We start from the raw sequence: 57,671 nt of genomic DNA on the forward strand, positions 1-57,671 counted from the left end.
TGGGATGGAATCATCAGGGATGAACGGACGGAAAAATATCGAAAGGGATAAAAAAGAGGAGAGGATACTCTTCAATTTCATGTATCCTCTTGATTAGTTTTACTCTACAAGTGATGAAATAATGGAAACATATTAATAAATATGAATTGGTATGAGGAAAAGATTTCTATGTGGTGTATTAGCGTAAAAATTATAATACTACAACTTTTCCTTATACTGTTTAGGAGTTAACCCGACATGCTTTCTAAATGTTTTTGTGAAATAACTTTGATCATTGAAATTTAATAAAGTTGATATTTTAAGCAGTGAATAGTCTGTTAAACTTATTAAGGATTTTGCTTCGTCGATTTTTGACTGTAGAATATAATCTCTAATATTTACTCCCACCTCTAACTTAAACAATTTAGACAAATAACTAGGGTGCAAACTAACTGCTTCAGCTAAGTCAGCAAGAGTGATAGTGTCATATAAATGATTAAATATATAGTTTAACGTTTTATTAATAGGTTTTGAGAAGTTTTGCTGTCTAGCCTTTTGAACACGCTCAGCAAATTCACAAAGAATTTCTTCGATATAAACATCTATCTCATTTGTTTTATTGATGTCCTCTATATTTTGTATATATAAGTCACTCAGTGTATAAGCAGTTTCATAATGAAGGCCACCTTTTATAGCCGCTCTAGTAGCCAAAGTTATCGCAGCTATTCCAAAGTTTTTTTTGTGTCTGAGATAACTTTTTTTGGACAAAATACCTAATTTACCTGATTCTGGTACAGCTCTATAATTGGTTAGTACATCATCTTTTTTTCCTTGCTCTATCGCCTTAAATACCTTTTTTTCTTGTGTATCATCATGATGTAATGATAAACTTTGTCTTTTGTTCGAAATAATGAGGTTAGGATTGGTAATCTGTTTCGCTTTTTGAGCGATTTCACTACTCAGTTGTTTCACATCTTCTGAACTTATCTTGACTTGGTAGATCATATAGTATAGTTGTTTGGCTAAAATAATGACTTTATTTAATTTTAAAGTTGGTAATGATAAAAAATATTGAACAAAGTCCTCTTTATCGTTGTCACTTAATTCAACATCATTCTTTAATAAATCTACAATTTCCTCTGAAGGTGAGTCTGCCATTATTGGTCCAATAATTAGTTGTCCACGCTGATCGACATAAGGAATATTTAGAGTTATAAATGTTTCTAAGTACATGGTTGTAACAATTATTGGGTGGTGAACCTCTGTATTTAATTGCGAAAATAACTCTTTTTTTGACGAAATTAATGGGTTTAGAGAAAAATTAGAGGTGTATTCATTTATTATATTTCCTGTATTATCAAGAAGGAAGATCGGAATATTATGGTAATCAAATATTAATTTAGTAATATATTTTAATTCTGTTATGTTTATTTTAGTTTCCATTCGATCCCTCTCTGTACAATGATTCAACCATCTAATTGGAAGTATAACATATTGCAACCCGAAAATTTTAAATTAAAGCTAATAAAACACCAAAAAAATCAATTAAACACAAAACACAACACCGACTTTTGTCTAAAATGGATGTTAGTTAGAGATAGCGCTTTCTGAAAGGGTTTTATTAGAAGGGGGAATAATGCTAGTTATAGATTGATAGAGAATATTTAGAAAATTGGATTAATTGAAAGCGTTAAAAATTTTTAGTGAGGTGAGGATATTGGAACAAGTAAATTATCGAACATCTACCAAAAGTGAAGTTTTTAGATATGCGTTTGGTGGATTGGGATCAAATATTCCTTTTCAAATAATCTTGACATATTTAATGTTTTTCTATACTGATATAATTGGAATAGCTCCAGCTGTAGTAGGAACGCTTTTTTTTGTTACTAGATTTATTGATGCGGTAAGCGATCCTATAATGGGAGTAATTGCAGATCGAACTAGTTCTCGATTTGGACAATATCGTCCTTGGTTAATTTTTGGAGCACCCTTATTAGGAATTAGTACACTTGCGTTATTTTGGGTTCCAGACTTATCAGCAGAAATGAAAATAGTATATATTTATGTTACCTATATTTCTTATTCGTTGATCTCAACTGCAGTTAATATTCCGTATCACTCGTTAACTCCTGTTCTTAGTGAAGACCCCGATCAAAGAACTTGGTTAGCAACCGCAAAACAATTTATGGCAATACCAGCATTAATGTGTGCTCAAGTTTTAATTTTACCAATGGTAAGTTTTTTCGGAGATGGAGAACAAGGATGGTTTATTTCGATTGCGATATTTTCCGTTATTATCGTCGCAAGTTTTTGGTTGTGCGCGAGTAGTGCCAATAGACATGATAATGCTTTTCCAAAGAAAACAGTAAAGAGAAAAAAACAAACCCCACTTAAAGGACAATTATTGCTAATAGCTAAAAATAAACCGTTACTTATGCTCATGATAGCAATGTGTACTAACTTAATTGCTTCATCTGCACAAAGTGCGGTAGCTCTTTACTATTGGACTTATAACGCTGAAAGACCAGAATTATTTCCAATCCTATCTTTTGTAGGTTTAGGATTATCTATTCCCGTATTTTTCTTATTGCCGAAGTTTTCTAAAAAGTTTGGTAAAAAATCCACTTTTCTATACGGTAGTATTGTTTCGATCCTCCCATTTGTCGTATTGTTATTAGCCCCATATGAAATGGTTTGGCTTAATTTCTCAGCAGCAGTTGCTATGAATGTTTTGATGCCGTTTACTGGAGCAATACCATGGGCAATGCTTCCAGACTGTGTAGATTATGGTGAATGGAAAACAGGTATTCGAGGTGCAGGTGTCGTTTCTTCTAGTTTAACTTTTATTAATAAACTTGGAAGCGCTGTTGGTGGGATGATTGGAGGTGCCTTATTAGGAGTTGCAGGATACGTTGCTGGTCAATCCCAATCACCTGAGACCTTAAGAATGATTGTATATTTATATGCTCTATTACCTATTTTGGGCCATATTTTTACTATTATTGCACTTAAATTTTATAAGCTTGATAACAAATTACATGCACAAATGTTAAAAGAGATTAAATCTAGAAAAGAAAGTCAACCTACTGTATCTGAGTAAGAAGGTCTGTTTATTAAAGTGGTAAATAAAGGAGATGTATGCTATGAAAGCAATAATGGTTATGTTTGATTCATTAAACAGACATATGTTGCCACCATATGGTTGTGATTGGGTTCACGCTCCCAACTTTAAAAGATTAGCAGAAAAAACAGTTACATTTGACAATGCTTATGTCGGAAGTTTACCTTGTATGCCGGCAAGACGAGACTTACATACAGGAAGGTACAACTTTCTGCATAGAAGCTGGGGGCCACTTGAGCCTTTTGACCATTCTATGCCAGAAATTTTGAAGAATAATGGTGTCTATACCCATTTAGTATCCGATCATCAACATTATTGGGAAGACGGTGGAGCAACTTATCATACCCGTTACAATTCTTGGGAGAGCATTAGGGGACAAGAAGGGGATCCATGGAAAGGTCATGTAGAAGACCCAGTTTTTCCTGAAACAGAAGTCCCTGAAATGAAGGAGTTTCCATTGTTTCGTCAAGACGTGATTAACCGAGAATATTACAAAGAAGAAAAAGATCATCCACAAGCATTAACATTCGAAGCGGGCTTAGAATTTATTGATAAAAATAAGGACCAAGATCAATGGTTTTTGCAATTAGAAACATTTGATCCACATGAGCCTTTTACTTCTTATCAAAAATATAAGGACTTGTATCCTCACGAATATGAAGGAAAGCAATTTGATTGGCCTCCTTACTATTTTGTAAGAGAGGATGAACAAACGGTTGAGCATGGTAAGTATGAGTATGCTGCATTATTAAGCATGTGTGATCACTATTTAGGTAAAGTACTCGATATGATGGATGAAAATAACATGTGGGAAGACACGATGTTAATTGTTAATACGGATCATGGCTACTTATTAGGAGAGCATGGCTGGTGGTCAAAATCAATTATGCCAGTGTATCAAGAAATTGCGCATATTCCAATGTTTATCTGGGATCCTAGATATAAAATAAAAGGAGAGCATCATGATGAAATTATGCAATTGATTGATATTGCGCCAACATTATTAGAATTTTTCGATTTAGATATTCCAAAGGAGATGACGGGTAGGCCAATAGGTGATCTATTTAAAGAGAATTACAAGGAAAAAGAAGCTGCCTTATTTGGATTTCACGGAGGGCATGTAAATATAGTGGATAAAGAACATGTCTATATGAGAGGACCGGTATCACCATCTAATCAACCACTATATGAGTACACGTTAATGCCGACGCATATGCGAAGTATGTTTTCAGTTAATGAATTGAAAGAAATAGAGCTTGCAGAACCATTTAAATTTACACGTGGGGCAAAAGTGCTGAAAATAGAAGCTGGTTCAGGTTTTGTGAATCCCTTTCAATATGGTTCAATGCTCTATAACATTGAAAAAGATCCGAAACAAGAAAATGAAATAGAAGATGTAGAAATAGAACAAAAACTGATTAAGCAAATGGTGAAGATAATGAAGCAACATGAAGCACCTGATGAACAATTTGAAAGGTTAGGTATACCAAAAGATGGGCAGATTACCAATGATGAACTAACACAACAAAAAGAAAGAACCAGAGAAGCAGAAAAGATTGGTATTCTCAATAATTATTCGTGGACAAAAGTTGCTCAGAATAAAGTTCGTGCATTGTTAAATTCTACTCCAAAGGAAAATAGAACAGCAGTTATTGATAAACTAGAAGATTATATTCATAATGTGTCCGTAAAAAGTATAGATGGTGAAGTAATTAATTCCTTTGTGGATAATCATTTTGAAAGTGCAGAGCAAGAAAAGATTAAATATTTTATTAACCTTGCAGGAAGAACTAGTTAAGCGTAATAGTAAGTTCTATCGTGAACATACAGGCAGTTAGCTCTGTGTAAATCCTTAAACAAAAGATACGGAGGTTCAAAAATGACAAGAAATATCTCAAGATTAATAGAACAGATGACGATTGAAGAAAAAGCAGGAATGTGCTCCGGATTAGATTTTTGGTATTTAAAAGGTGTGGAACGATTAGGGATCCCTTCCATAATGGTAACAGATGGCCCGCACGGTCTACGAAAGCAAGCAGAAGACGCAGATCATTTAGGTTTAAGTAATAGTGTTCCTGCAACCTGTTTTCCTTCAGCAGTAGGTCTGGCAAGCTCATGGGATCGAGATCTAGTTAATAAAGTTGGTGTTGCTTTAGGGGAAGAAGCACAGGCTGAGAAAGTTGGTGTTTTACTTGGTCCTGGTGCGAATATTAAACGCTCGCCGTTATGTGGAAGGAATTTCGAATATTTTTCAGAGGATCCATATTTGTCATCAGAAATGGCTGCTAGTCATATTAAAGGTGTACAAAGTCAAGGAGTCGGTACTTCCTTAAAACACTTTGCAGCAAATAATCAAGAACATCGTCGTATGTCTACAAATGCTGTCGTAGATGAACGTACTTTAAGAGAGATCTATCTTGCTAGTTTCGAACAAGTAGTAAAGAAGGCTGAACCTTGGACTGTCATGTGTTCCTATAATAAAGTAAACGGAGAGTTTGCTGCGGAAAGTAAAAACTTATTAACAGACATTCTAAGAGACGAATGGGGTTTTAACGGATTTGTTGTTTCGGATTGGGGTGCTGTTAATGAGCGAGTTGATGGACTGAAAGCAGGACTTGAGCTTGAAATGCCTGCAAGTAAAGGTATAGGGGAAAATAAAATTCTATCAGCAATTGAATCTGGTGAGCTAACAGAAGAATCACTTGATCAAGCAGTTGAACGATTATTGCGGATTATCTTTATGGCTGTTGACAATCAAAAAGAAAATGCAAGCTATGATAAACAGGATCATCATCAATTAGCGAAGCAAGTAGCAAGTGAAGGGATGGTTCTACTTAAAAATGACGAAGAAATTCTCCCGTTATCAACAGACAACCATGTCGCGGTTATAGGTGCACTTGCTAAACAACCAAGATATCAGGGTGGGGGAAGCTCACATATTAATCCAACCTACCTAGACGATATTTATGAAGAAATAGAACGGTCAGTATCAAGCAAAGCTAATATTGCATATGCTCAAGGTTATCACTTGGAAAGTGATCATATCGATAAAAAATTAATCGAAGAAGCTAAACAAACAGCATTAGAAGCAGATAAAGCGATTTTATTTATAGGCTTGCCAGACCGTTATGAGTCAGAAGGGTATGATCGTACCCATTTGAACATTCCAGAAAATCAACGACAATTAATGGAGGAAGTTGCCCAAGTTCAACCAAATGTGATCGTGGTCTTAAGTAATGGAGCACCAATTGAAATACCTTGGTTAGATAAAGTAAAGGCAATTTTAGAAGGATATCTAGGAGGACAAGCTTTAGGTGGTGCTATTGCAGATATTCTATTTGGAAAAGTAAATCCTAGTGGAAAGTTGGCCGAAACTTTTCCAGTTAAGCTAAGTGATAATCCGTCTTATCTGAATTTCCCTGGTGATGGGGATACGGTAGAGTATAAAGAAGGCATTTATGTCGGATATCGATACTATGATGCAAAAGAAATTGAACCATTATTCCCCTTTGGTTATGGACTAAGTTATACGAATTTTGAATATAGCAATTTATCCATTAGTGACAAGGAAATACAAGATTCGGAGACTTTAACTGTAAGTCTAACCGTTACAAATACAGGTGAAGTTTTTGGGAAAGAAGTTGTGCAATTATACGTACAAGATGTAGAAAGCAATATTAGCAGACCCGAAAAAGAGTTAAAGCAATTTGAAAAAGTAGCTTTACAACCTAGAGAATCTAAAGAAGTTACTTTTAGATTAGATAAGCGTGCTTTTGCATACTATAATGTAGATTTAAAAGATTGGCATGTGGAAACAGGAGACTTTGACATATTAATTGGAAAATCATCAAGAGAGATTGTTTTAAAAGAAACAGTTAAAGTAATCTCTACTGTTAGTGTGTATACAACTATTCACCGTAATACTACAGTGGGAGATATCATGCAAAATCCGACAATAGCGCCTTTAGCTAAAAAGCTGCTAAAAGAAGCGAATAAAAATAACCCGTTAATGAATGTAGAAGATGATCATAATGAATCAAATGAGATGATGGAAGCGATGATGATGTATATGCCATTAAGAGCACTTGCTAATTTTAGTGGTGGAACATTTACGGAAAAGATGCTAAAAGACATGATTGATCAATTAAATAAAAAACAGCAAGAAGCATTATCTTAAGTGACAAAGCCGCAGTATTTATGTACTGCGGCTTTAAATATCTTGTTACTTACTTATAGGCAGGTGTCGATTGAGAATGATATTTATCACTGATTCCACTATTTCTATTAAACTATAATATGTGGAAAAAGGGGAATTGTAAAATGGAGATAGTTAGTTCTTCGAAAGCAATCAGGAATCAATCAATAATTTCAGGTGTCATGTGGAAAACAGTATCTGAAGCTTGTAATCTGGCGTGTGACTATTGCTACTATAGCCGATGTGGCGGCAGATCTGGCCATATAGAACGGATTGAAGACAAGGTGCTGGAGAATTTTATTAAGGAATATATGAAGGCATCCCGCGGTGTGGTAAGTTTTACATGGCAAGGAGGAGAACCACTTCTTGCGGGCTTGGATTTTTTTAAGAAAGTAGTCGCATTACAAGCGAAATATGCCCCCAAAAGAACAATTATAAGTAACAGTATTCAAACCAATGGAACGTTGATCAATGAAAAATGGGCAGCTTTTTTTAAGAAATATAACTTCTTGGTCGGAGTGAGTATTGATGGCCCTGAAGAAATCAATGATCAACGTAGAGTAACAAGTACAGGCAAGGGAAGTTATCAAGCTATTATGAAAGGAATTCAGCATTTAAGAGAGTATGAAGTTGATTTTAATGTATTGACGGTAATTCATGAGAATAATGTACATCATGCGAAGGAACTGATGATGTTTTATGAGCGTGAACAGTTTGATTTTGTGCAGTTTATTCCATGTATGGATTTTCAATCGCAGAATGTTGATCAACCTGGTGTTTTTCATATATCACCTAGAGAGTATGGTGATTTTTTATGTGAGGCATTTGACTATTGGTATAACGATGGAAACCCCAAAATATCGGTGCGTTTCTTTGATAATATATTAGCTGTTTTTCTAGGTCATCAAGCAGAATTATGTGTTCACCGAGAAAAGTGTCCCAAGATACTGATATTGGAACAAAATGGTGATGCGTATCCGTGTGACTTTTTTATTCACGAAGATTATCGGTTAGGAAATGTGAATGAAAACTCATTAGCTGAAATTGCAAATCATGAAAAATGGGATGAATTTCTGGACATGAAACCGAATCTGCCTGACAAATGTAAACAATGCGAATTTCTATCTTTATGCCATGGAGGATGTCCAAGAAATCGGCTACAAGATCAGTCTTTGACGGATGTGGATTATTTTTGCGAAAGTTACCAACAGATTTATCGCTATGCTAGAGAAAGAATTACTAATGTTACCAAACAAATAAGGAAAAATCAAATTAATCAATACTATCGGTCAGGGCAACCATTACCAGGGCGGAATGAGTTATGTATTTGTGGTAGTAATAAAAAATTCAAAAAATGCTGTGAGCCACTTTTAGACAGACTGGACTTTTCATAGGAAATAAATACAAGTATACTTAAAAGTACATGATGCATGGAAAAAGGGAGAGAAAAACGTGTTAAAGTACTTTTTAAAACAAACATCATCAAAATATAATGGGATGAAACAAATCTATCAATATATACATGCAAATGGTCCTGTCACCAAAGCAACATTGGTGGAACAAACGCAAATGAAGCAAACTACTGTTACTCGGCATTTAGAGACTTTATTGGCAGAAGGATTCATTCAAATTAGTCAATATCAGGAATCCTCAGGAGGCAGGCCACCAGCCTTATTTGAGATAGAGCCAAATGCAGGGTATATCATTGGTGTCGACTTATCTCGAATTGAATCCACTATTTCTTTAGTCAATATGTCATTCGAGATAGTGGATAGTTATACATTTGCTATGACTGAGAAACATACACCTTCTTACACATTCCAACTGATAAAAGAACGAATAGAACATTTTCTAGAAAAGCATGATATTTCACGTGATTTTCTTCTTGGGATAGGAGTAGGCACGGTAGGTCCATTAGATAGAGAGAATGGCTTGATTCTCGATCCCGAGGCTTTTATTGCAAGTGGATGGAAAAGTATTTCTATTTTAGATGAGTTGAAAAGTTTACAAGTGGAAAAGGTACTATTAGAGAATGGTGCTAATGCTGCCACGTTGCATGCATATATTAAGGGGTTAACAGCAGATCAAACCATTTTATATTGTATAAGTGGTCGTGGATTGCGTTGCGGTGTTTTAGCTGAGGGGCATATATTAAAGAATAAAACAGGTGATGCAAGTTCATTTGGAGAAATGATTATGGATGTTAATGAGCGAAGATCACTTGCTTCTTTCGTTTCTTATGATTATTTATTACAAGAAGTAAACGAACGGTATTTGCGTGAAAAGTCGATACCATTTTCTGTTCAAGACAATGAAAACAACCAGAAGGAGTTAATGGATCTGTTCAAGCATGCTCTAAGTGCAGAGGATTCCATTGTTCAACAAGTAGTACTTGAATCGGCTGTTACGTATGGAATTGGAATCGCGAATATGGTGAATGTGTTACACCCTGATCAAGTGATTTTAAGTAGTGAATTAATGAATACATATCCACCTTATTTTAATAAGATTGTAGATACAGCTAAACAGTATATTTATAGAATGGAACGTGAACCTGTACAATTTAAAATGGAAAAACAAAAGAAAGTTACGATTTCAACAGGGGCTGCCATTTTAGTATTTCAGTCTTATTTTGAATAAAGTTCGATGTACCTACTAGTTAGTTTTCATATCGTTGTTAGAAGACAAAAATATTAAGTTTATCACGGTGCTAACCGTCTGTAAGCCTCCTGTTGATCATAGCCTCACAAGTCGATCATGGGTATTAGAATGAAGCGATTTGGATCAAAGTCTAAGTCGCTTTTTTTAACTGTTTCAAAAATGGTATAGGAAATGGTACTTTCCGGATCAACTTAAGTGATCTTCTTCTTTAGTGTCAAGATATTCGTGATGAATTTTTACGATAAGGCGGTCACTTTGTATGGTAGCTTATTGTTTTTAATGAATACGTATATAGGTGAAACGTTTCCAATGATAAAGGCGTATTAGATTGTAATGGATCAATTGGAGAAGGAGGAGGTGGAATAATGGAAAGTGAAAGAGTTAATAAACTGATTACTTTGCTTGAGGAACTGAGAAATAATGCTGATCAACAAGTTGCCTCAAAGCTTGAAAAAGATAAATGTAAGCGAATAGTCCAAAGGCTGAGTTCCTTCTCAGTCGATTGCAAGGATTGCTATCAGTATCTTGTTAAATTCGAAGAACATTTACTACAACTTAAAGATAAGAAAGATTATTTTGCAGAAAAGGATGTTAAGCATCATAAACAAAAAATAGCTAGCATCAGTTCTCATCTGCAGAAACAACACAAGTTAGTATCAAGTGGTTTTTATCTAAGTATATATATGTCGATTGGTACTAGTTTAGGTGTAGTGTTTGGATTACTTATATTTGATAATGTTGGACTGGGATTACCACTTGGAATAGCGATAGGTGTAGCAATTGGATCAGGTTTAGATGCAGATGCGAAGAAGAAGGGGATGGTCCTGTAATACATGAGCACAAGGATCAAGCCAAAGAAGCTAATGTCCTCTTATCATTTGGTGACTTTTTGAACAGCAATTGGAGGAAAATCAAATGAACGTTACGAAAAGCCTAAAAAGTTGGAGCTTGCTACTGCTTATCATTTTTTTAACTAGTTGTTCCAATGATGCTAAAGATTTTACACCTGAACAGGCGGCTCATGAGGTGATAGAGTTATTGCGAACTGGAGCTTATCAAACAGTTCATGACCAATGGTTTGGGGAAGAATTACAAGCTTCAATACCTATGGATCAGCTAGAAAGGGAATGGGAGAAACGCTCAGCAGATGGTGGAGAATTTGTTGACGTCCATTCCTTAAATGTAGAGAAACGGGGCAATAATGTAGAGGTTATCGAAGGAAAAGTAGAATATACGAATCAGACACTAGACGTTAGGATGATCTTGAACCATCAGTTATTAGTTGGTTTTAGTCTGCCTAATAGTATGACAAATGCTAGTCTGCCAGATTCGATTGTTGAAGAAGAAATTATTGTTGGAGAAGGAACCGCTTATGAGCTTGGAGGAACACTTACTCTTCCTAAGAATCAAGAGAATTTACCAGCCGTCGTCCTTGTACAAGGTTCTGGACCAAGTGATCGAGATGAATCAGTTTACGCGTATAAGCCTTTTCGTGATATTGCTTGGGGCTTAGCGGAACAGGGCATTGCGGTGATTCGTTATGATAAAAGAACCTATATTTATGGGGAGAAAGCAGTCCACGATACCAACAAACTTACGGTATATGAGGAAACGGTAGAAGATGCCATTCGGGCTACAGAATTATTGAAGAGTGATAAACGCATTGATGAAAATAATGTCTATATACTTGGGCATAGTCTTGGCGGGATGTTAGCTCCTCGAATTGATCTACAAGGTGGAGATTATACGGGTATTATTATCCTTGCTGGTTCACCACGCCCCTTATGGGAAATTGTCTATGACCAAAATAAAGCCGTATTAGAGAATACACCGATGACTGAGTCCGATAAAAAGGAACAAAAAGAACTGGTGGAAGAGGAATACAAAAAAGCCCAGCAGTTACGAGAAATATCAGAAGATGAAGCTAAAAAAATGACTGTATTTGGAATGAATGGCTACTATTTAAAAGAAATGGATCAATATAATGTTGCATCAATTGTGTCAAAGCTGGATAAACCGTTATTCATTTTGCAAGGAGAGGACGATTTTCAAGTATCTTATGAGAAGGATTTTACCGCTTGGCAAGTGCTATTAGAGGATAACGAAAATGCTACTATAAGTAGTTATCCAGATCTTAATCACTTTTTTGTTGATTACCAAGGCCCAGGTAAAGGAACAATTAAAGAGTACGAAGCACCAAAACAAGTTGACACGGAGGTAATTACCGATATAGGGGAATGGATGTTCACACAACTAAAGGATAACAAATAGATATAATGGAGGAATGGCAAATGAAAAAAATTCAATCGATCGTTGGTGTAATGATAGCAGGATTGATATTGCTCGCAGGATGTAATCAATCAGAAGAGTCAGAAGAAGAACCATTAAAGCAAAATCAAGAGGAGCAGGAAGGGGAGGAACAATCTGCTACTGAAAGTAACGAGAATAATCAGATAATTGGCATGGCCGAGACTTTTATTGATCAATTAAATGAAGGGAAGTTTGATGAAGCAACAGCAAACTTTGACGAAACGATGGCTGAGCAGTTAACTGCCGATAAACTAGAGGGGATTTGGAATGATCTCCATAACCAGCTAGGAGACTTTATCGATCAAGAGTTCCATACTATTGAAGAAGTGGATGGATACCAGGTTGTATTAATTGCAGGCATCTTTAATGATGATGATGTCACATTTCAAGTTACTTTTAATGAAAATCAACAAATTGCAGGATTTTATATTCAATAATTACAAAAGGCAAGTTATTACACGGTAAAAGAAGAACGAGGATTCAAGTCGACAACACAGGATAAAACCACCATTGTTACTAAGAAACAGAAACTTGAAAGGGTTTATTGGCAAAAGTAACTTTTAAAATGCTAAAATGAAGTATATGGGAATTCCTGGTTGATGTTGTGACACATAAATGAGGGGGCTAGCTATGGAGTATAGTATCAATCCGCTAAGATGGTCGACGATTAGTATTTTTCTCATTGTGATATTGTGGAATCTGTTATCAGATTATTATGGCTCTTCTTTATTACTGTTCCTCCTGTATTTACTAGTTGTAATTGTTTTTGCTTCTTCCATTCGTTTTAAATTTAAAATCCATGATAATCACCTAGTATATCAAGTATTATTATTTAAAAAATCTATTATCAAAAAGAAAATTGATCCTGGCCAAGTAGAACAAATGAAATTTATACGTGCCGGATGGGCAAAGAAAGCTGCCATTATAAAACTAGAAAAAGGAATGGATATTAGATTGGCTGTACTGTATCCCGAAGAGGCGTATGAACATCTATTGGAATTTGCAGGGAAACATGATATTTCAATAGTTAAAACCAATGACTACTTAACTTTGGAAAGGAAGGTGGAGAGGAATAAAATGGAGAGTAGTTAGCTATTTTTCTTGTCTTATAGTACATTTATACTCTACCCACTGTATTTATCGATGAGCGGAATAGCTTTCATAAGCTTGAAACGAAAAAAAGTGGCAGCCACAGAAACCCATTCTTCTCCGTGTCCTGCCACTGGCTAACGTCAATAAGATTTAACTCTCTTCCTTGACCTCCAACAATTTTTGCTTCAGTGTATTCTCCATTGTGCTAATTTCTTGTTCTGCTTCCATCCGTTTTCGGTGCCCATCATGTTGAATCTTTAGTACTTCTTCAAGCGTGGAAACTAAATTCTCTTGGGTTTTCTTTAACGTGTCAATATCGACGAGACCCTGCTCGTTCAGTTTTGCTGTTTCCTAATTTTATCACGGCGTTAATCGTCTGTAAGACCCGTACTACAAGCTCCAGTAATTCAAGGAAGCTAAGAGTGGAGGGAACAGATGCTAATATCCTGATAAGTTTCGCTTATGATTAGTCGGAGTTAAAATCCCCCCGCTTAATACCTAGCCATATCTACGTTTTAAAACGAATAAAAGTTTCAAATGAAATACAAAAGGACTTTCGTTAAAATAGTAGGGCGATCAAGATTAATAGGATACTTAAAAAATTTTGCGAATATTTAAGAAGTTGTTAAGACTTTCATTTTCAATCAGAAGGGAAGATAAGGTGACTATGGAAAATTAGTCAATCTATGTTCTTCTTGCTATCTATCAAAATGAAAGATTTCATCCCGTCATAGCAACGCCTAATATCACTTAACTTGAGAATATAAGAATGAAAGCATTACAATGAAGACAATAGCTAAAGTACGTCAAAGATCCGCTATTATAAACCAAAATTTTACTCGTTCAAACAGAGGGAAGGAGACATGGAAATGAGTGTACAAATCTATCAAAAAAGACGTTCCATAAAAAGTTTTCTGTTTGAGAAATTTTTAGCTTATCGTAAAACAAAGGAACATTTTTCCAGTATAGAAAATACTACAGAATTCGTAAATCAAGTGGGAAGGCAGAATGTTACACCCTATGATTTAGGTGACATGGTATTTTCTAGTGACATTCAAGAAGGTTTTTTCGAGGGCATGAAGTATTTTACACTAAATGATCAGCAATCAACGAAGCAAAGAGTCATTCTTTATATACACGGAGGTGCTTGGACGAATCAGCCTTTGAAATACCATTGGGAGTTCATGGATAACATGGCACAAGCTTTACATGCAAAAGTTATTGCGCCAATTTATCCGAAAGTACCTCATTTTAATTATAAGAATACATATCCAACCTTAGTAAATCTATATAAAAAAGTTCTAGAGACAGTTGAAAGTCCAAGGAAATTAATTCTTATGGGGGATTCTGCAGGAGGGAATATAGCACTTGGTCTTGCACATCTTTTAAAAATGCATCACATACCTCAGCCGAAAGACATCATATTACTCTCAGCATGTGTGGATATGGTGCTTGATAATCCTGAGATACCTGAATTTGAAAAAAAAGATCCTATGTTGTCTCGGGCTGGGATGGAAGTAATTACACAGATTTGGGCAGGTGATAAGAACTTAAAAGATCCATTAATCAGTCCTATTTATGGAGATTTTAAAGGACTTGGCAAGATTACTCAATTTATTGGTACCCGCGAAGGATTGTATCCGGATGCTATGTTGCTTAAGGGAAAATTGAAAAGACAAGGAATAGACATGAATACATTTATTTATCCTAAAATGAATCATGTGTTTGTTATTATGCCCATTCCAGAGGCTAAGGATGCTCAACAAAAAATTATCGATGTTATTAATAGTTAATTATAATTTTCGTCCTAGTTGACAGAACTATTGTTGTTTAGATTTATATGAATAATAAAGTGAGACCGCAAATCAAAACCACCAGTTCACACTGGTGGTTTTGATTTGGTTTTATAATCTGATGTGATACTGGTAAATGCTTTATCTTCTGCTAATGATTTACACTCAAATAAATGGGAGATCAAGTTTAATTTAAACGAGCCATTGTTTTTTTAATACTATAATGGGCATTAGAGTTAAAAAAGGGGCTTCTCTTGTCCATCAAACCCTGATAACGGACATTCACCAAATGGGAAAGCTTGCTCCCATTTTGATTGCTAGCTGTAAAGGTTTGGACAGATAGTGGAAGGTACCCTCAAGAAGCGGAATGACTTTGCCTGGTGTTTTTACATCGTTTATAATAGTGAACTATTTAAAATAAATGACGATTAAATACCTGTTTAAAATAAAACAAAGGCGTATGAATGATAAAATAGGGATATATTCTTAAAGAACTATTTTAATTTATAAAATAATTATTAAATTTTAAATCGCAACTGAAAATGGTTTTACAATCAATAGTGTGAGAGGGGTAGTAACCATGGTTTCTATTTTGCTTGTAGAAGATGATAAAGAGATTGCTAGAATTTGCAGAGATCATCTCCTTCGACAAGGTATGGATGTCACCTGGGCATCGACTGGAAAAGAAGGTTGGGAGGATTTTAATCAAGAAAATTACGATTTAGTACTTGTCGATCTTATGCTTCCGGAAATGGATGGCTTTCAACTTTGTAAAAATATTCGCCTAAGTAGTGACATTCCACTATTAATCATTAGTGCAAAGTTAGAAGAAGAAGCAAAGATTAGAGGACTTGATTTAGGTGCGGACGATTATATTACGAAGCCCTTTAGTCTAATAGAATTGATGGCAAGAGTAAAATCCCATTTGCGAAGGTATCACCGTTATCAGGGAAGCGAACCGCAATCTAGTCAGCTGAAGTTTAATAATGGGCTTGTACTTAACATGGAACAACGACATGTAAGCATTAGTGGAAAAGAAATTTCGTTAACATCGAAGGAATTTGCTTTGCTACAATTATTTATTCAGCACCCCAACAGAACCTTTACGAAATCTGAATTATACCAACAAGTCTGGGGCGAAGTGGAAGGAGTAGGAAACAACACCATTAATGTACATATAAAAAGCTTAAGAAGTAAACTGGGAGAGCGAATGAAAGAACCAAAATGGATTGAAACCATTTGGGGGACTGGCTATCGGTTTATCGGAGAACAAATCCTATGAAAATTCGCACATGGCTAATTATTTCTTATTTAATTGTGCTGCTACTACCGTTAGCTGCCGCATATGGCTTTTTTATCTTAGTTCAAGAATGGAATCAGTCAAAGGAACTGACAGATACATTTGAATTATATGAGCGAATCGAATCGATGGAGGAAGAGTTACAGTCACCTACTCTTTACCAAAGCAGTCCTGGTAGTGAAGTGGAAGAGCAATTATCAGCAGATGTGAAAGCAACAGATATTAACATTACACTTTACCGTAATGACGGGTTGCTTATCTATCAATCGGATGAAGAAAATCAAACTCTCATGCAAGTTGATCGCCCAAAGCTATTTAAAAACCTCTATCAGTATGATTTGTCCTATGATTCATTAACAGTCAAAAAGCCAGTTTATCAAGATGATCAAATCCTGGGAATTTATGAAGTGAGTGTTGACCGATCGGAATGGGTGGACGGTGTACAAAACAGACGAAATATAATGATCATCGTATCATTTTCCCTCTTTCTAATGGTTTATGTAGTAGTGATAGTCATGCTAAATCGAAAGTTAAATCGCCCACTTAACAAACTGATGAGAGGTATGTCTATCTTTTCTTCGACACAGAAACCAATTTATTTTCAAGATAAGAAGAAGGATGAGATCGGCCAGCTGATGGAGCATTTTGAACAAATGCAAGAGGAAATAAAGGCGGCTCAGCTTCAAACGAAACAAGAGCAAGAGGAGAAGCAACTAATGATGGCTTCCTTTTCGCATGATATAAAAACGCCATTAACCTCTCTTCAGGCATATGCCGAAGCTTTGCAAGATGAACACAGCTTAACGGACAAAGAGCGTAAAGAATATCTACAAATTATGAAGAATAAGTCCACTCATATCAAAGGGATGATTGAAGATCTTACCTTATATGCGAAACTTCAGTCAGCTCAATATGATATAGAACTTGCGAATGTCGATGGCGAGGAATTTTTCGAGATGTTGTTTGAAGGTTATGATGAACTAGCTCGAAAGCATCACGTTCATTTGCTGAAAACGAATCAAGTATATGGAACATGTTATATGAATGATCAACAGATGGTCCGATATTTGGATAATTTGATAAGTAATGCTTTAAGGTTTACACCTCAAGGCAAGACAATAGGGCTTGCAGCGGTAAATCCACTTCAACCTTTACCAGACTGGGTCTTTGCTGAAGCAAAAGAAGACATCGACCAATTTCGAGAAGACAATGGTATTCTTCTCGTACAAAATGATGGACCAGCAATACAGGATAAAGAGTCCATTTTTATGCCGTTTTTCCAAGGACAAGATGCGCGAACACCTGATAAGACTAAAAATACAGGGCTAGGATTGAATATCGCCAAACGAATTGCGGAGAAGCATCAAGGAGAAATGAAGTTGTGGTCATTAGAACACCGAGGAATTGTTATTGTAATGACATTTCGAGTAGAGAAAGGAAACGAATGTGATGAAAAATAAATGGAGAATGATAATGATAGTAAGTTTCGGATTGCTTTTAGCAGCATGTTCAGCGGAGGATATTGGACAATATTCACCTGACCAAGTTGTAGCTAAAGCTGTAGAAGTTAGTGAGGATATCAATGGATTTTATGTGAAAAGTGATTTAATTGTGTCCAAAGGGGATGAAAAAATAGAAGATTCGATTATGGAGCAATGGACAGACAAAGAGAATAATCGAACAAAAGTAATCTCAGAAACAGCAAATGGCGAAATCTCAATGAATTTAAACGATGGAGAGAAGATAACTCACTATTCAAGTTTACAGGAAGAAGCTTTCACAATGGATGCACTTGATTCAAATGATACCTTAATCGGTCAATCTCAGCGTGAAGAAGTGGAAAATGCGTTGAAGGAGATAAGAGAAACACATAACATTGAGGTGGTTGGTAATGAAGAGATAAACGGTTTTGACACGTATCACATTAAAGCAACTCCAAAAGAAGAAGGCATGCTAAGAGGGGAAGAAGAGTATTGGATTGCCAAAGATAATTGGTTTGTTATCAAAACTTTCTCCAAGTCTGAAGATGTGACCGTTGAGTATACAGTAACTGAATTAGAGGTCAATCCTTCGTTTGATGAGGAAACTTTTACCATAGATATTCCTGATGGAGTAAACATAGAACCTATTGATGATATGAATTCATCAGAAGAAACAACATTAGCAGCATTAGTGGAAATTTATGGTCAACCTGTTTTGACAAGTGAAGATTATGATTTAATTCAAATAGATAAATTTGATATGGAAAGCTTCGATAGAACAGAAGCAAATCAAGAGTTTGCGAAAGATGATCATTTACAATTCACTTTAACTTCTTTTGAAGCACCTGACGAAGAGTTATCAGTTGAATTAGGTAATGAAAAAGAGTTGGAGGTCCGGGGGTTAAAGGCTATGTATATGGACGATGTTATCCAAAACCTTGTTTGGGATGAAGAAGGTATTCGTTATTCTATATTATCGAATAATCCAGAACTAACGGAAGCAGATTTAATTGAAATTGCTGAGAACTTAGTGTTTGTGGAGGAATAAAAATGCGGGAGAAGACATCACGATTTTCCTTAATAGATCGATTTGTTTTCAAGTCTTTTCTAAAAAAAAATCAAACAACTGTTTATCGATTTTGCTATTTACTTGTCAATGATCGATCCTTAGCAGAGGAAATAACAGGTCAAGTTTTTGTTACCATATACCAGGAAGGTAAGATTAGAGAAATAGATTCCTTTATGCTCTATCAACATTTGATTTATTACCTGCAAGATTCCCTCCTTGCTAAAAGAAGGAATCTAAGAAGCAGGTTACAGGCTGTGCAAGTTGATCCTTCTATAATAAATGATCCGGTTTGTTTTCTACCCATTGAAGACAGGATTATTCTAGGCTTGGCACATGTCTGTTCATTACCAGCAGAAGTCATTAGCTCATTATTAGATGTTCCTAAACAGGAAGTGAAAAAGAGCTTATATCAAAGTAGGGAATTTCTAAATGATTTTTTGAATGAAAAAAGGATAAGAGAGCAATTCCCACTGTTGAGTTAGTCAGCTAAAGCATGAAAAACGGATAGCAAGGAATGATAGAAGAATGCAAATGAATAGTATTTTTCTATTATAGCTATAGTAGGAAGAAGCTAGTTCACAAGCTGTAAGTGTCAAAGGGGATACCGTAATACGAACCATTTCGATCTACTACCTGAAGCAAACCGTTATCATCTAGCAGATTCTCATGGATGGATTGTAAATTTTTTTAATCAATAAAAAGACATCATAACAGAATTGCTATGATGTCTTTTCTTTTTCAAAGTAGATAAAGAGGTAAATGGCCAAACGTTCAGTCATAATAAGGTTATTATATGTGATCATCTTAATGGTTAGCCAAAACATTATTATTGTAAAAGAACAGACAGGTAAATCGGCCTGTCTTTTTTGTTGTAAAAAATATATACTGCCTTTTTCTTAGATGTACTGCAAGTATCCTGAAACTAACTTAAACTCTTGATTAGTTTTGGCCATTCATAATAATGAAACAACAGGTCAAACTAAAGTTAGCAATATGATCACGGTGCTAATCGTCTGTAATACCTCCACTTCAAGTAACACAAGGATGCTAGGTGGGGGATAACAGACGCTAACACCCTGATATAAGTTTCGCTATCCATCAGTAGGGGTGGCTCCCCCACTGATCGTAGTCTCACTTTATAGGAGGAATGGTATGTGAATATTGCCAATTTCATGACGATCATTGGATTCGTAGTTTGTACGGTTGTAATTCTTATACTTTTAGTGGTTGGATTGTATTTATTTACGATAGACAAAAGGCAAAAACAACACCCTATTCTTCGAAATTATCCATTGATAGGAAGAGTTAGATATTTTTTAGAAAATATCGGACCTGAGTTACGTCAATATTTATTTCATAATAACCGCGAGGGAGAGCCTTTTTCACGAAACGACTATCAGCATATAGTAAAAAAGGCAAAATACAAACGGGATGTTCTTGGATATGGATCACAACGAGACTTTGAAGAACCTGGATATTATATTCGTAATTCTTTGTTCCCTAAATTAACGGAGGAATTAAAGATGGACCGTAAAACGAAAGTGACCACAGAGCGCTACCTTTTGATTAATGAACCTTTGTTTGCTCAAAGAAAAGAGCAGTTAGATAAAGATGAATCTCCAGTTTATTTATTGGAAGATGATGATGCAATTGTGATCGGAGAACAAACAAGAAACCCCTTCAAGGTTAAAGGTCAAATTGGTATGTCTGCGATGAGTTACGGCTCTTTAGGTGAGAGAGCTATTACAGCCCTCTCAGAAGGATTAGGTATTGCGAAAGGAACTTGGATGAATACTGGTGAAGGTGGGATATCTGATTACCATCTTAAGGGTGGAGTAGATCTTATCATGCAAATTGGTCCCGGCTTATTTGGCGTAAGAGATATGGAAGGAAACTTTAGTTGGGATGCAATACTTGAAAAAAGTAATATTCCAGAAGTAAAAGCGTTCGAGATTAAATTAGGGCAAGGTGCCAAAACACGAGGTGGCCATATTGACGCAGAGAAAGTTACCGAAGAAATTGCCAGGATAAGAATGGTGGAGCCTTATAAGTCGATTGACAGTCCCAATCGTTTTCGAGAATTCAGTGACTTACCTTCCTTATTTGAATTTTTAGCGAAAGTTCGTGAACATACAGGGAAGCCTGTTGGCATGAAGGTTGTTATTGGAAGTAATCATGAGGCTGATGAACTCGCCAAAGCGATTAAAGATACGGGGATGGGACCAGACTTCATCACAATAGACGGTGGGGAAGGAGGAACTGGTGCATCCTACCAAGAATTAGCGGACAGCGTCGGTTTACCGATACGGTCGGCGTTACCATTAGTCGATAATGCCCTTCGGAAATACGGTGTGCGAGACAGCTTGAAAATTATCGCATCAGGGAAGTTGTTTTCACCTGACCGGATTGCAATTGCACTTGCAATGGGAGCAGATCTTGTCAATATCGCTAGAGCTTTTATGATCACTGTAGGTTGTATCCAAGCACTGCAATGTCAATCCAATTCATGTCCGGTCGGGGTTGCAACAACAGATCCTGATCTACAGAAGGGACTCGTAATAGAAGAAAAGAAATGGCGTACGGCCAACTATTTAATTACGATGCGCAAAAGTCTATTCCGGCTAGCTGCAGCAGCAGGCTTAGATTCACCGACCAAGTTCACACGAGAACACATTGTTTATCGAGACGAAAAGGGGAGGACATGGTCATTAGACGACATCTATCAAGCCATGGTACAACCCAAAAATATAAATGATATTTCTTAAGGAAAGAAGGTGCAATAAATGAAAGTAGCAGAACTATTGATCAAATGTTTAGAACACGAAGGAGTCGAATATATTTTTGGGGTACCAGGTGAAGAAAATATTGATGTAATGGACGCCCTTCATGACTCCACGATTCAATTTATTGTAACACGTCACGAAACGAGTGCAGCATTTATGGCGGGAACATACGGAAAATTGACAGGGAAACCAGGCGTTTGTTTGGCAACACTTGGACCAGGTGCAACCAATTTATTAACCGGTGTTGCCAATGCCAACATGGATCTCTGTCCGATCGTGGCGATCACAGCACAAGCTGGTCTAGGTCGTCAGCATAAGATTTCCCATCAACATTACGATATGGTATCTGTTTATGATGAAGTAACTAAATGGAATACCCAGATAAAAACGCCTGACGTAGTTCCAGAAGTGGTACGAAAAGCATTTAAAGTTGCTACGGAGGAAAAGACCGGAGCAACGCATATTGAACTTCCTGAAGATGTTGCAAAGATGGAAATTGAGAGTTCACCTCTAAATATTGTCCCTCATCATCTTTCAGAGGCGGATGAACCAGTAATTAACGAGGCGGCCAAAATAATAGAACAAGCGAAGCACCCACTCCTATTAGTTGGGAATGGTGTAACAAGAGAGGATGCTGCTGAAGAGTTGAGGTCTCTAGTAAAGACGGCAAATCTCCCCGTTGTTCATACTTTCATGGGAAAAGGTGCAATACCGTGGACTGATGAACATAGTCTACTAACTGCAGGGATAGGCGGTAATGATTATATTGCTTGTGGATTTAACGAGTCTGATCTGATCATTGCTGTAGGCTTTGACATGGCCGAGTATTCACCAAAAAGTTGGAATCCTGAGGGCAAAACCCCTATCCTGCATATTGATACAAAGGAAGCAGAAATTGATGCATGCTATCCTGTTCAGTTAAATGTTGTAGGTAATATCAAAGAGAATATCAAAAATCTAAACAAGGCAATAACTGAAAAAGAAAGAGATTTAAATTGGGTGTCACATGTTCGCAACGAAGCACTCACTGAACTAGCATCGTTTAAAAGCGATATCGAATTTCCTGTGAAACCACAAAAGATTATTGCTGATTTACGCTCTATATTGGAGGAAGATAGTATTGTTATCTCTGATGTCGGAGCACACAAAATGTGGATGGCTAGAATGTATCATTGTAATCAACCGAATACGTGCTTAATTTCGAATGGTTTAGCATCAATGGGGGTTGCAGTTCCTAGTGCCATTGCTGCCAAATTAGTTCACCCAGAACGTCAAGTGGTTGCTGTATGTGGTGATGGATCATTTCAAATGACGAGTGCAGAATTAGAAACTGCCAAACGTTTAAACTTACCGATTGTGATTCTTTTATGGCGTGATGAAGGGTACGGTTTAATTGAATGGCATCAAATGAAAGCTTTTAATCGGTCTTCCCATATTAAATTTGGCAATCCAGATTTTGTCCAGTTAGCAGATTCTTATGGTTTCCAAGGACTGACGGTTGAAAAGACAGAAAAACTGAAATCAACCATAGAGGAAGCATTATCGTTGAACAAGCCCGTATTAATCGATTGTCCAGTTGATTATCGAGAAAACATGAAGCTTACAGAAAAGCTAGGAAATATTATTTGTTGAATGGAGGATACTTCTCATGAAAATAGGTACCATTATCGACGGTCAAGAACGAATAGAAGATCATCGACAAACAAAAACGGTTCATAACCCTTTTAATAATGAGGAAGTTGCGGAATTAAAACTTGCTACAAAGAAAGATCTTGAGGACGCTGTAACCATTAGCTTTGATAAGTTTCACTCCGTAATGAAGATTATGCCGGCCCATCAACGTGCTGATATTTTACGTAAAGCTGCCGATTTGTTAGTAGATAAAACGGAGGATTTTGCAACCATTATTAGCAAGGAAGCAGGTAAACCAATTAAGTATAGCCGCGGTGAAGTCGAGCGGTCTATTCAAGTTCTCCGATTTGCTTCTGAATTAGCAAAAAATATTCCCGGGGAAATGATACCCATGGATGCTGCTATTGGTGGTGAACATCGTATGGGTCTAGTCAAGCGTGAGCCTTTAGGTGTAGTAGGAGCCATCACACCGTTTAACTTCCCATTAAACCTTTCCCTTCATAAACTTGCACCAGCTTTAGCTGCGGGCAACACAGTCATTTTTAAACCGGCAGAAAAAACACCGATTTCGGCCTATATGCTTGTAAAGCTATTTCAAGAAGCTGAGTTGCCAGACGGTGTCATTAATCTACTTATCGGAACCGGTGAAGAAGTTGGCGCCCCGCTTGTGACTCATGATAAAGTTCATAAAATTAGCTTTACTGGCAGCCTTCCAGTAGGTAAAAACATCAGGGAAACAGCAGGATTTAAGAAGGTTACTTTAGAGCTCGGTTCTAATTCACCAAACCTTTTATTTGAGGATGCCAACATTGATTATGCTACAACAGAATTAGTAAAAGGTGCTTTTGCGTTCTCTGGTCAAGTCTGTATTTCTGCACAACGTATTTATGTCCATAAAGAAATTTATGATGCATTCCTTGATTCCTATATCCGAAAAACAAAAGCATTACGAATTGGTGATCCAACCAGTGGGGAAACCGACATTGGTCCGATGATTAATGAAGAAGAAGCTAAGCGGGCTAAAGAGTGGATTGATGATGCGGTAGACAAGGGTGCGAGGATTGAGGTCGGTGGTGAAAGAAATGGCACGATTTTATCACCTACGATCATGACCGATGTAGATGAAAACATGAAAATCATTGCAGAAGAGGTTTTTGCGCCTATTGTATCGGTCATTCCATTTAATACGGAAGAAGAAGCAATCCAGTATTCCAATGATTCCATTTACGGACTACAAGCTGGTGTTTTCACAAAAGATATTAACCGAGCATTACGTGTTGCTGATCGATTAGAAATGGGTGGCGTCTGGATTAATGAAATCTCAACGTATAGGCAGGATAATCATCCATATGGTGGCGTGAAGCAAAGTGGTGTTGGAAGAGAAGGCGTAAAATATGCGATAGAAGACATGACTGAAATGAAATTTATTGGGATTAAAATTGATCAGAACTAATAAATAGGATGATCTGAATTCTACGATGAAACACTCACAAATGTTGGAACCAATTTTAGTGAGAGTTTTTTGTATAAAGGAAGAAAAAGTATCTTTATATGAGCTAGTCAAAAAAATGTTACGAGTGAAGTATCTTATGTATAAATCCATAAAACTTCGCGAAAATAAGGATTATAAAATGCGTTAAAAGGTGGGTTCATATGGATAATCAAAGATTAATTAATTTTTTGAACCAATTATTATCAAATCATTTCGTGTTATATGTTAAGTTACACCGCTATCACTGGTTTGTTCAAGGGAGGCATTTCTTTCAGCTGCATGCTACCTTTGAAGAAATGTACAATCAAATTGCTGAAGATTTAGATGAAGTGGCAGAAAGAATTTTAGCAATAGATGGAAAGCCGTTGGCAGTCATGTCAAAGTATTTAGAAGAAGCTACATTAGTGGAAGCGAACGCTGATGATAAAGAGAATGAGATTATTCAACAACTAATGGATGATTATAAGCAAATGATTGCTGAAATTCAGAATGATGGATTACCTCTAGCAAGTGAGAATAACGATGAGCCAACAGCTGATTTATTAATTGCTTTACAAGGTAAGTATGAAAAATATGTATGGATGTTATCAGCGTACATAGCCTACGAATAGTTTGGTTTACTAATCCTCGTTAAGGACAAACTGCAAGGTGGTTTTGACTTATTTTCCTCACTAACCTATAATTGAGTGTCTGTGTTTACATACACAAAAATTTCTCGTTACTTTTTTGAATTAATAAGTTTATGGATATAGGACATGAATAATAAATGATAAAAAGTTATGTGGCATTATTATAGGAGGACAAGAATGGATGACAGTACTAGGAAGAAGAAAAAATTAGATTGGATGACGTTGATTGTAAGTGGAGGACTGCTGCTTCTCTTCGTCATCGCTTCCATTTTTAATGAAAAATTAGTAGGGCAGTGGATCAGTGATTCCTTCTCTTTTACAGCAAAATATTTTGGAGCTTATTGGCAAGTGTTACTGCTCGTAATGTTTGTCATTGGATTGATATTAGCTTTTAGCAAATATGGAAAAGTACGACTGGGCAAAATGGAGCGGCCGGAGAATAGCAATTTTCGTTGGGTTTCTATGATTTTATGTACATTGTTAGCCAGTGGAGGAGTTTTTTGGGCTGCGGCTGGACCAATGTATCATTATTTGACAACGCCTCCGCTGTTTACAGGTATTGAAGAAGGGACAGTGTCTGCAACATTTCCTGCAATGGCACAAAGTTATTTGCACTGGGGCTTCTCAGCTTGGGCAAGTTTGGGCACCTTGACGACGATTGTGCTTATGTATGCCCATTATCAGAAAGGCTATCCACTTAAACCACGAACCTTTTTGTACCCAATGTTTGGTAAGAAAATCTTTAAAAATAGTTTTCTTGGCTCTTTGGCTGATATTGTATCCATTGTAGCAACAGCGGCTGGAACAATAGGACCAATCGGTTTTCTAGGACTTCAGGTCGGTTATGGATTAGAAGCGGTATGGGGGATTTCGAATACTTTTACTACACAGTCTTTGATCATTATCTTTTTAGTTGTGATTGCTTCGATTTCGGCGGCGACTGGTATTGAGCGCGGTATTCAATTGCTCAGCCGAGTGAATGTTAGTTTGGTTGTTGTTTTAATGGCTACCATGTTAATACTCGGTCCGACCTTGTACATTATCGACTTATTTATCGGTTCAGAAGCCTTCTATCTACAAAACTTTTTGACGATGAGTTTATATCGAGTAGATCAGGCTTGGCTTGGGTCATGGACGATTTTCTTCTGGGGTTGGTTTATTGGTTATGGTCCAATGATGGCTATCTTTATCAGTAGAATATCTCGAGGAAGAACAATAAGAGAATTGATTATCGCTGTCTCCATTATTGCTCCAATTGTTAGTAATTTTTGGTTCACTGTAGTTGGCGGTTCAGGTATTTTTTATGAAATGGAAAACCCTGGTTCTGTTTCAACTGCACTAAATGAGAGTGGTATGCCGGCAACTGTGATGGCAATCATGGATCAAATCCCATTTGGAATCGTGCTAGCGATTGGTTTTATCATTGTATCGGTTATTTTTGTTGCGACAACGGCTGATTCCATGTCCTATACCGTTGCGGTGACTTTAAGTGGTACTGATGAACCTAGCCGGTTAATTCGCGTCTTTTGGGCACTAATGTTTGGAGTTGTTGCTGTTTCCTTGTTAGCGATTGGCGAGGAAACAGTCGGTATGCTGCAAAACTTTATAGTTGTAACAGCAGCACCAGTATCATTACTTCTTCTCCCCTCACTATGGGATGCACCAAGGCTAGCGAAGCAAATGGCGAAAGATCAAAATATTATTGAAAAAAAATAATGAGAATGCTAGGATTCTTTTTTTGGTGTATAAGCATCAAACAAACCACCTGTTTTTAAAATAACAGGTGGTTTTATTAATTAGTAATAGGAATCTATATTTTATTCTTTTTATGAATATCTTCTGTTCCGGCTTCCAATGCAGTTTGGTAATATAAACATTTATGTTCGATCAGTTCCATTGTTTTTTTCAGTTCTTCCATTTGTGCTTCTACACAAGTTTTTCTTTCCATAAACATGTCATACCTTTGTTGTAAGGTAGAATCCCCATCAGAACACCAATCAATGAAGGTTTTAATTTCCTTAATCTGCATCCCAGTGGATTTTAAGCATTCTATTATTTTTAATGCTTCGATATCCGATTTCTTAAACAATCGTGTTCCGCTTGCTGACCGTTTGACAAAAGGCATAAGCCCCTCTTTGTCATAGTAGCGCAGTGAGATTCAATTCTTTCGCAACTTCACTGATAGAATATGTCTTCATCTTATATCTCCTATTCTTGTAATAATATAGACCTCAAGTTAACTTTACTGTATGGTTTTGGTAATTTTATCATGATAATTCTTGAAGGTCAAAGTCATCTTAAAGGAAAGTGAAGATGACTCGTATATAAATATCTATCAACTCGATTGATATCCGATATGAAATCTTAATGACTGGAGAGATCTATGAAAAAATATAAAGTTAATCACTTGATCTAGAGTTAACTCTAGGGATTATTATAGTTTTAAAGAGATAAACGAGTCATCTCTTTTTAAAAAGTAAAATTACAGGAGGTTTTATTAATGCTAACTGCTAAAGCACGAGCTGTCGACGGTCCAGACAAACCTTTCCGAGTAGCAGAAATTCAACGACGAGATCTTGATTCGTATGACGTTCAGATTGAAATTAAATATGCAGGTATATGTCATTCGGACATCCATACTGCACATGGCGAATGGGGCGAAGTAAATTATCCTCTTGTACCTGGCCATGAGATTGCAGGTGTTGTTACAGCTGTTGGACCAGAAGTAACAAAATATAGTATTGGAGATCGTGTAGGTGTAGGATGTATGGTTGACTCCTGTGGTGAATGTGAGAATTGCCGTAAAGGAGAGGAACAATATTGTTTAACAGGAAATGTTCCTACCTACGCAGGTGTTGATAAATATGGAGAGCCAACTCAAGGAGGTTATTCTACACATATTGTTGTAACAGAGGACTTTGTCGTTAAAATTCCAGATAATATCGGGCTTGATGTTGCAGCACCATTACTTTGTGCAGGTATTACAACTTATTCTCCATTAAATCATTGGAATGCTGGTCCAGGTAAGAAGGTAGCAGTTGTTGGAATGGGCGGTCTTGGTCATATGGCAGTTAAGATTGCACATGCCATGGGTGCTGAAGTAACAGTGTTGTCACAAACATTGAATAAAAGAGAAGACGGCTTACAATTTGGTGCAAAAGAATACTATGCTACAAGAGATCAAGAAACGTTTGAGAAACTTGCAGGTACGTTTGACCTGATCATAAACACGGTAAGTGCCAAAATCGATATGAATGCTTACCTTTCTCTTTTAACCTTAGATGGTACTCTTGTAAACGTTGGTGCACCTGCAGAACCGTTGGGAGTAAATGTGTTTTCTCTTATTGGTCATCGTCGTTCATTTGCAGGTTCCATGATTGGAGGCATAGGTGAAACACAAGAAATGCTGAATTTCTGTGCTGAACATAACATTGCACCTAAAATTGAAATAATTTCAGCCGATCATATTGACGAAGCTTATGAACGAGTATTAGCTTCAGATGTGAAGTATCGATTTGTGATCGATATTAGTACCATGTGAGTTGTTTTAAAGAACATATTTAAAGCAGGGATCTTGGTTAAGATCCCTGCTGTTTTATCTATTATCAACCTCTCGCCAATCTTTCAAGTTCATTGTAAATAGTCAAATAAATTTCATCAATTACTGCAAAATCAACCGCATCGATATAAATAGCTTCTAACTTATCATGTAAGGCTTTAGCTTCCTTTAAATAAGTGATCCCGTCTTTCATTCGTTGCTTGTAGCTTTTGGTGTAATAAGTAATATCTGATTCATACTTTTCGTCTGTACCAGGAGTGATTGTTTGCTCGTATAAGTCCACGATTTCATCCCCTTGACGCTCAGGAAAATATTCATGTGGATCAGTACTATCAAATACACAGACACCTAGCTCTCGGATAACAACCATATCGATACTTTCCGGATCAAATCCACAGTGATACATTTCAACGTCAAAGCCACTTTCCTCCGCATTAGTGGCAATTTTTTTTAGTAGTGTTGATTTCCCCGTACCAGCTCGCCCTTTTATAAAATAACGTTTCGTCAACTCTTCGGTAATGGAGGGAATAAAATCAACCACACCTTCTGGGGTAGAGGCACCGAAAAAGCGATGTCGCACGATACCATTTCCGTGAATACTTGTTTTATCAAGCAAAATCTTTTGAATTAATTCGTCAGTGACTTGATTAGCTTTGTCAAAATTCATCTCATTAATATATATTTCCTCTAAGTAATCGTGAATGTGAAGTCCCTCCGCAAAACAGTCATAAGCAGACTGAAATGCTGTACTTATTTTAGTTTGCAGCTCAGCAATTTCATCTTTATTTTCCTTTAGCTTTGTTTTATCCCAAGCAATTTCGAGATTAACATACTGTTCAATTGCACCGGGGGCCTTTGGCTCTAAAACATGTGGAGCAGTTGCATCAAAAATTCCGAATTGAAGTGCGGGGATAATAAGGCCGTCTAACGAATCATTATCTGCTGAACAATGAATTTGCTCAACATTATAACCCTGCTGTACCCACGTGTCTGCTAGCTTTTTAATCATTGTCGATTTTCCTGTACCAGGTCCACCTTTTAATAGATATATAGTTTCTAACTCTTGCATATTAGACTCAAACAGGTCATAAAATCCTTTTGCTGTGTTACCACCAGCATAGTAATTAATCACTTTTCCCGGCAAAATCACCACCCCTTTGTAAAAAAGATTTACACATTAGCCTATGCAATCGTGAGACTATCTGACACTTTGGAGGTGCGACAGTAAAGTAGAAAAATTAAGTACCAAAATTCACACGCATGAAGTCAAAATGGTACTAAAAAGACAATTAAGTACCAAAAATAAAAATTATCTGATTAAAATGGTACTTAAATACTCATCATGAAACATGTTATAATATGTAAGAATAGGAGGTATTTCATGATAGCAAAGCAAAGGAAAAAGCCTGTCGAATTAATCGCTTATGAACTATTATCTAAACGCAAACAATTAAGTGAGGAAGAAAAGAAACGGCATCGAAGTGTAGCAAAAGGTTTTGAAGGGGAGGTTATGTTTGATACTTATTTAGATAAATTAGCAGGAGAGCATATCATATTAAGAGATGTATTGATTCACCATAATAAATATTGTCAAATCGATACAATTTTATTGAAAAACGGCAAGATTTTCTTATTTGAAATAAAAAACTTCATCGGTGAATACTATTGGGACGATGATAGTTTATTTATGTTGAACCAAGTGGAAATCGATAATCCGCTAGTTCAACGTGATCGAGCCCATTCCATATTACGGCGCTTACTACAGTCGCTAGAAATAAAACTCCCCTTGTTTTCCTACTTAATATTTGTGAACCCCGATTGTTCCGTCTTTCAAGCTCCTTTAGACAAGCAGATTATTTTACCAACACAAATGAATCGCTTCATCAAGCATTTTCCTATTACCACGAACATTACTTCGCAAGAAAAAGAAGCTGCAGAAAAGCTTGTAGCAAATCACATCGAAAATTCTCCATTTAATCCGTTTCCATCCTATCAATATGATCAATTAGAAAAAGGAATTCCATGTTATCACTGTGGTGAAATGGCAACATATCCGCAAAAACAAGGCATCGAATGTCGTTTATGTGGTCATTTTGAAAAGGGGAGTGAAGCTATTATGCTTATCTGTAGTGAGTTTCAGTTTTTGTTCCCTGAAAGAAAAATAACTTCAACCTCCATTTATGATTGGGGTGGTAGGATGATATCGAGAAGAAGAATCTTTCGAATATTACAACAATACTACGAGAAAAAAGGTGAACATAGGTGTCACTTTTTTGAATGACACCTAGACACATTTTTAACCTAAAACCTTTTGAAATTCCTCTGTAAGTAATGGCACAACTTCAAAAAGGTCGCCAACGATTCCATAATCAGCGATGTTGAAAATTGGTGCTTCGGGATCTTTGTTAATGGCAACAATAACCTTTGACTGACTCATGCCAGCTACATGCTGAATCGCACCGCTAATACCGCATGCAATGTAGACTTCTGGTGTAACAACCTTACCGGTTTGCCCGATTTGCAGTGAATAGTCACAGTAATCAGCATCGCAAGCACCTCTAGAGGCACCGACTGCTCCGCCGAGGACATCAGCTAGCTCTTGTAGAGGTTTAAAACCGTCCGCACTTTTGACTCCGCGCCCGCCTGATACAACAATTTTTGCTTCTGATAAATCGACTTTTCCAGATGTATTTCGTACTACGTCTTTGATAACGGTTCGTAAAGAAGCTGGTTTAGCATATTCGAAATGTTCAATTTCTGCTTTACCTCCGCTTGAATCAGCTCCTGGAATATTATTTGGTCTAATGGTGACAACCCATGGGGAGCTTTGAAAAACTTTCTTTTCAAATGCTTTTCCAGCATAGATTGGTCGGGTAAATACAACTTGATCGTCGATGTTTTCGATGTTTGTGACATCCGAAATTTGTCCGGCATCGATCTTTGCTGAAATCATTGGTGCTAGATCACGACCAATAGCGGTATGTCCCAAAATGATTCCGTCTGGATTAGAGGCATCAATCACTTGCATTACAGCAGCAAGATATGCTTCAGGATTATATTGCTGTAAATCTGGGTGATCAATAAGATGAATTTTCTCCGCACCAATACTAGAAAGGGACTCTGTTAAGCTATCTAATGGATGACCGATCACGGCGACATGGAGCTGGTCGTTTTCTGTTGAGGACAATGTTGCTGCTTGTATTGCTTCATAGGTGACTTGTCGCAATGCTCCCCCGCGGTGTTCAGCAACGACTAGAATGGTTTTACTCATAAGAATACCTCCTTATTATAATACTTTTGCATCTTGTCGCAGTTTTTCAACAAGTACTTTCACTTGCTCGATAGTCTCGCCCTTAAGAATTTGCCCTGCTTCTTTTTGAGGAGGAAGAGAAAGGGCTGTTCTAGCTGTTTTCGGGGTTAGCTCGCTCTCCTCTATATCGAGATCATCTATTGTTAATTGTTGAAGCGGTTTTCTTTTGGCTTTCATAATTCCTGGGAGGCTTGGATAACGTAGTTCATTTAACCCTTGTTGTGCAGTGAAAACTGCAGGAAGTATGACTTCAATTTGTTCAAGGTCGCCTTCTGCATCTCGATCTGCTGTTGCTTTGTCATCATTAATATTGAGCTTGGTAATCGATCCGACATGCGGAATGTCTAAGAGCTGTGCTAATCGAATCGCGACTTGACCAGCACCGTTATCGACTGAAAAATAGCCGCCGAGAATCAAATCAACCTTTTGGCTGCTTAAGTATGAAGCTAATACCTTTGAGATGATGTTTTCATCTGAACCAATTCTTTCATCGGATATTAATACGGCTTCATCGGCTCCCATTGCCAATGCTGTGCGGAGGGCTTCGGATGTCCGTTCTGGACCTACAGCAATAACATAAACGTTTCCTCCAACTTCCTCTCGTTTTTGGATCGCTTCTTCTACGGCATATTCATCATATGGATTGATGACATATTGCACGCCATCTTCGGAAACATTGTCATCTTCAATAATAATTTTTTCCTCGGTGTCGAAGGTCTGCTTCAGAATGACATAGATCTCCATTTATCATTCTCCTTTCCAACATAAATGGTAAGCATTTTCTAATAATCACGTTCATATCCATAATATGAGAACCTTTACATTTTCATGTGTGTTTCTTAAAAGGAAAAAGGTGGCCCAAAAGCTTCTGTAAACCTACTAAGAATCAGGAAGGGAGCGATCATTGTGGCTTGGCAATGGATTCAATTTCTAGCATTTCTCTTAGTAACTAGTTACGGCTTATATTTATTTGGGAAAGTCGTTTATCGTCGCTATTTATATATTAATCTAGGAAAGCAGGTGGAAATCGAAAAGAATTTGGATGAACGCTTGAGAACGTTTGTCTCGCAAGTATTTGGTCAATCGAAATTATTGAAGCACAAAAAAAGTGGGATCATGCATGTCATTATTTTTTATGGCTTTATCATCTTACAATTTGGTGCCTTGGATATCATTGTCAAGGGCCTTGGGGTAGATAGGCTTCCGATTCCAGGCTATCACGTCTTTAACCTCTTTCAGGAAGTAACGGTCCTTCTCGTTATACTTGCAGTTGGCTATGCTGCCTATCGTCGTTATGGGGAGAAGCTACCTCGATTAAAAAGAGGAAAGAAGCCGAGCATCGTTATTTATTTTATTTTTTCTTTAATGTTCTCGGTATTATTGACGCTTGGAATGGAGAGGGTCATTCATGATCTCGCCTTTTCTTGGTATGCTCCGCTTTCTTCTCTGATCGCAGTGGCTTTTACAACGGTTGGAGAGATCACAGCACATGTTCTTTTTTACTCGTTTTGGTGGGCGCATTTGTTGATTTTGCTAGCGTTTTTAGTGTATGTTCCGCAGTCGAAGCATTTTCATCTGATGGTTGCTCCGATTAACATTTTTTTAAGACGAACCGATCCGGTTGGTCAATTGAGAAGCCTTGACCTAGAAGATGAAAATGCCGAATCATTCGGTGTTGGAAAAGTAGAAGATTTCACACAACAACAAATGCTCGATTTCTATTCCTGTGTTGAATGTGGGCGCTGTACGGATGCTTGTCCAGCTTCCAATACGGGCAAGGTGCTTTCGCCGATGCATCTTATTGTAAAGTTAAGAGACCACCTTACTGAAAAAGGTGCAGCGATCACATCGAAATCACCTTGGGTACCGCAGTCTAATTATGGTATACACAGTATTCAAGATGTTGATAGAGAGCAGGTCGAGTGGGGGCAAGGGACGACGATTCAACCGACGATGACACTTCAGCAACAGATGTGGTCGACAAGTGATAAAAATGTAGAAGAGCTAAATCTTGTTGGCAATGTGATGACCGAGGAGGAGATTTGGGCATGTACGACATGTCGGAACTGCGAGGATCAATGTCCAGTCGGGAATGAACATGTGGATAAAATCGTTGACTTACGCCGGCATTTGCTGCTCATGGAAGGCAGTGTACCTCATGAAGGTCAGCGTGCGATGCAAAACATTGAGCGCCAAGGGAATCCGTGGGGAATCAATCGCAAAGATCGTGCGAAATGGGTGGAAGACATTGACGGGATTCCGGTTCCGACAGTAAAGGAAAATCCTGATTTTGATACTCTTTATTTTGTCGGCTCCATGGGATCTTACGATAATCGCAGTCGCAAAGTGTCCCGTGCTTTTGTAAGATTGCTAAATGAAGCAGGTGTCAACTTTGCAATTCTTGGCAATGAAGAGAAAAATTCCGGTGATACGCCGAGACGAATGGGTAATGAATTACTTTTCCAAGAGTTGTGCATGGAAAACATCGCAACATTAAAGAAATACAACGTGAAAAAAATCGTTACAGCCTGTCCACATACCTTTAATACGCTAAAAAATGAATACCCGGAGTTTGGTTTAGACGGGGTTGAGGTCCTTCATCATACGGAGCTTCTCAATCAGCTAGTGAAAGACGGTCGATTAACACCAACGTATGAAATGGATGAACGGATTACGTATCACGATTCCTGTTATCTAGGACGCTATAACAATGTTTATGAACAGCCTCGGGATATCCTCCGTTCGATTAAAGGTGTCGAATTAGTTGAGATGGATCGTAACCGTGAGAATGGCATGTGCTGTGGTGCAGGAGGAGGGTTGATGTGGATGGAGGAAACCGCCGGAAAGCGGGTAAATCTCGCTCGTACAGAGCAGGCACTTGATGTACATCCAACAGTGATTAGTAGTGCCTGTCCGTATTGTCTCACGATGCTAGATGATGGCACGAAAGCAATTGAAGTAGAGGACGATGTGAAGGCAAAGGATATTGCCGAAATTTTAGAGCAAGCGGTATTTGGCGAGTCTAGCTCTAGCAAACTTACAGGATGACATAGAACAGGAGGTTAATAGTATGGAAAGACAAATTCGACGTGCAGCTGTAATCGGTTCGGGCGTGATGGGAGCAAGCATCGCAGCCCATTTAGCAAACGTAGGTATCCCTTGTCTTTTGCTCGATATTGTCCCTGATCAATTAACAGAAGATGAAAAAAGCAAAGGACTGAGTTTAAATAGTAAAGAAGTCCGTAACCGTTTAGCTGTAAATGCAATTAAGAGACTGAAGAAAACAAAGCCAGCCCCACTGTATGTTGAGGACTTGGCGTCGTTTATAACTCCTGGCAATTTGGAGGATGATTTGGAGCGAATAAAAGAAGTTGATTGGGTTGTGGAAGTGATTGTCGAAAATCTAGACATTAAGAAGCAGCTTTTCGAACGTGTTGAAAAAGTATGGGAGAAGGGAACCATTGTCAGCTCTAATACGTCAGGCCTTTCCATCAATGCAATGGTTGATGGTCGTAGCGATGCATTTAAAGAACATTTTCTAGGCACACATTTTTTCAATCCGCCTCGTTATATGAAACTATTAGAAATTATTCCAGGCAAGCAAACACGAACCGAGATCATAGATAGGATGAATCATTTTTGTGAGAAAAAGCTCGGTAAAGGTGTCGTGGTTGCGAAGGATACGCCAAACTTTATCGCTAATCGAATCGGAGCGTACAGTCTGCATATCACACTTAACGAAATGCTTGATAAAGGCTATACAGTTGAAGAAATGGACGCATGTACAGGACCGGCAATCGGGCGTCCGAAAAGTGCGACATTTCGAACATTGGACTTAGTGGGACTTGATACGTTTGTACATATTGCTAACAATATGTACGATAAATTGATCGATGAGGAAGAGAAGAAAGTGTTCAAGGTGCCGGAGATTTTACGAAAGATGGTTGAAAAAGGATGGGTTGGTGAGAAAACGGGGCAGGGCTTTTATAAAAAAGTGAAGAACGAAAATAAAAAGGAGATTCTCTCCCTTAACGTGCAGACGATGGAATATGAGCCGCAAAAGAAAACTGGTGGGGCATCTTTGGAAGCGGCAAAAATGGCTAAAGGAACAAAGCAAAAGCTAAAAGCGCTTCTAAGCACGCAGGATCGTTACTCGGCACTAGCTTGGAATTCGCTCAAAAAAGTACTCCTTTATTCCGCGGAAAAAGTCGGAGAAATTGCGGATTCGATTCTGGAAATTGATCAAGCAATGAAATGGGGCTTTAATTGGGACCTTGGCCCATTTGAAACATGGGATGCGATTGGATTAGAAAGATCCGTAAAGCGGATGGAAAAAGAAGGAGAGAGTGTTCCACTATGGGTCAAAAATTGGATTAAAGCCGGAAACAAATCCTTTTATAAAAAGCAAGAAGGTACCACGTTTTTCGCATCAGATAGTGTCTATAAGCAAATAGAGCCAAAGCCTGAAGTGATTTCACTACGTACACTTAAAGAGCAAAATAAGGTTGTAAAAGCTAATAGCGGAGCTAGCCTGATTGACATTGGTGATGGAATAGCCTGTCTTGAATTTCATTCCCCTAACAATGCGATAGGTGCGGATATTTTAATGATGATTGAAGAAAGCATCAAAGAAGTCCGTAGCAATTACGATGGACTCGTCATCGCCAATCAAGGACGGAATTTCTGTGTTGGTGCCAACTTAATGATGCTTTTAATGGAAGCGCAGGATGAGGAATGGGATGAAGTCGACCATATTATCCGCCAGTTTCAAAATACAATGTATCACTTAAAGCAGTTTGAAAAGCCTGTCATTGCAGCTCCACATCGGATGACCTTGGGTGGAGGTGTTGAGGTTTGTCTGCCAGCCGATCAAGTTGTCGCCTCGGCAGAAACGTACTACGGATTAGTCGAGGTTGGTGTTGGCTTAATACCAGCAGGCGGTGGGTGTAAGGAAATGATCGGTCGTCTTAGCAACTCCGTTACGAATCCAGAGGCTGATTTACAACCATATGTCAACCAAATATTTGAAACGATCGGCATGGCAAAAGTATCGACAAGTGCACTAGATGCAAAAAAACTCGGTTATTTGCGTGATCAGGATACTGTTGTTGTTCATCAAGATCATTTAATTTACGAAGCAAAGCAAGCTGCACTGCGGTTAGTTGAGCAAGACTATACACCAAAGCCAAAAGAAGACATTCGTGTAGTCGGAAGCGAAGGGAAGGCGTTGTTGAAGCTAGGTGCTTATCAAATGAAGTTGGCGGGTTACATTAGTGACCATGACCAATTAATTGCCAATAAGCTGGCTCACGTATTAGCTGGAGGAGATGTTCCTGCAAGGACACAAGTGAGTGAGCAATATATGCTCGATCTCGAACGGGAAGCTTTCTTAAGCTTGTGTGGTGAGCCAAAAACTAGGCAGCGCATGCAGTATATGTTAAGCAAAGGCAAACCATTACGTAATTAAACTAGAAATGAGGTGACTTTGTGAGAGAAGCAGTGATTGTATCGATTGTACGTACACCGGTGGGAAAGGCAAAGAAAGGCGGATTTGCACAAACACGGATAGAGGACTTAGGAAGTACGGTTTTAAATGCAGTCATGGAACGGGCTCACGGATTAAAGAAAGAGGATGTGGAGGATATCATTATAGGCTGTGCTATGCCTGAAGGGGAGCAAGGATTAAATGTCGCAAGAATTCTCTCTCTTTATGCTGGTTTTCCGGCTACCACTCCAGCGATTACAATCAATCGTTTTTGCTCATCGGGCTTGCAGTCGATTGCCTTTGCCGCCGAGCGTGTCATGCTCGGCCACGCAGATGTTGTTATCGGCGGAGGAGTAGAAAGTATGAGTCATGTTCCGATGTCAGGGTTTAAGATGTCCCCGCATCCACAAATTGTCGATGAAATGCCTGAAATCTATATGGGGATGGGCTTTACGGCTGAAGAAGTAGCAGAACGATTTGATGTTTCACGAAACGATCAGGATCACTTTGCCGTAATGAGCCATCAGAAAGCAGCAGCTGCTATGCAAGCAGGAAAGTTTAAAGAAGAAATTGTCCAGGTGCAAACAGTGCGTACGGGTGTTGATGAGAACGGGAATCCTTGGAAAGAACAAAGCGTTGTCGACACAGACGAAGGGGTTCGTGCGGATACAAGTGTAGACGTATTGGCAGGATTAAAGCCTGCATTCAAGCTGGGAGGGACTGTAACTGCAGGAAATTCGTCGCAAATGAGCGATGGTGCCGCAGCGTGTGTTGTGATGAGTAAAGAGAAGGCGGAATCACTTGGCTTAAAACCATTAGCTACCTTTAAATCCTTTGCAGTGGCTGGCGTTGAACCTGAGATTATGGGGGTTGGTCCGATCAAGGCGATTCCAAAAGCCCTTGATATGGCGGGAGTTAGCCAGGATGATATCAAACTTTTTGAAATAAACGAAGCATTTGCAGCACAATGCCTGCCAGTTATTCACGAATTGAATATTGATGAGGAGAAAGTAAACGTGAATGGAGGAGCGATTGCACTTGGCCACCCTCTCGGATGTACTGGAGCCAAGTTAACCTCCACATTACTTTATGAGTTGAAACGGCGAGGCGGTGGGTATGGAGTCGTTTCGATGTGTATCGGCGGAGGTATGGGTGCAGCTAGCGTGTTTGAAGTGCATCCTAGCTAAAATAATACCAGCACCATGATAGAAAGGGGAACACAATGATGGAGGAAAAAATAGTTGGTGGAAGTTTTATTATTGACGATATCGATTATAACTCGGTAATCACACCTGAAGATTTTACACAAGAGCAGCGTATGATTGCTGAAACAACAAAGGATTTTATTGAAGGAGAAATTCTGCCACAGGATGAAGCGATTGAAAGCTTAAATTACGATCTTACCGTAAAACTCCTACAAAAGGCCGGAGAATTGGGACTCCTTAGTGCAGATGTGCCAGAACAATATGAAGGCCTTGGTCTAGATAAAGTAAGCTCGACATTAATCAGTGAACGATTATCTAAGGCATCATCTTTTGGTCTATCCCTTGGTGCACACGTCGGTATTGGTACTTTGCCAATCGTTTACTTTGGAACAGAAGAGCAAAAGAAAAAATACCTGCCTTCATTAGCTATCGGTGAAAAAATTGCAGCCTATTGCCTGACAGAACCATCTTCTGGATCAGATGCTCTCGGTGCCAAAACAACTGCCACATTATCGGAGGATGGTAAGCACTTTATCTTAAATGGAACAAAGCAATTTATTACGAATGCAGCATTTGCTGATATTTTCATTGTTTATGCCAAAGTAAATGGAACAGATTTTAGTACATTTATTGTAGAGAGAACAATGACAGGAGTCAGTATTGGACCAGAAGAACAGAAAATGGGGATTAAAGGCTCCTCCACATGTCCGCTAATTTTGGAAGATGTGAAGGTTCCTGTAGAGAATCTGTTATGGGAGGTTGGAAAAGGACATCTTATCGCCTTTAACATTTTGAATATTGGTCGATTTAAGCTTGCAGCGGGTTGTCTTGGTTCCTCGAAAGATACGATTGAACTAGCATCGGCCTATGCGAATGAAAGAGTTCAATTTAAGCAACCCATTTCATCTTTTCCTCTGATTCGTAAAAAATTAGCAGAAATGAATATAGGGGCCTACGTTCTTGATAGTATGGTCTACCGAACAGCTGGATTAATAGATTCGAGTATGAAGGATATTGATTTCAACAGTTTTGATGCAGGGGTGGCTTCTGCCAAAGCGATTGCTGAGTATGCATTAGAGTGCTCAATCAATAAAGCATTTGGATCTGAGACATTAGATTTTATTGCTGATGAAGGAGTTCAAATTCACGGTGGCTATGGATTTATCAAGGAATACAGAATTGAGCGCATCTATCGTGACTCACGCATCAATCGAATTTTTGAAGGAACAAATGAAATCAACCGTTTATTAATCCCGGGTACCTTGATTAAGCGAGCAATGAAAGGCGAACTTCCTCTGATGCAGAAAGCTCAAAAGTTACAAGAAGAATTACTTACGTTTATGCCACAACGGACGTTTGAAGGGCTCTTAGAACAAGAACAATACATGATTAAAATGGCGAAGAAAATCTTCCTCATGATTGGCGGTCTAGCTGTACAAAAATACCAGCAAGAGCTTGAAAAAGAACAAGAAATTCTTAGTCATTTAGCAGATATCATGATTCAAGTGTACGCAGCTGAAAGTGCGTTACTTAGAACGAAGAAGTTGATCGCGAACGAAGGTGAAGAGAAAGTGGCAAATGCGATCGTGATGACACAAGTATTTGTTCACGAATCGTTTGAAAGAATAGAGTCTTTTGCTAAGGATGCGTTAGCTGCGATAGAGTCAGGTGATATGCTCCAAGCGCAGCTATCTGTATTAAAAAAGCTCGCTCGTCGAACGCCTGTCAATACTGTTGCATTGAAAAGACAAATTGCAGAGCGTGTCATTTCAGCTGAGAAGTATGTCGTTTAACATGCCATAGCCAAAAAGGAGAGTTGGATATGTCTGAAAAAGTATGGTTAGCGTATTACCCCAAAGAAGTCGCACCGTCATACGAATATCCAAAGCAAAATTTGGCTCAATTCTTGATAGATACAGCAGAAAAACATCCTCAACATACAGCCTTGTTTTTCTATGGAAAAAAGATCAGCTATGAGCGGTTATTAAAGGAAACATACCAGTTTAGCAATGTTTTAAAAGAATTAGGGGTTGAAAAGGGCGATCGGGTAGCAATTATGCTCCCGAATTGTCCTCAATCCGTCATCGCTTACTACGGAGCATTAATGATTGGCGCGATTGTCGTTCAAACCAATCCGCTTTATGTGGAGAGAGAGTTGGAGCACCAGCTGAATGATTCTGGAGCGACAGTTCTTATCGCCTTGGATCATTTATTTAGGCGTGTCAAAAACGTGTTGCCGAAAGTAGAAGTAAGACATACCATTTTCACCTCATTTAAGGAATACTTGCCATTTCCGAAAAATATACTGTACCCGATAAAAGCAAATAAAGATGGATTGTCAATGGAGGTCAGCTATGATCAGCATACACATTCGTTTAAGAAACTTCTATCCATTGCATCGACTAACCCCATTAACATTAAAATAGATGCAGAAGAAGATTTGGCTCTGCTTCAGTACACAGGTGGTACAACAGGTGTGTCCAAAGGTGTCATGCTTACTCACTATAACCTTGTCGCCAATACTTTACAGACAAAAGCTTGGGTATATCGTAGTGAGGAGAAGAAAGAACGATACTTAGCGACACTCCCATTTTTTCATGTATTTGGGATGACCACGCTCATGAATCTGTCGATCAGATTAGGGGGCACACTCCTGCTTCTCCCTAAGTTTGATGTAGACATGACGTTGAAGCTCATCAATAAGCAGAAGCCGACTACTTTTCCAGGAGCGCCAACGATGTATATGTCATTAATTAATCACCCCAAAATAAAAAACTTTGATCTGTCGTCCATTAATGTATGTATTAGTGGTGCAGCCCCATTGCCGGGCGAGGTCCAGGAAACGTTCGAGAGGATAACTAGAGGTAAGTTAATTGAAGGATACGGTTTAACCGAAGCTTCTCCAGTTACCCATGCAAATAACATATGGGAAAAACGTAAGCTTGGTTCGATTGGTATTCCTTTTCCAGATACGATCGCCAAGGTTGTCGACCCGGAGACTGGTGAAGAAGTTGAAAACGGTGAAGTGGGTGAACTGATCGTTCAAGGGCCACAGGTTATGAAAGGCTACTGGGAACGACCGGAGGAAACGAGTAACACCTTAAAGAACGGATGGCTTTATACAGGTGATATGGCAAAGATGGATGATGATGGCTTCTTTTACATTGTCGATCGCAAAAAAGACCTCATCATTGCCGGCGGATTTAACATTTATCCTCGAGAAGTGGAGGAGGTTTTGTTTGAACATCCAGCAATAATGGATGCAGCTGCGGTAGGAGTGCCAGATGAATACCGTGGAGAAACGGTGAAGGCTTATATTGTCTTAAAAAAAGGTGCAACAACAGACGAAAAAGAACTGGAGACGTTCTGTCGAGAAAGGCTTGCCGCATACAAAATACCGCGAATATACGAATTTCGCGAAAGTCTCCCAAAATCATTAATCGGAAAGACCTTACGCAGACTCTTAGTTGAAGAAGAGAATGAAAAATAATATATTTTTTAATATGTAACGCCTAATAAATTGTAAACGGATACACATAAACAAAAAGCTGATTAAGTACCAAAATAGAATGCGAACAAGTAAAAATGGTACTTAAAGTTGTTTTTAGTACCAAAATCAAACGGAAAATTATCAATTTGGTACTAAAATGGTATCCTTCGAATGAACACGTTCTTAGACAACTTCCCTTCGCCATAAAATTAGTTACGAAGGGAGTGATTCTTTTGAGACAATTAGACTGGACGATGATATGGTTTGCTAGCTCGACATTATTGCATGAATATTGGTTGTTATCAGGTCTACCTCGGATTTACTACTGGGATGTGAAAAGACAACATTTAAATAAGTTGAATGAGGACGATGATGAGAGAAAAATTGCTTAATTTAAGATAATCAAAACGAACATGATAAACGTCTAGTACACTTTTCCTTCTTGTTGAATTTACTAGTAATAAATGTATGTTGCAAGGAGGAGAAGTATGGCACGAGTACGTTTAATTCCATATAAAATGGAACAACAGATTGACGACACGAGTGAAATTCCTGCTGGTATTGAAATGATGCAAGCACCTAAAAAGTGGGAAGAAGGATATAAAGGTAGCGACGTTGTTGTTGCTGTAGTTGATACAGGGTGTGATCGACATCATCCTGATTTAAGCAACCGAATCATTGATGGGAGAAATTTTACTACTGAAAATTATAGCAATCCACGCAATTTTTCCGATCTAAATGGACATGGTACACATGTTGCTGGAACGATTGCGGCTGTGCTCAATGATCGAGGTGTAGTCGGAGTAGCTCCTGAAGCAAAATTATTAATATTAAAAGCATTTGATGGCAAAGGTTCTGGAGACTTTAATGGCATTATACAGGCGATTCAACATGCTATAAAATGGCGTGGGAGAAATGGGGAAAAAGTGCGAGTAATTTCCATGTCCTTTGGCGCCAAATGGGATGTACCAGGGCTTCATCAAGCAATTCGAAGAGCTGTGGCTGATGATATTTTAGTTGTTTGTGCTGCTGGAAATGAAGGAGATGGAAATGCACGAACAACAGAACGAATTTACCCCGGTTATTATAAAGAAGTAGTGCAAGTAGGAGCTGTAGATAAGGAGGGCAATATGGCTGAATTTACGAATACTAATAGTGAGGTCGATCTAGTGGCGCCTGGTGTTGATGTGATGTCCACCTATTTGAATGGAAAGTATGCGAGGCTGTCGGGAACATCGATGGCAACCCCACATGTTTCCGGAGCTGCAGCGATTCTAATTGAGCAAATGGAACAGGAGTTGGACAGAACATTAACGGAACCAGAAGTGTATGCTCAACTTATAAAATCAACGTCCCCATTAGGGTATAGTAAAAGAGTGGAAGGGAATGGATTGATTACTTTAAGTAACGATTCATTAAATATCGGGAATTCAGAGTATCCAAAAGAGAAACAAACATCGATAAAAGCTAAAAACAATAGAACAGCAGGCGGTGGCTTTGTTATCTCAGATGCAGAAGTTTAAATGTAAGAAGCTGTCTCATAAGGTTAGTTTCATATAGTACACGGAGCTAACTTATAAGACAGCTTCTATGTGTCTAGCTTATTTCTAACTCGGAACGTACAGAATTTGGCGATTAATTATCTATTTCGGGGTTCAAATCCAGTTTGTGTGTCGTTATAAGCTTTCGTATAGACTAGGCAGTTAAACAAGCGTTACATTAAGTTTTAAAGTCTAATCGGTGGAATCATCACATTCTTTTCATGTATAGAGAAATACATAACTCACGATTTTGATTGAAAGGTAAAAAATACTTTCTCTATCTCCTTAATTCCTAACCAGTTTAACGCCTGACTTAACCATAGCTTATCAAGATTAAATTCTTTTAGCACATTGGTGGTGTAAAGCGTACTTTCTACGATGATAGCAAATGCAATATTAGGTGTTTTTTTCACAGAAGTGCCTTGTTAAAGGATTTTCATGCAGTTAGGATATGGTAAAATAAAAATAACGGCTAGTTCTTTCAGAAGTCATGAGCAAAAAAATGGGTTAAAAAGGTTCTGGCTAATTCAATGATAAAAGGGAGACTACGATGACTATTATCAATAAACTAAATCTTACTAAATATAAAAATATCGCTGTTCTTAACCAACCTAGTGATTATGATCTATTTGATGACTATCAAACAGAATTAACAGGAGACCATGATGCTATTTTCATTTTTGTAGAGACAATTGATGAAATGACAAGCCATACTCAACGGATAATCAAAGAGGAAGCCTTAGTTGAAAAAGGATACTTATTTTTTGCCTATCCGAAGAAAGGGAACAAACGGTATGATACCTATATTCACAGAGATGATATCTTTCCATCATTAAAAGTTGGAGAAGATGGATATGTCGAAAATAGTGATTTGAAATTTTCACGAATGGTGAGTATGGATGATATATTTACTGTTGTCGGTATCAAACGAGAAAAAAAGAATACGAATAAGTCATCAAAAGCTAGTCAGTCTGTAGCTGATTATGAGGATAACGTAAAAGATGTTGAGGAAATATTAAGTGATTATCCTAATGAACTTAAATTCTATCAAAATTTAACGCCAGGTTATCAAAGAGATTGGGCCCGTTATATTTTTTCTGCTAAACAGCAAAAAACACGTGAAAAACGTCAGGCACAAATGGTTGATATTTTATCACAAGGGTATAAATCAGTGGACTTATTTCGTCAAAAGAAGAAATAGATTCGGACTGGGAGGGCAAAATATCTTGAAAAGCCTACATATGAAGAATCACTTTCAAAAGATATACAAGCAAAGAGAAGAAATAAAGGAAGAATTAGTTGTTTTTCGAAATCAGGAATGGAAGAGGCCGCATCAATATAAGTGGTCATGGGGAGAAACCTATTATCACCTATACTTGATGATGAAATGGTTTCGAAGGCTAAGTAAAGGTTATGTTCCCATATCTCTGCCTATCGCTACATTAAGAAAAAACAAACCATTTAAAGTACATAGCACTGACGTATATGCAGCATATAAACAAAAGAATAAAAAGCCGATGAAAGCTCCTTTCATTTTAGTTCCACCAAAAGATATAGAATATGATGTTGATTTTCAATGGCTGATAGAACAACTCGATAATGAGACAAAGCAACTAGAAAAAATAGTTTTAAACATTACGGATGATGTTGCAGGCCATATACGCTTCCTAGATCCGCTCGCAAACAATCCCAATTTAATCCAAAGTATTGATCTACTTGGTATACATGAGAAACACCACTTTTTATTATGTGAAAAATATTATAACGATGTGTAAGCTACGATAAAAGATCGCTGTGCGTACCAGCTGAATATACTAGGAATTGGCATTACAATTAGCTGAAGGAATCATGTTAAAAGCGCTACAGTTCTTTTTAGTGGACCAATGTAAAAAATGCTATGAAAAAGCATCCCAATATAAATAAGAAAAATTCATATTAAATTAGTCTAAAAAATATTGAAAACGAATACATTTTATATTATAATCATGATATCGAAACGTTTCACTATAAATGAAAATCAATGATGAAAGGGATGTTTAATTAATACATCTATTTTTTAACTGTTTTAATCGAAACGTTTCACTAAATGGATGCAGGAGTGAATATTATGGTAACCATTAAAGAAGTGGCAAAAAAGGCAAATGTTGCGGTATCGACCGCTTCTTATGCTTTAAATGGAATAAAAAAAGTTAGCCCAGAAACAAAGGAAAAAGTGTTACAAGCAGCTAGAGAGCTTAATTATAGAAAAAATGGATTTGCCAGCGATCTTAAAAGAAATTCTACTAAAACATTGGCCTTAATATTAAGTGATTTGTCAGGTCCTTTCTATTCAGAGTTGATTAGAGGAGTGCAAGATGTAGCAACAGATCATGGGTATGATTTAATCGCATGTAGTGCTATAGGCGGTGAGAATTCAACAGCTGCTAAGTTTTTGACAGAACATCGCGTCGATGGCTGTATCGTACTGGCACATAATATTACAGATGAAATGTTAAAAAATGTGGCACATCATCATTTTCCGATTATATTGTTGGATAGAGAAATCGAAATTGATTCGACAGTACATGTAAGGGTGAGCAATAAAAGAGGTGGATTTAAAGCAACAGAATACTTAATCCAAAATGGTCATACTGACATTGCTTTTGTTAGTGGTCCATCAAATTCATATGACAACAAAATGCGCTTTGCTGGATACCAAGAAGCGTTACAAGCATACAACATCGAACCTCAAAATAAGTGGGTTGTGTCAGGTAATTTCACAAGAGAAGGTGGAGAAAGCGCTGCAAATATATTAGCTGCCCAAGATCAAGGTCCTACAGCTGTTTTTTTTGCCAATGATGAGATGGCTGTAGGGGGGATGGAAGCTTTTCAAAAACGAGGAATTAGTATACCGAATGATATTTCCATTATCGGCTTTGATGATATTTTAGAAGCTAAATATGTAAATCCAAAATTAACTACTATTAGACAACCTAAATATGAAATGGGAGCATCAGCGACACACTTAATCTTTCAAATGCTTAAAAATGAGAAAGTGAATCCAATTTTTGAGTTGCATACTGATTTAATCATTAGAGAATCGGTTAAAAAGCTTTAATGCTTTACTTTACTAAAGGGGGTGGGGAAAGCATCAATAAGCTCTTATTCTTTGACAGGATCAAAATAATAAAAGGGGTGAAATAGATGAAAAATAAAGTAGTTTTATTTTTAAGCTTAATGGTTGCAGTTCTGTTATTAATGGCTGGTTGTTCAAGTGGAGATGATGAAAACACTATTAAAGTTTGGACGATGAATAATTCGATGGAAGATTTTGTGATAAATTATGAGGAAGAAAATGATGTATCTGTGGATGTACAAGTTATTCCTTGGGGAGAAGTAAAAGATAAGTTTTTAACGGCAATTGCCTCAGGTGAAGGTCCAGATGTGGTGCAAGTAGGTACTACAGGGGTGCCGGAATACGCTGATGCGGGGATGTTTATGGATTTATCAGATTACGTAAGTGAATATGAAAATTTCAATCCTGACAATTTCTATGAAGATGCAATTGGTACAACCGAATATAATGGAAAAACGATAGGGGTTCCATTTCACGTAGATACTAGAGTCTTGTTTTATAGAACAGATATATTAGCAGATGTTGGTTATCCAGAAGGGCCAGAAACATGGGATGATATGGTAGATGCTTCTAGAAAATTAGCTGAACGAGGCGATGATCAGTACGCGATTGATCTTCCTAGAGATGATCCCCAATATCCATATATGCTCGCTTGGCAACATGGTTGGAACTACAATGTAGACGAAGGTGCAAGTAATTTTGAAGATCCAAAATTTTTGGAAGCGATGTCAAAGTATGAAACGTTTTATGGAGAAGGCTTATCACAACTAGAAGAAGGTAAAGAACTAGTTCAATCCTTTAGTGATGGGTCCAAACCAATGTTTTTTAGTGGACCATGGGATATTAAAACAATTAATGATGGTGCGCCTGAAATTGAAGGTCAATGGGATGTTCGTGTCATGCCTGAAAAAGAAACAAACCGCTCTATGATTGGCGGCTCTCACTTTGGAGTATTCCATAACTCAGAAAAGGTAGAGCAATCCTTAGATTTTATTAACTGGTTAGCTGATGCTGATACTCAGTTAGAGTGGTATAAAGAAGTGAATGAGTTACCAGCTAATTTAGAAGCCTGGGAGGATCCTGTTTTAGCAGATGACCCTAAGTTTAGTGTGTTTGGTGAACAGCTTGAGTCAACAGAAGTATTACCGATGATAACGGAATACACAGAAATGAGTGAAGAATTAATGAACTATTTAGAAGAAGTATATAGAGGTGGAGCAGATTTAGAGTCCACTTTAGAAGAATATCGAACAAAAGTAACTGAAATTTTGTCTGAATAAGAAACATATTAAATAGGGTGCATCTGAATAAGCTTGCACCCTATATTGCATTAAAGGTGGGTGAAAAGAGATGGCTAGATGGAAATATAAATTAATGCCACTATTTTTTATTGGACCAGCAGTTTTGTTACTAATGGTATTTTCTTTTGCACCTATATTTCTCTCATTAGGAATTAGTTTTACTGATCTAACCTTAATTGGCTTAGCAGATTGGTCTAAAATCAACTTCATTGGCATTGAAAATTTTATTAAATTGTTTCAAGATAAAGTATTTCTTGAGTCGGTATTTAATACGTTTTTCTATGTGATTATAGGTGTTCCATTGGCAGTTTCTAGTTCATTAGTTATTGCCTTATTATTATCAATGGTAGGAAAGTGGTTATCTTCCACTTTTAGATTGATTTATTATATGCCTTCCGTAACGAATATAGTAGCAATTGCGGTAGTTTGGGGCTTTCTATACAACCAGGAATATGGTCTGTTTAATTATTTGTTATCGCTTATCAATATTCAGTCTATACCATGGTTAGAAGAACCCACAGTTGCGAAACTCTCATTAATAATATTAGCGGTATGGAAAAGTAATGGTGTAAGCATGCTGATTTTTTTAGCTGCATTACAATCTATTCCAAGAGTGTACTATGAGGCTGCCGATATTGATGGAGCAAATCGTTGGCAGAAATTCTTCAAAATAACATTACCATCGATGAGCTTTGCCACTTTTTTTGTAACGGTAACAACAGTAATTGGTTGGCTACAGTTTTTCGAAGAACCGTTTGTAATGACGGAAGGTGGTCCTTTAAATGGTACAAACTCGATGGCGTTATATATCTATCAAAGAGGTTTTGAATATAACGATTTTGGTTATGCAGCTGCAGCATCCTTTGTACTGTTTATCATTATCATTATAGCGACGATAATTCAATTCAGATTTAGAAAAAAAGACCAGACATTGTGAGGTGAGAGCAATGGAAGCTAAAGGTAAAGTGGAAAAGTTTATAGTTACACTTTTACTCGTCTTAGGTGGTATTTCTGTTTCTTTACCATTTATATGGATGATACTAAGCTCATTTAAAACTGAGAGAGAAGTTTTGCAAATACCGCCAACCTTATTTCCTCAAAATCCAACTTTTCAAAACTATTTGGAGTTGTTCCAAAGTCTTAATTTTGATGTGTATTTAAGAAATACCTTAATTATCGTATTTTGTTCAATGGTAGGATTGTTGCTAAATACAATGGCTGGATATGGTTTTGGGAAGTTTGAATTTAGAGGAAAAGAAATATGGTTTATGGTAGTACTTGTTACCATGATGCTACCAGGACAAATAACGATGATTCCAACCTATTTAATTCTTAACGAAATGAGTTTAACGAATACGATGACTGGTATCGTATTACCGGGATTAATCGTTGCCTTTAATATATTTTTAATTAGGCAATTTATGGTTACAGTCCCTGATGATTTGATTGAGGCAGCTCGACTTGATGGTGCGGGAGAAATATATATATTCTTTAAATTGATTATTCCTTTAGCGAAACCAATTTTATCAGTGCAAGTGATCCTAACCTTTATCGCATCATGGAATAGTTTCTTGTGGCCATTAATTATTGCAAGCGATCAAAGGCTATACACATTGTCTGTAGGGTTATCATTGTTACAAGATCAGTATGCAACAAACTATGGATTACAAATGGCTGGTTCGGCCATTATGGTAATACCAATTCTCATTATTTTTATGATTTTCCAAAAATATCTAGTAGAAGGCTTTAATGTATCGGGAATAAAGTAAAAAAACTAGAAAAGTTAAAGTTTTATAAGGGGGCAGACAATGAATCTAACACAATTACTAAATAACATGACCTTAGATGAAAAAATAGATCAATTAATTCAATTAGCAACTTTCTTTTATGCTGGTGCTGAAACCCGAGGTGAAATTACAGGACCAATGGAGGATATGGGAATATCGCAAGAAATTATTCGAAATAGTGGTTCTGTACTTGGTGCATCAGGTGCAAAAGAAGTTAAAAATATCCAAAAGGTTTACTTAGAAAACAATAGGTTAGGCATACCTTTGCTTATGATGGCTGATATTGTTCACGGGTTTAAAACTATCTTTCCAGTCCCATTAGCAGTTGGTTGCTCGTGGGATGAAGAGCTTGCAGAACGCAGTGCGGAAATTGCAGCGAAAGAAGCGGCTGTATCAGGCGTGCATGTTACCTTTGCGCCAATGGTTGATTTAGTTAGAGATCCACGTTGGGGCAGGGTGATGGAAACGACTGGAGAAGATCCGTACCTTAATAGTATATTTGCAAAGGCTTTTGTAAGGGGATTCCAAGGTAGTGACTTAACAAATGATACAGAAAGAGTTGCAGCATGTGTTAAACACTTTGCGGCATATGGTGCACCTGAGGGTGGACGTGACTATAACACAGTTAATATGTCAGAAAGAGAGCTAAGAGAATATTATTTGCCAGCTTACAAGGCAGCGCTTGAAGAAGGTTGTGAAATGGTCATGACAGCCTTTAACACAGTTGACGGTATACCTGCAACAGGTAACAAAAGGCTAATGAGGGATTTATTAAGAGAAGAATGGGATTTTAATGGTGTTATGATCTCTGATTGGGGTGCTGTTAAAGAATTAATACCTCATGGTGTAGCAGCAGATGAAAGTGAAGCAGCATTAAAAGCGATTAACGCTAGTGTAGATATCGAAATGATGACTGCTTGCTATGTGAAAAACTTAAAGGATTTGGTGAAAGCTGAAGAAGTAAAAGAAGAACTTATCGATGAAGCCGTAATCCGTATATTAGAACTTAAAGAAAAATTAGGCTTATTCGAAAACCCTTATCGAGGAGCAGATGAACAGCTAGAAAAAGAAGTAATTATGAGTACAGAGCATCGAGAAGTTGCTTATGAGCTTGCTACCAAATCATGTGTTTTATTAAAGAATGAAGAAATTCTTCCACTTCAAAAAGAAGAGAAAATAGCACTTATCGGACCTTTTGCAAACAATGGCGATATTCTTGGACAATGGTCTTGGCAAGGGTCAAAAGAAGATGCTGTAAAAATTTATGATGGAATGATTAACAAGGTAGGGTCAGACAATGTTCTTATCGCTCAAGGTAGTGGAATTGAATCTGCTACAGAGGATCAATTTGCTGAAGCAGTTAAAGTTGCAAAGGAAGCAGATGTTATTGTGTTAGCTTTAGGCGAAAAGTCAGAAATGAGTGGTGAAGCTGGTAGTCGTTCCAATATTCGTTTACCAGATGTGCAATTAAAGTTGATAGAAGAAATGAAAAGATTGAATAAACCAATTGTTTCTGTATTAATTAATGGTCGCCCACTTGACTTAAACGGCGTGTATAAAGAATCTGATGGTATTTTAGAGGCGTGGTTCCCTGGTACAGAAGGTGGAAGAGCTATCGCTGACTTACTATACGGTGATGTTAACCCTTCCGGTCGTTTGACAATGTCCTTTCCTTACCATGTAGGGCAAGTCCCCGTTTATTATAATCACTACAATACAGGTCGTCCAAAGGATGCTCCTGATGCACAGGAACGTTATGTGTCACAATATTTAGATATTCCAAATGAACCTCTTTTTCCGTTCGGTTTCGGGTTAAGTTATACAAATTATCAATATAGTGATCTATCTTTATCGACGGACCATTTAACGGCAAATGGTGAAATCGAAGTCTCGGTAAAAGTTGAAAACGTAGGCTCTACCAAAGGTGAAGAGGTTGTTCAATTATATGTGCGTGATCTTGTAGGAGAAGTTGTACGACCATTAAAAGAATTAAAAGCATTTCAAAAGATTACATTAAATCCTGGGGAAGAACGAGAAATTACGTTCAGCTTAACAGAGGAACAATTACGTTATTATCATGAAGACCTGTCTTTCAAAAGTGATAAAGGTAAGTTCCAAGTATTTGTTGGACCTAATAGCAAGGAATGCTTGGAGCAGTCATTTGAGTTAAGAAAATAGGATAATGAGGTTGGGACAAAACTATATTAAGATGACAGGTTTATATGCGGATAGTTATATGTCTTTTCAAGAAAACCCTGATTTACGCTGTTCCATCGCAGCTACTGGGGTTGGTTTAATTGGTTTGTGTGTTGCTGATTTGGAAGGATGGGATGAAGATGCTTCGGAAAAAGCATTAACTACGTTACGTGCTGTTACAGGAAGAAGCGATGGATGCCAAGTAGCTCGTGACGAAAAGGCTGGATTCTTCGCCCACTTTGTCGATATGGAAACAGGCAAAAATCTAAAATCAGAACTATCAACGATTGATACAGCATTGTTAATAGCAGGAGCACTTATATGGCTTGACCGCTTTTAAACGGGGAATGACTTTTTTTACTGATCGTATGCACTTGATTAGTAAATAATTGAAAACATCTAGCAGCGGTATAATTTCATTCATCATGTGTAACGACGCAGAATGCTAGTTCATTTGTAGTTTTCTATAAAGGAAGGAAAAGGGAACAATGCAACTAAAAGTGATGAGCTTTAATCTACGGGTAAATATTCCAGAGGATGGAATAAATGCATGGAAATATAGAAAAGCGATTGTTACAAACATTTTACAAAACCACCATCCTGGTGTTTTCGGTATTCAAGAGGGATTGCTAAGCATGATTAAAGATATAGAAACCAATTTGCCGGAATATTGGTGGATTGGTGATGACAGAAGAGGTGGTAACGAAGATGAATATTGTGCCATCTTTTATGATCATCAAAAGCTCGAATGTATAGATAAAGGACAGTTTTGGTTATCCAATACACCTGAGATACCAAATAGTATCAGCTGGGAAAGCGACTTTCCAAGAGTATGCACGTGGGGTCATTTTCGTTGTAAACATGATATTGACAGAGAGTTTATCATGTATAACACACATCTAGATCATATCAGCCAATTAGCAAGGGAAAATGGAATCGCTTTAATTATCGATAGGGTTCGAAAGCACACTGAAGATTGCCAGGTTCCTAATATTTTGACTGGGGATTTAAATAGTGAACCTAATAATGTAGTCGTTCGTTTTCTGCGAGGTGAGGAAACCCTCCAGGGACAGACTCCCCATTTACAGGATTCATTCAAAGTAGTGAATAGTAAACCAGGTCAAACCTTTCACAAGTTTTCAGGGGGGATAAACGGGGAGCCGATTGATTATATATTTTGCACTCCAGAATGTAAGGTGTTAAGTGCAGATGTTGATAGAAGTCAAATCGATGGAAATTATGCTTCTGATCATTATCCTATTATTGTAACTCTAGAACTTTAGAAATATATGAAGTGGAAAAATAGGTAGGATTAGAATCCAATGAGAAATTTACTATTTATGATATTGAAGCTTGTGCGGATTTGAATATGGATGCTGCCTGAGCAGCGGCAGATAAGTACCGTATAAAAAATGTGTATACAGTGGATAAGTTAGTAAGAACCATTTGTTCCCATATTACCTGCTCGACAGATGAACTCCGACAAGAGTTTTATAGAAGCCATCCAAGAGAAAAGCAAGTCGTATGTTCCAGGAAGTTATGCCCTGGAAGTAACTAAGTAACAAGAGAAATGTACCAATCAGCAGGGTATCGTTTGATTGATTACGAAAATATAAATGGTAAATCATTTTAAAGGGAGGAATAACAATGCGTGTATTACTATTAGATCTAGACTCTACAAGACCAGATCACTTAGGTTGTTATGGATATCATAGAAATACAACACCAAATATAGACAGAATTGCAAAAGAAGGAGTTCGCTTTACAAATTATTATACAACAGATGCTCCTTGTGCTCCGTCACGAAACGCATTTATGACAGGTCAATTTGGTATTCATACCGGCAATATTGGACATGGTGGCTCAGCAGGAGATATGCGAAACGAGGGACCTAGCCGTGAGTTCCATGATCAATTAAAAACGGATAGTTTCCCAAGTATTTTTCGTCAAGAAGGAATGAAAACTGCTTTAATAAGTCCCTTCGCTGAAAGGCATTCATCATGGCAATTTTATGCTGGTTTTAATGAAATATACAACACAGGGAAAACTGGTGATGAATCAGCAGAAGAAGTGACGCCTACAGTATTAGATTGGTTACAACGTAATGGACAAAAGGATGATTGGTTTCTTTATGTAAATTACTGGGATCCACATACGCCATATCGAGCACCTGAAAGTTACGGAGATCCTTTTAAGGATGAACCTTTACCAGAATGGATTACAGATGATGTCCTCCAAGAGCATATGCAAAGTATTGGACCACATTCAGCAAGAGAGATCAATATGTATGATAACCATACAAACCCAAAATTTCCACGACACCCAGGTGAAATAACAGACAAAGAAGGGTTAAGAAAAGTGATTGATGGGTATGATACAGGTCTTCGATTTATGGATGACAATATTGGTATGATTTTTACCGAGATGGAAAAGCAGGGACTCATGGAAGATACTGTTATCATTGTAACGGCTGATCATGGAGAAAATCTAGGTGAATTAGGTATTTATGCGGAACATGGTACCGCCGATCAAATGACATGTCGAATCCCCATGATTGTTCGTTGGCCTGGTATGAAAGAGGGACATGTCGACCATGATTTGCATTACCATTTAGATTTTGCCCCAACTGTAGCTGACTTATTAAACCAGAAGCCAAAAGAAAGTTGGGATGGAGAAAGCTATGCTCCGGTACTGTTAAAAGGAGAAAGTTGTGGCAGAAATTATTTAGTTGTTTCGCAAAATGCACATGTATGCCAACGTAGTGTACGATTTGATGATTGGTTGTACATTCGCACCTATCATGATGGATTTCATCTTTTTGAAAAAGAAATGCTTTTCAACCTTAAAGAAGATCCACATGAACAGCATAACGTAGCAAAACAACGGCAAGATATTTGCACGCAAGCAGTGTATTATCTGAATGAGTGGCATGATGATATGATGATGACGATGGATCACGATATAGATCCGATGTGGACGGTGATAAAAGAGGGTGGACCATATCACGCACAAATAAAGGATCTAAAACGATATTTAGAACATTTGAGAAAGACAGGAAGAGAAGAAGGTGCGCAAGCGTTAATAAAAAAATACGCAAGAGAGCTTAATAGGTAGTATTTTCATGTTTGTGAGTTAGTATGATGGCTCACAAATATTTTGTATGTATAGATCAGAAACTTTTTAGCAAAAGAACTTTATGTTTTGTAAAACTAGATGGAAATACTTTAATAGAATGACTCACGGGATGATATAAACATTGGTAACGGCGTTTTAGCGGTTTAGATTCGTTGAAACGCCTTGCTGCCCATAATTATGCAGGTAGAGCTAAATGATGAACTATTTTTTATAGAACATCAATATGGGGGAGAATCCAGTGTTACCTCATTCTGACTGAGAAAATGCCTTATACTCTTTTATCACGATGCTAACTGTCTGTTAGCACTCACTGATCATTGTCTCAGTTTATAATTTTTACGGTGTAGCTTGTTAATAATTTTCCAATTTAACAGTAGAAGAATGTAAAGTACAGGATATACAGGAACAGAATACACTAGTTTCCACCCGTTATAGTGGAAGAAATCTGACTGATATACCGCAACCCCTTCATAAGAAATCGCAAATAAACTCCAACCGAGGATATATAAACTTTTAATTAAAAGTGTTCCTGTTTTAGGATAGAAGTTTAGAAACATAATATTAACTGCTGGGAAAATCCAGAACACCACCCAAAGTGTAATATAGTCAACACCTGGACTAAAATACCAATATAAACGGTATTTAAACTCTAAATATACATCCGTTATTAGTTGTAAAACAGTTGAAAATAGTGATGTTGTGTACATCTCGTAATAAGAAATCTTCTTTGGCATAAAATAAATGATTAGTCCAAAGATTAAGACGGTAATAAATAAAAGATAAATAATAAACACCACCAGTTTAATTTTTTTAATATTTGGACTTTGTTCGATTTAGTTTTGACAATAAAAGCAGTTATCTTACCTTTAAATTCATATTATCTGGATCATGCTCTTTTCCAAGTTACTAATAAAAAGAAGAAATAGAACCTCTTTTAAACAGAAGTCTATTTCTTCTTTTATTCTTCCATGATTAATCTCATCTTGTAACTAATAAAATCTTTTTTATCTCAGGAATACTTATTCCAACGTTCTATTAAATGTTTGTTACACACCTCTTCTGTTTGGTAGTTGGTTCTCTTCAATACAACTATAGCAATCGTGGAGGTGTTTTTTTACTTTTTACAGAGAGACAAGGAGTTTATTTTAATGGAAACAAACAATACTAATTATTTGGGCTGCATTTTATTGTGTTTTTACATGAATTTAATCAAAAGGTATTTTTTTTACTAAAAATATAACTGTTTTTTGCCTCATTACTGCTTAACTACAGCTTCTAAAAAGTCCATTTGCATGTTAAGATTTTCTTTTGCGTATTTGTTACGCTTTTTTTCGAATCCGTGTGAAAGTTCCACAACAGTTTTGCTATAGATATTTAATTGATGTTTAACACCTAGTTTTGTAAATTTAGCCTTTAAATCCTTCGCTTGATCGTTAAAAGTTCTAGAATTTCCATCAGACATGAAGGTAGGCGGAAAATCCTTGGTAACATGCTTAATGACATTGGATTGTTCTATGTCTTTATTACCTTCAAACGTATTTACATTAAAGTACGCTCGTCCCATTGTATTAAACCTATAATCAGATATGACACTATCCGTCTCGTCAAATCGGGAAGGGTCATATAAACCGGAGTTGAATATTACAGCCTTAATTTCCAAGGCGCTTAAAACTGGTTGTATTTCCATTTCATCAGCATATGTGGAGTTTGTTTGAATATTAACAAATTGGCCCGCTAATTGAGCACCAGCACTTTGTCCTGCTATTACAACATTATTCATGTTCAGATCATACTTCTTAGCATTTAGTTTTAGAAATGAGATTGCAGACGTAACTTGCTTCAAAGGTGTAGGATAATGATATTCTGGTGCAAAAGCGTAATTCATTGTGATAACATTATATCCTCTATCCAAAACTTCCTGCATATAAGCTATTATTCCTGAATTATGTTCATTCTGGTCGCCTCCTGTTTTATCACCCCAAATATAGCTACCACCATGAATAAAAATAA

Annotated in this window: 46 protein-coding genes and 2 pseudogenes (2 of these 48 cut by a window edge); 39 read left to right on the forward strand and 9 right to left on the reverse strand. The window is 37.4% G+C overall.

Annotated features, from left to right (window positions below; all coding sequences use genetic code 11):
• Positions 1-51: the end of a glycoside hydrolase family 3 protein gene (locus tag J5J03_RS08285; RefSeq protein ID WP_208588925.1), read on the forward strand. Its footprint begins 2,166 nt before the window's first position; the window shows 51 of its 2,217 coding nt (coding positions 2,167-2,217); its start codon lies off the left edge, out of view; it ends in the stop codon at positions 49-51.
• Between the two features lie 147 nt (positions 52-198).
• Here the strand turns inward: J5J03_RS08285 and J5J03_RS08290 are convergent, their stop codons facing one another.
• The gene (locus J5J03_RS08290; RefSeq protein WP_208588564.1) at positions 199-1,422 is read right to left on the reverse strand and encodes a helix-turn-helix domain-containing protein; all 1,224 of its coding nucleotides are present in this window, start codon (positions 1,420-1,422) and stop codon (positions 199-201) included.
• 274 nt (positions 1,423-1,696) lie between these two features.
• On the opposite strand from J5J03_RS08290, the gene J5J03_RS08295 reads away from it, so the two are divergent.
• The 9 genes from J5J03_RS08295 (at position 1,697) to J5J03_RS08335 (ending at position 13,358) form a co-directional block, all read left to right on the forward strand.
• Positions 1,697-3,079, forward strand: a complete 1,383-nt coding sequence (locus J5J03_RS08295; protein WP_208588565.1) for a glycoside-pentoside-hexuronide (GPH):cation symporter — start codon at positions 1,697-1,699, stop codon at positions 3,077-3,079.
• 43 nt (positions 3,080-3,122) lie between these two features.
• Positions 3,123-4,898: a sulfatase gene (locus tag J5J03_RS08300; RefSeq protein WP_208588566.1), complete on the forward strand. Its 1,776-nt coding sequence runs from the start codon at positions 3,123-3,125 to the stop codon at positions 4,896-4,898.
• An 81-nt stretch (positions 4,899-4,979) separates the two neighbouring features.
• On the forward strand, positions 4,980-7,277 hold the full coding sequence (locus J5J03_RS08305) for a glycoside hydrolase family 3 C-terminal domain-containing protein (RefSeq protein WP_208588567.1): 2,298 nt from the start codon (positions 4,980-4,982) through the stop codon (positions 7,275-7,277).
• Between the two features lie 143 nt (positions 7,278-7,420).
• Complete coding sequence (locus J5J03_RS08310; RefSeq protein ID WP_208588569.1) at positions 7,421-8,689, forward strand: anaerobic sulfatase maturase; 1,269 nt, start codon at positions 7,421-7,423, stop codon at positions 8,687-8,689.
• A gap of 58 nt (positions 8,690-8,747) precedes the next feature.
• Positions 8,748-9,935, forward strand: a complete 1,188-nt coding sequence (locus J5J03_RS08315; RefSeq protein ID WP_208588570.1) for an ROK family protein — start codon at positions 8,748-8,750, stop codon at positions 9,933-9,935.
• Between the two features lie 386 nt (positions 9,936-10,321).
• Entirely contained in the window at positions 10,322-10,786 is a 465-nt protein-coding gene (locus tag J5J03_RS21980) for a hypothetical protein (RefSeq protein ID WP_231710651.1), read from the forward strand.
• 85 nt (positions 10,787-10,871) lie between these two features.
• Positions 10,872-12,227, forward strand: a complete 1,356-nt coding sequence (locus J5J03_RS08325) for an alpha/beta hydrolase (protein WP_208588571.1) — start codon at positions 10,872-10,874, stop codon at positions 12,225-12,227.
• 20 nt (positions 12,228-12,247) lie between these two features.
• Positions 12,248-12,703, forward strand: coding sequence for a DUF3887 domain-containing protein (locus J5J03_RS08330; RefSeq protein ID WP_208588572.1), 456 nt, complete (start codon positions 12,248-12,250; stop codon positions 12,701-12,703).
• Positions 12,704-12,896: 193 nt separating this feature from the next.
• Positions 12,897-13,358, forward strand: a complete 462-nt coding sequence (locus J5J03_RS08335) for a hypothetical protein (protein WP_208588573.1) — start codon at positions 12,897-12,899, stop codon at positions 13,356-13,358.
• Between the two features lie 150 nt (positions 13,359-13,508).
• Here J5J03_RS08335 and J5J03_RS08340 read toward each other — a convergent pair.
• A pseudogene (locus J5J03_RS08340) lies at positions 13,509-13,709 on the reverse strand (toxic anion resistance protein); the annotation flags it as partial.
• 518 nt (positions 13,710-14,227) lie between these two features.
• Between J5J03_RS08340 and J5J03_RS08345 the strand changes: the two are divergent.
• The 10 genes from J5J03_RS08345 (at position 14,228) to J5J03_RS08390 (ending at position 27,253) form a co-directional block, all read left to right on the forward strand.
• Positions 14,228-15,151, forward strand: a complete 924-nt coding sequence (locus J5J03_RS08345; protein WP_208588574.1) for an alpha/beta hydrolase fold domain-containing protein — start codon at positions 14,228-14,230, stop codon at positions 15,149-15,151.
• Positions 15,152-15,731: 580 nt separating this feature from the next.
• Positions 15,732-16,433 (forward strand): response regulator transcription factor, encoded by a 702-nt coding sequence (locus J5J03_RS08350; RefSeq protein ID WP_208588576.1) that lies wholly within the window; start codon positions 15,732-15,734, stop codon positions 16,431-16,433.
• Positions 16,430-17,911 carry a HAMP domain-containing sensor histidine kinase gene (locus J5J03_RS08355; RefSeq protein WP_208588577.1) on the forward strand — a complete coding sequence of 494 codons (1,482 nt, stop codon included), beginning with the start codon at positions 16,430-16,432 and terminating at the stop codon, positions 17,909-17,911. Before J5J03_RS08350 ends, J5J03_RS08355 begins: the two co-directional genes overlap by 4 nt.
• Positions 17,912-17,924: 13 nt before the next feature.
• A complete protein-coding gene (locus J5J03_RS08360; RefSeq protein WP_208588580.1) occupies positions 17,925-18,980 on the forward strand; it encodes a LolA family protein in 1,056 nt (351 codons plus the stop codon).
• A 2-nt stretch (positions 18,981-18,982) separates the two neighbouring features.
• The gene (locus tag J5J03_RS08365) at positions 18,983-19,483 is read left to right on the forward strand and encodes an RNA polymerase sigma factor (RefSeq protein WP_208588582.1); all 501 of its coding nucleotides are present in this window, start codon (positions 18,983-18,985) and stop codon (positions 19,481-19,483) included.
• 672 nt (positions 19,484-20,155) lie between these two features.
• Complete coding sequence (locus tag J5J03_RS08370) at positions 20,156-21,766, forward strand: FMN-binding glutamate synthase family protein (RefSeq protein WP_208588584.1); 1,611 nt, start codon at positions 20,156-20,158, stop codon at positions 21,764-21,766.
• An 18-nt stretch (positions 21,767-21,784) separates the two neighbouring features.
• Positions 21,785-23,416 carry an acetolactate synthase large subunit gene (locus tag J5J03_RS08375; RefSeq protein WP_208588585.1) on the forward strand — a complete coding sequence of 544 codons (1,632 nt, stop codon included), beginning with the start codon at positions 21,785-21,787 and terminating at the stop codon, positions 23,414-23,416.
• A 16-nt stretch (positions 23,417-23,432) separates the two neighbouring features.
• Complete coding sequence (locus J5J03_RS08380) at positions 23,433-24,869, forward strand: aldehyde dehydrogenase family protein (protein ID WP_208588586.1); 1,437 nt, start codon at positions 23,433-23,435, stop codon at positions 24,867-24,869.
• Between the two features lie 200 nt (positions 24,870-25,069).
• The gene (locus J5J03_RS08385) at positions 25,070-25,519 is read left to right on the forward strand and encodes a Dps family protein (protein WP_208588587.1); all 450 of its coding nucleotides are present in this window, start codon (positions 25,070-25,072) and stop codon (positions 25,517-25,519) included.
• A 195-nt stretch (positions 25,520-25,714) separates the two neighbouring features.
• Entirely contained in the window at positions 25,715-27,253 is a 1,539-nt protein-coding gene (locus J5J03_RS08390; protein WP_208588588.1) for a BCCT family transporter, read from the forward strand.
• A gap of 94 nt (positions 27,254-27,347) precedes the next feature.
• On the opposite strand, the pseudogene J5J03_RS08395 reads toward J5J03_RS08390, so the two are convergent.
• Positions 27,348-27,735, reverse strand: a pseudogene (locus J5J03_RS08395) (MerR family transcriptional regulator).
• 302 nt (positions 27,736-28,037) lie between these two features.
• Between J5J03_RS08395 and J5J03_RS08400 the strand changes: the two are divergent.
• Positions 28,038-29,078 carry an NAD(P)-dependent alcohol dehydrogenase gene (locus tag J5J03_RS08400; RefSeq protein ID WP_208588589.1) on the forward strand — a complete coding sequence of 347 codons (1,041 nt, stop codon included), beginning with the start codon at positions 28,038-28,040 and terminating at the stop codon, positions 29,076-29,078.
• A gap of 64 nt (positions 29,079-29,142) precedes the next feature.
• Here the strand turns inward: J5J03_RS08400 and J5J03_RS08405 are convergent, their stop codons facing one another.
• Complete coding sequence (locus tag J5J03_RS08405; protein ID WP_208588591.1) at positions 29,143-30,240, reverse strand: PRK06851 family protein; 1,098 nt, start codon at positions 30,238-30,240, stop codon at positions 29,143-29,145.
• A gap of 237 nt (positions 30,241-30,477) precedes the next feature.
• Here J5J03_RS08405 and J5J03_RS08410 point away from each other — a divergent pair, with 237 nt between their 5' ends.
• Positions 30,478-31,377: a nuclease-related domain-containing protein gene (locus J5J03_RS08410; RefSeq protein ID WP_208588593.1), complete on the forward strand. Its 900-nt coding sequence runs from the start codon at positions 30,478-30,480 to the stop codon at positions 31,375-31,377.
• 15 nt (positions 31,378-31,392) lie between these two features.
• On the opposite strand, the gene J5J03_RS08415 is transcribed toward J5J03_RS08410, so the two are convergent.
• Together J5J03_RS08415 and J5J03_RS08420 are read right to left on the reverse strand one after the other, a co-directional pair.
• Complete coding sequence (locus J5J03_RS08415) at positions 31,393-32,367, reverse strand: electron transfer flavoprotein subunit alpha/FixB family protein (RefSeq protein WP_208588595.1); 975 nt, start codon at positions 32,365-32,367, stop codon at positions 31,393-31,395.
• A gap of 15 nt (positions 32,368-32,382) precedes the next feature.
• Complete coding sequence (locus J5J03_RS08420) at positions 32,383-33,150, reverse strand: electron transfer flavoprotein subunit beta/FixA family protein (RefSeq protein ID WP_208588597.1); 768 nt, start codon at positions 33,148-33,150, stop codon at positions 32,383-32,385.
• Positions 33,151-33,312: 162 nt separating this feature from the next.
• On the opposite strand from J5J03_RS08420, the gene J5J03_RS08425 reads away from it, so the two are divergent.
• The 7 genes from J5J03_RS08425 (at position 33,313) to J5J03_RS08455 (ending at position 44,109) form a co-directional block, all read left to right on the forward strand.
• Complete coding sequence (locus tag J5J03_RS08425; RefSeq protein ID WP_208588599.1) at positions 33,313-35,454, forward strand: (Fe-S)-binding protein; 2,142 nt, start codon at positions 33,313-33,315, stop codon at positions 35,452-35,454.
• Positions 35,455-35,476: 22 nt separating this feature from the next.
• On the forward strand, positions 35,477-37,873 hold the full coding sequence (locus J5J03_RS08430; RefSeq protein WP_208588601.1) for a 3-hydroxyacyl-CoA dehydrogenase/enoyl-CoA hydratase family protein: 2,397 nt from the start codon (positions 35,477-35,479) through the stop codon (positions 37,871-37,873).
• 20 nt (positions 37,874-37,893) lie between these two features.
• A complete protein-coding gene (locus J5J03_RS08435; protein ID WP_208588603.1) occupies positions 37,894-39,078 on the forward strand; it encodes an acetyl-CoA C-acyltransferase in 1,185 nt (394 codons plus the stop codon).
• Between the two features lie 38 nt (positions 39,079-39,116).
• Positions 39,117-40,889, forward strand: a complete 1,773-nt coding sequence (locus J5J03_RS08440; RefSeq protein WP_407927825.1) for an acyl-CoA dehydrogenase family protein — start codon at positions 39,117-39,119, stop codon at positions 40,887-40,889.
• 29 nt (positions 40,890-40,918) lie between these two features.
• The gene (locus tag J5J03_RS08445; RefSeq protein ID WP_208588607.1) at positions 40,919-42,586 is read left to right on the forward strand and encodes a long-chain-fatty-acid--CoA ligase; all 1,668 of its coding nucleotides are present in this window, start codon (positions 40,919-40,921) and stop codon (positions 42,584-42,586) included.
• A 233-nt stretch (positions 42,587-42,819) separates the two neighbouring features.
• Positions 42,820-42,978, forward strand: a complete 159-nt coding sequence (locus J5J03_RS08450) for a hypothetical protein (RefSeq protein ID WP_208588608.1) — start codon at positions 42,820-42,822, stop codon at positions 42,976-42,978.
• Positions 42,979-43,074: 96 nt separating this feature from the next.
• Positions 43,075-44,109, forward strand: coding sequence for a S8 family peptidase (locus J5J03_RS08455; RefSeq protein ID WP_208588610.1), 1,035 nt, complete (start codon positions 43,075-43,077; stop codon positions 44,107-44,109).
• Between the two features lie 260 nt (positions 44,110-44,369).
• Here J5J03_RS08455 and J5J03_RS08460 read toward each other — a convergent pair whose 3' ends face one another.
• Complete coding sequence (locus J5J03_RS08460) at positions 44,370-44,540, reverse strand: hypothetical protein (protein ID WP_208588611.1); 171 nt, start codon at positions 44,538-44,540, stop codon at positions 44,370-44,372.
• Between the two features lie 137 nt (positions 44,541-44,677).
• On the opposite strand from J5J03_RS08460, the gene J5J03_RS08465 reads away from it, so the two are divergent.
• The 10 genes from J5J03_RS08465 (at position 44,678) to J5J03_RS08510 (ending at position 55,640) form a co-directional block, all read left to right on the forward strand.
• The gene (locus J5J03_RS08465) at positions 44,678-45,328 is read left to right on the forward strand and encodes a YdeI/OmpD-associated family protein (protein ID WP_208588612.1); all 651 of its coding nucleotides are present in this window, start codon (positions 44,678-44,680) and stop codon (positions 45,326-45,328) included.
• A gap of 25 nt (positions 45,329-45,353) precedes the next feature.
• Positions 45,354-45,902 carry a DinB family protein gene (locus tag J5J03_RS08470; protein WP_231710652.1) on the forward strand — a complete coding sequence of 183 codons (549 nt, stop codon included), beginning with the start codon at positions 45,354-45,356 and terminating at the stop codon, positions 45,900-45,902.
• A 332-nt stretch (positions 45,903-46,234) separates the two neighbouring features.
• Positions 46,235-47,224, forward strand: a complete 990-nt coding sequence (locus J5J03_RS08475) for a LacI family DNA-binding transcriptional regulator (protein WP_208588613.1) — start codon at positions 46,235-46,237, stop codon at positions 47,222-47,224.
• A gap of 86 nt (positions 47,225-47,310) precedes the next feature.
• Positions 47,311-48,522 carry a sugar ABC transporter substrate-binding protein gene (locus tag J5J03_RS08480; RefSeq protein WP_208588614.1) on the forward strand — a complete coding sequence of 404 codons (1,212 nt, stop codon included), beginning with the start codon at positions 47,311-47,313 and terminating at the stop codon, positions 48,520-48,522.
• 70 nt (positions 48,523-48,592) lie between these two features.
• On the forward strand, positions 48,593-49,480 hold the full coding sequence (locus J5J03_RS08485; protein WP_208588616.1) for a carbohydrate ABC transporter permease: 888 nt from the start codon (positions 48,593-48,595) through the stop codon (positions 49,478-49,480).
• A 1-nt stretch (position 49,481) separates the two neighbouring features.
• On the forward strand, positions 49,482-50,312 hold the full coding sequence (locus tag J5J03_RS08490; RefSeq protein WP_407927826.1) for a carbohydrate ABC transporter permease: 831 nt from the start codon (positions 49,482-49,484) through the stop codon (positions 50,310-50,312).
• A 39-nt stretch (positions 50,313-50,351) separates the two neighbouring features.
• The gene (gene bglX, locus J5J03_RS08495) at positions 50,352-52,508 is read left to right on the forward strand and encodes a beta-glucosidase BglX (RefSeq protein ID WP_208588618.1); all 2,157 of its coding nucleotides are present in this window, start codon (positions 50,352-50,354) and stop codon (positions 52,506-52,508) included.
• 10 nt (positions 52,509-52,518) lie between these two features.
• Positions 52,519-52,866 carry a hypothetical protein gene (locus tag J5J03_RS08500; protein ID WP_208588619.1) on the forward strand — a complete coding sequence of 116 codons (348 nt, stop codon included), beginning with the start codon at positions 52,519-52,521 and terminating at the stop codon, positions 52,864-52,866.
• Between the two features lie 148 nt (positions 52,867-53,014).
• Positions 53,015-53,809, forward strand: a complete 795-nt coding sequence (locus tag J5J03_RS08505) for an endonuclease/exonuclease/phosphatase family protein (RefSeq protein WP_208588620.1) — start codon at positions 53,015-53,017, stop codon at positions 53,807-53,809.
• A gap of 364 nt (positions 53,810-54,173) precedes the next feature.
• Positions 54,174-55,640: a sulfatase family protein gene (locus J5J03_RS08510; RefSeq protein ID WP_208588621.1), complete on the forward strand. Its 1,467-nt coding sequence runs from the start codon at positions 54,174-54,176 to the stop codon at positions 55,638-55,640.
• Between the two features lie 335 nt (positions 55,641-55,975).
• Here J5J03_RS08510 and J5J03_RS08515 read toward each other — a convergent pair whose 3' ends face one another.
• Together J5J03_RS08515 and J5J03_RS08520 are read right to left on the reverse strand one after the other, a co-directional pair.
• Entirely contained in the window at positions 55,976-56,395 is a 420-nt protein-coding gene (locus tag J5J03_RS08515) for a CBO0543 family protein (protein ID WP_208588622.1), read from the reverse strand.
• 521 nt (positions 56,396-56,916) lie between these two features.
• On the reverse strand, positions 56,917-57,671 hold the 3' portion of the coding sequence (locus J5J03_RS08520; RefSeq protein ID WP_208588625.1) for an alpha/beta hydrolase fold domain-containing protein. The gene runs 643 nt beyond the window's last position; only the last 755 of its 1,398 coding nucleotides appear in the window; its start codon lies beyond the right edge, outside the window — the gene reads right to left on this strand; its stop codon occupies positions 56,917-56,919.

The sequence above is a fragment of the Gracilibacillus suaedae genome, from assembly GCF_017599345.1.
GTDB classification, from domain to species: Bacteria; Bacillota; Bacilli; order Bacillales; family Amphibacillaceae; genus Gracilibacillus; species Gracilibacillus suaedae.

Bases quoted from the DNA above. Each gene is read 5' to 3' on its own strand.
- J5J03_RS08290 (WP_208588564.1), bottom strand. From the start codon at position 1,422: ATGGAAACTAAAATAAACATAACAGAATTAAAATATATTACTAAATTA.
- J5J03_RS08300 (WP_208588566.1), top strand. From the start codon at position 3,123: ATGAAAGCAATAATGGTTATGTTTGATTCATTAAACAGACATATGTTG.
- J5J03_RS08305 (WP_208588567.1), top strand. From the start codon at position 4,980: ATGACAAGAAATATCTCAAGATTAATAGAACAGATGACGATTGAAGAA.
- J5J03_RS08310 (WP_208588569.1), top strand. From the start codon at position 7,421: ATGGAGATAGTTAGTTCTTCGAAAGCAATCAGGAATCAATCAATAATT.
- J5J03_RS21980 (WP_231710651.1), top strand. From the start codon at position 10,322: ATGGAAAGTGAAAGAGTTAATAAACTGATTACTTTGCTTGAGGAACTG.
- J5J03_RS08325 (WP_208588571.1), top strand. From the start codon at position 10,872: ATGAACGTTACGAAAAGCCTAAAAAGTTGGAGCTTGCTACTGCTTATC.
- J5J03_RS08330 (WP_208588572.1), top strand. From the start codon at position 12,248: ATGAAAAAAATTCAATCGATCGTTGGTGTAATGATAGCAGGATTGATA.
- J5J03_RS08335 (WP_208588573.1), top strand. From the start codon at position 12,897: ATGGAGTATAGTATCAATCCGCTAAGATGGTCGACGATTAGTATTTTT.
- J5J03_RS08345 (WP_208588574.1), top strand. From the start codon at position 14,228: ATGAGTGTACAAATCTATCAAAAAAGACGTTCCATAAAAAGTTTTCTG.
- J5J03_RS08350 (WP_208588576.1), top strand. From the start codon at position 15,732: ATGGTTTCTATTTTGCTTGTAGAAGATGATAAAGAGATTGCTAGAATT.
- J5J03_RS08355 (WP_208588577.1), top strand. From the start codon at position 16,430: ATGAAAATTCGCACATGGCTAATTATTTCTTATTTAATTGTGCTGCTA.
- J5J03_RS08360 (WP_208588580.1), top strand. From the start codon at position 17,925: ATGATAGTAAGTTTCGGATTGCTTTTAGCAGCATGTTCAGCGGAGGAT.
- J5J03_RS08365 (WP_208588582.1), top strand. From the start codon at position 18,983: ATGCGGGAGAAGACATCACGATTTTCCTTAATAGATCGATTTGTTTTC.
- J5J03_RS08375 (WP_208588585.1), top strand. From the start codon at position 21,785: ATGAAAGTAGCAGAACTATTGATCAAATGTTTAGAACACGAAGGAGTC.
- J5J03_RS08380 (WP_208588586.1), top strand. From the start codon at position 23,433: ATGAAAATAGGTACCATTATCGACGGTCAAGAACGAATAGAAGATCAT.
- J5J03_RS08385 (WP_208588587.1), top strand. From the start codon at position 25,070: ATGGATAATCAAAGATTAATTAATTTTTTGAACCAATTATTATCAAAT.
- J5J03_RS08390 (WP_208588588.1), top strand. From the start codon at position 25,715: ATGGATGACAGTACTAGGAAGAAGAAAAAATTAGATTGGATGACGTTG.
- J5J03_RS08400 (WP_208588589.1), top strand. From the start codon at position 28,038: ATGCTAACTGCTAAAGCACGAGCTGTCGACGGTCCAGACAAACCTTTC.
- J5J03_RS08410 (WP_208588593.1), top strand. From the start codon at position 30,478: ATGATAGCAAAGCAAAGGAAAAAGCCTGTCGAATTAATCGCTTATGAA.
- J5J03_RS08415 (WP_208588595.1), bottom strand. From the start codon at position 32,367: ATGAGTAAAACCATTCTAGTCGTTGCTGAACACCGCGGGGGAGCATTG.
- J5J03_RS08420 (WP_208588597.1), bottom strand. From the start codon at position 33,150: ATGGAGATCTATGTCATTCTGAAGCAGACCTTCGACACCGAGGAAAAA.
- J5J03_RS08430 (WP_208588601.1), top strand. From the start codon at position 35,477: ATGGAAAGACAAATTCGACGTGCAGCTGTAATCGGTTCGGGCGTGATG.
- J5J03_RS08440 (WP_407927825.1), top strand. From the start codon at position 39,117: ATGGAGGAAAAAATAGTTGGTGGAAGTTTTATTATTGACGATATCGAT.
- J5J03_RS08445 (WP_208588607.1), top strand. From the start codon at position 40,919: ATGTCTGAAAAAGTATGGTTAGCGTATTACCCCAAAGAAGTCGCACCG.
- J5J03_RS08455 (WP_208588610.1), top strand. From the start codon at position 43,075: ATGGCACGAGTACGTTTAATTCCATATAAAATGGAACAACAGATTGAC.
- J5J03_RS08465 (WP_208588612.1), top strand. From the start codon at position 44,678: ATGACTATTATCAATAAACTAAATCTTACTAAATATAAAAATATCGCT.
- J5J03_RS08475 (WP_208588613.1), top strand. From the start codon at position 46,235: ATGGTAACCATTAAAGAAGTGGCAAAAAAGGCAAATGTTGCGGTATCG.
- J5J03_RS08480 (WP_208588614.1), top strand. From the start codon at position 47,311: ATGAAAAATAAAGTAGTTTTATTTTTAAGCTTAATGGTTGCAGTTCTG.
- J5J03_RS08485 (WP_208588616.1), top strand. From the start codon at position 48,593: ATGGCTAGATGGAAATATAAATTAATGCCACTATTTTTTATTGGACCA.
- bglX (WP_208588618.1), top strand. From the start codon at position 50,352: ATGAATCTAACACAATTACTAAATAACATGACCTTAGATGAAAAAATA.
- J5J03_RS08505 (WP_208588620.1), top strand. From the start codon at position 53,015: ATGCAACTAAAAGTGATGAGCTTTAATCTACGGGTAAATATTCCAGAG.
- J5J03_RS08510 (WP_208588621.1), top strand. From the start codon at position 54,174: ATGCGTGTATTACTATTAGATCTAGACTCTACAAGACCAGATCACTTA.
- J5J03_RS08515 (WP_208588622.1), bottom strand. From the start codon at position 56,395: ATGCCAAAGAAGATTTCTTATTACGAGATGTACACAACATCACTATTT.